55 protein-coding genes (2 of these 55 running past the window's edge) are annotated in these 53811 nt (G+C 67.9%); 30 read left to right on the top strand and 25 right to left on the bottom strand.

Going from position 1 to position 53811, the window contains the following annotated elements; translation table 11 throughout:
- Window positions 1–292 carry the 5' portion of a DUF2917 domain-containing protein gene (locus tag AC07O3_RS21340; RefSeq protein WP_495340285.1) on the bottom strand. 32 nt of this gene lie to the left of the window's left edge, so 292 of the gene's 324 nt are visible here — the first part of the coding sequence; it begins with the start codon at window positions 290–292; its stop codon lies beyond the left edge, outside the window.
- 82 nt (window positions 293–374) lie between these two features.
- On the opposite strand from AC07O3_RS21340, the gene AC07O3_RS21335 reads away from it, so the two are divergent.
- Window positions 375–1310: a LysR substrate-binding domain-containing protein gene (locus AC07O3_RS21335; protein ID WP_093054044.1), complete on the top strand. Its 936-nt coding sequence runs from the start codon at window positions 375–377 to the stop codon at window positions 1308–1310.
- 7 nt (window positions 1311–1317) lie between these two features.
- Here AC07O3_RS21335 and AC07O3_RS21330 read toward each other — a convergent pair whose 3' ends face one another.
- Window positions 1318–1890, bottom strand: a complete 573-nt coding sequence (locus AC07O3_RS21330) for a fasciclin domain-containing protein (RefSeq protein WP_093054272.1) — start codon at window positions 1888–1890, stop codon at window positions 1318–1320.
- Between the two features lie 390 nt (window positions 1891–2280).
- On the opposite strand from AC07O3_RS21330, the gene AC07O3_RS21325 reads away from it, so the two are divergent.
- Complete coding sequence (locus AC07O3_RS21325; protein WP_097200447.1) at window positions 2281–2508, top strand: hypothetical protein; 228 nt, start codon at window positions 2281–2283, stop codon at window positions 2506–2508.
- Window positions 2501–3280, top strand: coding sequence for a hypothetical protein (locus AC07O3_RS21320; RefSeq protein ID WP_495340284.1), 780 nt, complete (start codon window positions 2501–2503; stop codon window positions 3278–3280). The genes AC07O3_RS21325 and AC07O3_RS21320 overlap by 8 nt, the downstream gene beginning before the upstream one ends.
- 34 nt (window positions 3281–3314) lie before the next feature.
- Here the strand turns inward: AC07O3_RS21320 and AC07O3_RS21315 are convergent, their stop codons facing one another.
- Window positions 3315–4568 (bottom strand): MFS transporter, encoded by a 1254-nt coding sequence (locus AC07O3_RS21315; RefSeq protein WP_495340283.1) that lies wholly within the window; start codon window positions 4566–4568, stop codon window positions 3315–3317.
- A gap of 130 nt (window positions 4569–4698) precedes the next feature.
- The gene (locus AC07O3_RS21310) at window positions 4699–6873 is read right to left on the bottom strand and encodes a malate synthase G (protein ID WP_495340282.1); all 2175 of its coding nucleotides are present in this window, start codon (window positions 6871–6873) and stop codon (window positions 4699–4701) included.
- Window positions 6874–7079: 206 nt separating this feature from the next.
- Here AC07O3_RS21310 and hisC point away from each other — a divergent pair, with 206 nt between their 5' ends.
- Both hisC and AC07O3_RS21300 read left to right on the top strand, forming a co-directional pair.
- On the top strand, window positions 7080–8057 hold the full coding sequence (gene hisC, locus AC07O3_RS21305) for a histidinol-phosphate transaminase (protein WP_495340281.1): 978 nt from the start codon (window positions 7080–7082) through the stop codon (window positions 8055–8057).
- Window positions 8058–8103: 46 nt separating this feature from the next.
- Window positions 8104–9075 (top strand): Bug family tripartite tricarboxylate transporter substrate binding protein, encoded by a 972-nt coding sequence (locus AC07O3_RS21300; RefSeq protein WP_495340280.1) that lies wholly within the window; start codon window positions 8104–8106, stop codon window positions 9073–9075.
- Window positions 9076–9079: 4 nt separating this feature from the next.
- On the opposite strand, the gene AC07O3_RS21295 is transcribed toward AC07O3_RS21300, so the two are convergent.
- The gene (locus AC07O3_RS21295; RefSeq protein WP_495340279.1) at window positions 9080–9820 is read right to left on the bottom strand and encodes an IclR family transcriptional regulator; all 741 of its coding nucleotides are present in this window, start codon (window positions 9818–9820) and stop codon (window positions 9080–9082) included.
- Between the two features lie 134 nt (window positions 9821–9954).
- On the opposite strand from AC07O3_RS21295, the gene AC07O3_RS21290 reads away from it, so the two are divergent.
- The 6 genes from AC07O3_RS21290 to AC07O3_RS21265 all read left to right on the top strand — a co-directional run bounded on the left by AC07O3_RS21290 (window position 9955) and on the right by AC07O3_RS21265 (window position 16607).
- Window positions 9955–10893 (top strand): hydroxymethylglutaryl-CoA lyase, encoded by a 939-nt coding sequence (locus AC07O3_RS21290; RefSeq protein ID WP_495340278.1) that lies wholly within the window; start codon window positions 9955–9957, stop codon window positions 10891–10893.
- Window positions 10886–12076 (top strand): CaiB/BaiF CoA transferase family protein, encoded by a 1191-nt coding sequence (locus tag AC07O3_RS21285; RefSeq protein ID WP_307615331.1) that lies wholly within the window; start codon window positions 10886–10888, stop codon window positions 12074–12076. Before AC07O3_RS21290 ends, AC07O3_RS21285 begins: the two co-directional genes overlap by 8 nt.
- A gap of 4 nt (window positions 12077–12080) precedes the next feature.
- Window positions 12081–13061 (top strand): Bug family tripartite tricarboxylate transporter substrate binding protein, encoded by a 981-nt coding sequence (locus AC07O3_RS21280; RefSeq protein WP_495340277.1) that lies wholly within the window; start codon window positions 12081–12083, stop codon window positions 13059–13061.
- Window positions 13062–13110: 49 nt separating this feature from the next.
- Complete coding sequence (locus tag AC07O3_RS21275) at window positions 13111–14037, top strand: LysR family transcriptional regulator (protein ID WP_354337108.1); 927 nt, start codon at window positions 13111–13113, stop codon at window positions 14035–14037.
- A 61-nt stretch (window positions 14038–14098) separates the two neighbouring features.
- A complete protein-coding gene (locus AC07O3_RS21270) occupies window positions 14099–14551 on the top strand; it encodes a DUF2214 family protein (RefSeq protein ID WP_093054094.1) in 453 nt (150 codons plus the stop codon).
- Window positions 14552–14558: 7 nt separating this feature from the next.
- Window positions 14559–16607: a spermidine synthase gene (locus tag AC07O3_RS21265; RefSeq protein ID WP_495340276.1), complete on the top strand. Its 2049-nt coding sequence runs from the start codon at window positions 14559–14561 to the stop codon at window positions 16605–16607.
- A gap of 77 nt (window positions 16608–16684) precedes the next feature.
- Here the strand turns inward: AC07O3_RS21265 and AC07O3_RS21260 are convergent, their stop codons facing one another.
- Entirely contained in the window at window positions 16685–17020 is a 336-nt protein-coding gene (locus AC07O3_RS21260; protein ID WP_097200437.1) for a hypothetical protein, read from the bottom strand.
- A 131-nt stretch (window positions 17021–17151) separates the two neighbouring features.
- On the opposite strand from AC07O3_RS21260, the gene argS reads away from it, so the two are divergent.
- From argS to AC07O3_RS21225, 7 genes are all read left to right on the top strand, one after another.
- Window positions 17152–18837: an arginine--tRNA ligase gene (argS, locus tag AC07O3_RS21255; RefSeq protein ID WP_093175169.1), complete on the top strand. Its 1686-nt coding sequence runs from the start codon at window positions 17152–17154 to the stop codon at window positions 18835–18837.
- An 11-nt stretch (window positions 18838–18848) separates the two neighbouring features.
- Entirely contained in the window at window positions 18849–19613 is a 765-nt protein-coding gene (locus tag AC07O3_RS21250; protein WP_093175654.1) for an SPOR domain-containing protein, read from the top strand.
- A gap of 142 nt (window positions 19614–19755) precedes the next feature.
- The gene (locus AC07O3_RS21245; RefSeq protein WP_093054102.1) at window positions 19756–20403 is read left to right on the top strand and encodes a thiol:disulfide interchange protein DsbA/DsbL; all 648 of its coding nucleotides are present in this window, start codon (window positions 19756–19758) and stop codon (window positions 20401–20403) included.
- A gap of 142 nt (window positions 20404–20545) precedes the next feature.
- A complete protein-coding gene (gene lptA, locus AC07O3_RS21240; protein WP_307615326.1) occupies window positions 20546–21259 on the top strand; it encodes a lipopolysaccharide transport periplasmic protein LptA in 714 nt (237 codons plus the stop codon).
- Window positions 21256–22050: an LPS export ABC transporter ATP-binding protein gene (gene lptB / locus AC07O3_RS21235; RefSeq protein ID WP_093054106.1), complete on the top strand. Its 795-nt coding sequence runs from the start codon at window positions 21256–21258 to the stop codon at window positions 22048–22050. Before lptA ends, lptB begins: the two co-directional genes overlap by 4 nt.
- 17 nt (window positions 22051–22067) lie before the next feature.
- On the top strand, window positions 22068–23669 hold the full coding sequence (gene rpoN / locus AC07O3_RS21230) for an RNA polymerase factor sigma-54 (RefSeq protein ID WP_093077007.1): 1602 nt from the start codon (window positions 22068–22070) through the stop codon (window positions 23667–23669).
- A 10-nt stretch (window positions 23670–23679) separates the two neighbouring features.
- Window positions 23680–25287 carry a phospholipase D family protein gene (locus AC07O3_RS21225; RefSeq protein WP_307615325.1) on the top strand — a complete coding sequence of 536 codons (1608 nt, stop codon included), beginning with the start codon at window positions 23680–23682 and terminating at the stop codon, window positions 25285–25287.
- Between the two features lie 7 nt (window positions 25288–25294).
- Here AC07O3_RS21225 and AC07O3_RS21220 read toward each other — a convergent pair whose 3' ends face one another.
- The 5 genes from AC07O3_RS21220 to AC07O3_RS21200 all read right to left on the bottom strand — a co-directional run bounded on the left by AC07O3_RS21220 (window position 25295) and on the right by AC07O3_RS21200 (window position 29736).
- Window positions 25295–25942, bottom strand: a complete 648-nt coding sequence (locus AC07O3_RS21220) for a LysE family translocator (RefSeq protein WP_093175159.1) — start codon at window positions 25940–25942, stop codon at window positions 25295–25297.
- Between the two features lie 19 nt (window positions 25943–25961).
- The gene (locus tag AC07O3_RS21215; RefSeq protein WP_093054276.1) at window positions 25962–26606 is read right to left on the bottom strand and encodes a YceI family protein; all 645 of its coding nucleotides are present in this window, start codon (window positions 26604–26606) and stop codon (window positions 25962–25964) included.
- 65 nt (window positions 26607–26671) lie between these two features.
- Window positions 26672–27259 (bottom strand): YceI family protein, encoded by a 588-nt coding sequence (locus AC07O3_RS21210; protein ID WP_307615323.1) that lies wholly within the window; start codon window positions 27257–27259, stop codon window positions 26672–26674.
- Complete coding sequence (locus AC07O3_RS21205) at window positions 27259–27843, bottom strand: cytochrome b (RefSeq protein ID WP_495340275.1); 585 nt, start codon at window positions 27841–27843, stop codon at window positions 27259–27261. Before AC07O3_RS21205 ends, AC07O3_RS21210 begins: the two co-directional genes overlap by 1 nt.
- Window positions 27844–27930: 87 nt before the next feature.
- Window positions 27931–29736, bottom strand: coding sequence for a sensor histidine kinase (locus AC07O3_RS21200; protein ID WP_495340274.1), 1806 nt, complete (start codon window positions 29734–29736; stop codon window positions 27931–27933).
- An 82-nt stretch (window positions 29737–29818) separates the two neighbouring features.
- Here AC07O3_RS21200 and AC07O3_RS21195 point away from each other — a divergent pair, with 82 nt between their 5' ends.
- Complete coding sequence (locus AC07O3_RS21195; RefSeq protein ID WP_495340273.1) at window positions 29819–31057, top strand: THUMP domain-containing class I SAM-dependent RNA methyltransferase; 1239 nt, start codon at window positions 29819–29821, stop codon at window positions 31055–31057.
- On the opposite strand, the gene AC07O3_RS21190 is transcribed toward AC07O3_RS21195, so the two are convergent.
- Window positions 31043–31510: a surface-adhesin E family protein gene (locus tag AC07O3_RS21190; protein WP_495340272.1), complete on the bottom strand. Its 468-nt coding sequence runs from the start codon at window positions 31508–31510 to the stop codon at window positions 31043–31045. The two genes, AC07O3_RS21195 and AC07O3_RS21190, sit on opposite strands and share 15 nt — an antisense overlap.
- 128 nt (window positions 31511–31638) lie before the next feature.
- Here AC07O3_RS21190 and AC07O3_RS21185 point away from each other — a divergent pair, with 128 nt between their 5' ends.
- From AC07O3_RS21185 to AC07O3_RS21175, 3 genes are all read left to right on the top strand, one after another.
- Window positions 31639–32070, top strand: a complete 432-nt coding sequence (locus AC07O3_RS21185; RefSeq protein ID WP_093175146.1) for a putative toxin-antitoxin system toxin component, PIN family — start codon at window positions 31639–31641, stop codon at window positions 32068–32070.
- A gap of 179 nt (window positions 32071–32249) precedes the next feature.
- Window positions 32250–32699 carry a type VI secretion system amidase effector protein Tae4 gene (locus AC07O3_RS21180; RefSeq protein WP_495340271.1) on the top strand — a complete coding sequence of 150 codons (450 nt, stop codon included), beginning with the start codon at window positions 32250–32252 and terminating at the stop codon, window positions 32697–32699.
- A gap of 28 nt (window positions 32700–32727) precedes the next feature.
- Window positions 32728–32973: a hypothetical protein gene (locus AC07O3_RS21175; protein ID WP_093054125.1), complete on the top strand. Its 246-nt coding sequence runs from the start codon at window positions 32728–32730 to the stop codon at window positions 32971–32973.
- 18 nt (window positions 32974–32991) lie between these two features.
- Here the strand turns inward: AC07O3_RS21175 and AC07O3_RS21170 are convergent, their stop codons facing one another.
- The gene (locus AC07O3_RS21170) at window positions 32992–33903 is read right to left on the bottom strand and encodes a BUD32 family EKC/KEOPS complex subunit (protein WP_093054128.1); all 912 of its coding nucleotides are present in this window, start codon (window positions 33901–33903) and stop codon (window positions 32992–32994) included.
- 64 nt (window positions 33904–33967) lie between these two features.
- Window positions 33968–35665: an FMN-binding glutamate synthase family protein gene (locus tag AC07O3_RS21165; RefSeq protein WP_093054130.1), complete on the bottom strand. Its 1698-nt coding sequence runs from the start codon at window positions 35663–35665 to the stop codon at window positions 33968–33970.
- 53 nt (window positions 35666–35718) lie between these two features.
- On the opposite strand from AC07O3_RS21165, the gene AC07O3_RS21160 reads away from it, so the two are divergent.
- On the top strand, window positions 35719–36513 hold the full coding sequence (locus tag AC07O3_RS21160) for a UPF0149 family protein (RefSeq protein ID WP_495340270.1): 795 nt from the start codon (window positions 35719–35721) through the stop codon (window positions 36511–36513).
- A 46-nt stretch (window positions 36514–36559) separates the two neighbouring features.
- Complete coding sequence (locus AC07O3_RS21155) at window positions 36560–37747, top strand: MFS transporter (RefSeq protein WP_495340302.1); 1188 nt, start codon at window positions 36560–36562, stop codon at window positions 37745–37747.
- On the opposite strand, the gene AC07O3_RS21150 is transcribed toward AC07O3_RS21155, so the two are convergent.
- From AC07O3_RS21150 to AC07O3_RS21140, 3 genes are read right to left on the bottom strand one after another with little or no spacing between them, the layout of a single operon-like run.
- Window positions 37737–38054, bottom strand: a complete 318-nt coding sequence (locus AC07O3_RS21150) for a GNAT family N-acetyltransferase (RefSeq protein WP_495340269.1) — start codon at window positions 38052–38054, stop codon at window positions 37737–37739. The genes AC07O3_RS21155 and AC07O3_RS21150 overlap by 11 nt on opposite strands.
- The gene (locus AC07O3_RS21145) at window positions 38051–38545 is read right to left on the bottom strand and encodes a nuclear transport factor 2 family protein (protein WP_426391266.1); all 495 of its coding nucleotides are present in this window, start codon (window positions 38543–38545) and stop codon (window positions 38051–38053) included. Before AC07O3_RS21145 ends, AC07O3_RS21150 begins: the two co-directional genes overlap by 4 nt.
- Before the next feature lie 27 nt (window positions 38546–38572).
- On the bottom strand, window positions 38573–39469 hold the full coding sequence (locus tag AC07O3_RS21140) for a LysR family transcriptional regulator (RefSeq protein WP_495340268.1): 897 nt from the start codon (window positions 39467–39469) through the stop codon (window positions 38573–38575).
- A 77-nt stretch (window positions 39470–39546) separates the two neighbouring features.
- Between AC07O3_RS21140 and AC07O3_RS21135 the strand changes: the two genes are divergently transcribed.
- A complete protein-coding gene (locus AC07O3_RS21135; RefSeq protein ID WP_256330766.1) occupies window positions 39547–40731 on the top strand; it encodes an Acg family FMN-binding oxidoreductase in 1185 nt (394 codons plus the stop codon).
- A gap of 22 nt (window positions 40732–40753) precedes the next feature.
- On the opposite strand, the gene AC07O3_RS21130 is transcribed toward AC07O3_RS21135, so the two are convergent.
- Both AC07O3_RS21130 and AC07O3_RS21125 read right to left on the bottom strand, forming a co-directional pair.
- On the bottom strand, window positions 40754–41281 hold the full coding sequence (locus AC07O3_RS21130) for a CinA family protein (protein WP_440533262.1): 528 nt from the start codon (window positions 41279–41281) through the stop codon (window positions 40754–40756).
- Window positions 41275–41802, bottom strand: coding sequence for a phosphatidylglycerophosphatase A family protein (locus AC07O3_RS21125; protein WP_093077177.1), 528 nt, complete (start codon window positions 41800–41802; stop codon window positions 41275–41277). The genes AC07O3_RS21130 and AC07O3_RS21125 overlap by 7 nt, the downstream gene beginning before the upstream one ends.
- On the opposite strand from AC07O3_RS21125, the gene AC07O3_RS21120 reads away from it, so the two are divergent.
- A complete protein-coding gene (locus AC07O3_RS21120; protein ID WP_495340267.1) occupies window positions 41801–41935 on the top strand; it encodes a hypothetical protein in 135 nt (44 codons plus the stop codon). The two genes, AC07O3_RS21125 and AC07O3_RS21120, sit on opposite strands and share 2 nt — an antisense overlap.
- Window positions 41936–41984: 49 nt before the next feature.
- On the top strand, window positions 41985–43433 hold the full coding sequence (locus AC07O3_RS21115; RefSeq protein WP_495340266.1) for an MFS transporter: 1449 nt from the start codon (window positions 41985–41987) through the stop codon (window positions 43431–43433).
- A 28-nt stretch (window positions 43434–43461) separates the two neighbouring features.
- Here AC07O3_RS21115 and AC07O3_RS21110 read toward each other — a convergent pair whose 3' ends face one another.
- Window positions 43462–45177, bottom strand: coding sequence for an FAD-dependent oxidoreductase (locus tag AC07O3_RS21110; RefSeq protein ID WP_093054147.1), 1716 nt, complete (start codon window positions 45175–45177; stop codon window positions 43462–43464).
- Window positions 45178–45207: 30 nt separating this feature from the next.
- The gene (locus tag AC07O3_RS21105; RefSeq protein ID WP_495340265.1) at window positions 45208–46239 is read right to left on the bottom strand and encodes a Bug family tripartite tricarboxylate transporter substrate binding protein; all 1032 of its coding nucleotides are present in this window, start codon (window positions 46237–46239) and stop codon (window positions 45208–45210) included.
- Window positions 46240–46336: 97 nt separating this feature from the next.
- Here AC07O3_RS21105 and AC07O3_RS21100 point away from each other — a divergent pair, with 97 nt between their 5' ends.
- Complete coding sequence (locus tag AC07O3_RS21100) at window positions 46337–47233, top strand: LysR family transcriptional regulator (RefSeq protein WP_093054151.1); 897 nt, start codon at window positions 46337–46339, stop codon at window positions 47231–47233.
- Window positions 47234–47269: 36 nt separating this feature from the next.
- The gene (locus tag AC07O3_RS21095) at window positions 47270–47980 is read left to right on the top strand and encodes a DUF3053 domain-containing protein (protein WP_495340264.1); all 711 of its coding nucleotides are present in this window, start codon (window positions 47270–47272) and stop codon (window positions 47978–47980) included.
- A gap of 27 nt (window positions 47981–48007) precedes the next feature.
- Here AC07O3_RS21095 and thiL read toward each other — a convergent pair whose 3' ends face one another.
- A complete protein-coding gene (gene thiL, locus AC07O3_RS21090; protein ID WP_495340301.1) occupies window positions 48008–48964 on the bottom strand; it encodes a thiamine-phosphate kinase in 957 nt (318 codons plus the stop codon).
- Between the two features lie 118 nt (window positions 48965–49082).
- On the opposite strand from thiL, the gene AC07O3_RS21085 reads away from it, so the two are divergent.
- Window positions 49083–50039: a hypothetical protein gene (locus AC07O3_RS21085; protein ID WP_495340263.1), complete on the top strand. Its 957-nt coding sequence runs from the start codon at window positions 49083–49085 to the stop codon at window positions 50037–50039.
- A gap of 11 nt (window positions 50040–50050) precedes the next feature.
- Here AC07O3_RS21085 and AC07O3_RS21080 read toward each other — a convergent pair whose 3' ends face one another.
- The 3 genes in view from AC07O3_RS21080 to tlpB are tightly spaced (each overlapping or abutting the next) and all read right to left on the bottom strand, a layout consistent with a single transcriptional unit that may run on beyond the window.
- On the bottom strand, window positions 50051–51271 hold the full coding sequence (locus AC07O3_RS21080) for a YbdK family carboxylate-amine ligase (protein WP_495340262.1): 1221 nt from the start codon (window positions 51269–51271) through the stop codon (window positions 50051–50053).
- Window positions 51268–52539: a cation:proton antiporter gene (locus AC07O3_RS21075; protein WP_093077040.1), complete on the bottom strand. Its 1272-nt coding sequence runs from the start codon at window positions 52537–52539 to the stop codon at window positions 51268–51270. Before AC07O3_RS21075 ends, AC07O3_RS21080 begins: the two co-directional genes overlap by 4 nt.
- Window positions 52536–53811, bottom strand: partial view of a transporter-like protein TlpB gene (gene tlpB, locus AC07O3_RS21070; RefSeq protein ID WP_495340261.1) — the 3' portion only. The gene runs 710 nt beyond the window's last position; the window shows 1276 of its 1986 coding nt (coding positions 711–1986); its start codon lies off the right edge, out of view — the gene reads right to left on this strand; it ends in the stop codon at window positions 52536–52538. Before tlpB ends, AC07O3_RS21075 begins: the two co-directional genes overlap by 4 nt.

The raw sequence follows: 53811 nt of genomic DNA, 5'->3' as shown, positions 1-53811 counted from the left end.
GCCAAGGCGACCATGCGCGCGAACGCGCGGGCAGTGGCATGGCGGCCGGCTGTGCGTCAGACACCGTGATGCACGACGGCTCCAGCGCCGACACCAGCACGCGCCGGTGATCGGTGCTCTCGAAGCGGTCGCCGGGCTCCAACACGATGTCGCGCGTATCGCGGTCGAGCGTGACCCACACCGAGCCGCTGCGGCACTCGATGCCCACGCCCGCGCCGTCGGGCACGGTGAAGACGGAACGTTTCGGCAGGTTGACGTGGAAGCGGGAGGTGTTGGAAGAAGAGGCGCTCATGGCAAGCTCCATTGCATTCGTGATACGAATGAATATAGTGAGCCGACCTCCCCTTTGCACACGGTCATTCGGAACTCGTTGCATGCACCCAGAGAATGCGAAAGCCCCAGGCGCCATGAGCGGCGAGCTGCCGCCGCTCGAACTTCTGCGCAGTTTCGAGGCGGCCGCGCGCCGGCTGAGCTTCACGCTGGCGGCTGGCGAACTGCACCTGACGCAATCGGCCGTCAGCCGGCAGATCCAGCAGCTCGAAGCCAGCCTCGGCGTGCTGCTGTTCGAGCGCCGCCACCGCGCGCTGGCGCTCACCGAGGCCGGCGGCGTGCTGCAGCGAGCCGTTACCGACAGCCTGGAGCGGCTGCGCGACGCCACGGCGCGTGTGCGTGCGAGTTCGGCGCCGCGCCAGGTGGCGATCACCACCACGCCGGGTTTTGCGTCGATCTGGCTCATTCCCAAACTGGCGCGCTTCACCGGCAGCCATCCGCAGGTCGACGTGCGCGTGTCGGCCACGCTCGACGTGCTCGACCTGGAAAGCAGCCGCATCGACCTGGCCGTGCGCTTCGCGCCCATTGGCCGCGGCATCGGACCGGCGCTGTTCGAGGAGTCCGTCATCCCGCTGTGTTCGCCGCAGCTTGCCGCATCGCTGCGCCAACTCTCGGACTTTTCGAAGCTCACGCTGCTGACCGTGGAATACCCCGACCACAGCGAAGCCCCGACTGCCGACTGGGAGCCTTGGCTCAAGGTGATGGGGCTGGAAGACCTGCGCATGAAGAGCACGCTGCGCTTCACGCAGTACGCCGATGCCGTGGCCGCCGCGGTGGCGGGGCAGGGCGTGGTGATCGGCCGGCTGCCGTTGCTGAGCGAACTGGTGCGCGATGGCCGGCTCGTGGCGCCGCTCGGCGAAGGCGCCGCATCGCACCGCGGCTATTTCATCGAGATGTCGAGGCGCGCCGCGGGCAACCGCGACGCGCAGGACTTCGCGCAGTGGCTGCGCGACGAAGCCGAGGCCGCGCAGCGAAGCTGACCGACGATCAACCCGGCAGCAGCACCTTGTTGACGACGTGGATCACGCCGTTCGACTGGTAGACGTTGGCGATCGTCACCATCGCCGTGCCGCCCTTGGCGTCGGTCACCATCACGTTGCTGCCGCTCATCGTCGCGGTCAGCGTGCCGCCGCTCGCGGTCTTCAGCGTGGCCTTGCCGCCGCCTGCGTTGATGGCGCTCATGAGCGCCGGGCCGTCCATCCTGCCGGGCACCACGTGGTAGGTCAGCACCTTGGTCAGCGTGGGCTTGTTCTCGGGCTTGAGCAGCGTGTCGACAGTGCCGGCCGGCAGCGCGGAGAAGGCCGCGTTGGTCGGTGCGAACACGGTGAACGGGCCGGGGCTCTTCAGCGTGCCGACCAGGTCCGCGGCCTTCACTGCGGCCACCAGCGTCGTGTGGTCCTTCGAATTCACGGCGTTGTCGACGATGTCCTTCGTCGGGTACATCGCGGCGCCGCCGACCATCGGGTTCGTCGACGACATGCCGCCGCTGCTGCCGCCCATGCCGCCCGCGCAAGCGCCGAGCAGGACCGAAACGCCGACTGCAATCATGAGTTTTTTCATTGAAGGCTCCTGAAAAGAATGGTTCTTGAAGTTCTCTGCGGAAACCGCCGGCAGCTCGGAGGCGCGATGCGCTTGAGTCGAATACGGCGCGGCCGCGCAACTGGATTCACGCGTCGGCTTTGCGCCACAACCGCGCGTGCGGCGCTTGCGCATCACGAGCGCGCTCGACAGAATCCGCCCTTCGTTTTTCAGCAACAGTTTCTTTTCACCGCGCTTGGCGACGACCAACCTCCCGGGCGACAAACCAATTCAATGAACCGTTTCCTGAACACCTGACCCGCACACCGACCGCCCCGGCCGGACGTGCATCCACGCATCCGCCGAGGCCCATCGACAAAGGCCCCGCGCAGCCATTCGCCGGGGCTTTTTTGTTTTTTGGAGTGTGTGCACATGAGTGCTCAACGAAAAGCCCGTGACGACAACAAGCGTCTGGGCCGGTTCTATTTTTCGGTGCCGACTGCGGCACCTCGCAATCCAGTGGTGGCCGCGATGGCGCGCGGCGAATCGAGCCAGGGCGCGGGACGTCACCTGCGTACGCACCGCGCGGAACGGCGTGCGCAGAAGGTGGCGCTGCAGAAGGCTGCGCGCAGCCTGGGCGGGAGGGGCGACGATGCGTGAAGACATGGACAAGGTCATCGTCGAGCGGCCGCGAGGCGGCTGGCGCGTGCAGGGAGATGGGCGCAAGTGGCGCAACAGCAAGGACCGTGGTTCGCACCTGGGCATGAAGCGCGGCCATGCCCACCCGAAGTGGCTCAGCGAAAACCTCGCGCCGCTCAAGCGCTGGTTGCACAAGCAGGTACACCGGCCGTGGGACAAGGTGTACGCCGAACTTTGTAGCGGCATTGACCGCCGCAGCACGGTGCAGGCGCACATCTTCGAGCACATCGACGGCTTCGTGGAGCGCAGGGCCGAACTGCGCGACGGCCAGGTGTGGGTGCCTGCCGAGCGGTGGCGGAGCCGCCTTCGCACGCTACTGAGTGAAGCGGCACATGTGGAACTCTTCGTGCATCCGGTCACCGGCATCCTGCTGCCCAACCGGCGCTTGCATGAAGCGCGCAAGGCGCAGAAGCTGGCTTATCGCGCCGCGTGGAGCAGGCCGCCGGCCGGCAAGGCGCCTGTCTTTCATGTGATCGACGAGGTCACGCAATGGCACCGCATCGATGGCTGCTGGTTCGAGGTCACGCTCGCGCCGCTGCCCGAGTTGCGGCGGACGATGCTCGATGTGACGTACTACGACGTGTTGCGCCGCTGCCCGGTCACGCGGCGCGGCGGTTGCGAAAAGCCGGCCTTCGGTTCAGCCGATCATCGGGAGATGTATGGGCGAGATCATGTGTACGCCTCCGCCATGCGCAGACTCAGCCAATGGGAGGTGCGAAAGCGTTTTGGCTGATCGCCGGCGGCGTGCTGATGCTGGCGATCAAGCGCTAGCCAGCTCGCGCCGGCGCCCGCGGCAGCACGAGGAACGCAATCGTGCCCGCGGCCAGCATGCCCGCCACCGTGAGGAACACCGCGCGGTACGGCTCGACCTCATGCGCCACAGCCCACGATGCGGCCACGCCGGTCGTCCACTGCATCAGCGAGACGCCGAGGAACATGGCCATGTTCATCAGCGCCATCGCGCGCCCCGTCATGGCCGCCGGGTAAGCGTTCTTGGTGTACGCGTACTGCAGCACGCTGTAGCCGGACAGCAGGCCATAGATGATCGGCAGGCCGATGTCCACGATGCGCGAATGTGTGAGCGCCATCGCGCCGAACATCAGCGCACCGGCGAACGCGCAACTCATCATCCAGCGCGTGCGCCGCGCGCCGCCCGGGTCCATGCGGCCGAACAGCATCGGGCTGATCATGCCGGCGACGGTCATCACCAGTGCGACGTTGCCGCTGGCCACCAGCGAGAGGCCGTGGCGGTCGTGCAGCACCGGGCCGAGCCACAGGCCTCGCAGCGTGATGAATGCCGCGTACGACACGCAGGCGAAGCACACCAGCCCCAACGTATGGGGCATCGCGAACAGCGGCAGCAGTTCGCGCACGGCCTTGCGCAGCGACTGGCGTTCGGCCGGTGCGGGCTGCAGGCTCGCGCGCGCGGCGGGCTCGCGCACGCGCCAGAAAATGACCAGCCATGAGAGCACCGCGAATGCGGCCAGCACCGCGTAGCCGGCGCGCCAGGACGCGGCCTCGATCAGCAAGGCCAGCGGCGTGCCGGTGAACAGGATGCCCATGCCGGCCATGCTCATCACCAGCCCCGACATCGCGGTGAAGCGCGAGGCATCGAAATGCCGCGCGATGAACACCGTGCAGGCCAGGAACGCCGGCGCGCAACCGACGCCGATCAACGCCTGCCCGAGCAGCAGTGCGTGGAAGTTCGGCGCCACGGCGCACAGCGCTGCGCCAGCGACGGCCAGGGGAAAGGCTGTCAGCACCGTGCGGCGCACGCCGAAGATGTCGATCGACACGCCCATAGCGAGCTGCATGATCCCGAAGGCGAAGTGGAAGGTGCCTGCCCACATGCCGAGTTGCTGGGGCGTCAGGCCGAAGTAGCCGCTGAGTGGCGTGGCCATCATGGCGCCGACCGTACGGAAGGCCTGGCTCAGTGCGAAAGCCGAGGCCAGTGCCACGAGCATGGCAGCCGCCGAAGTCGACCAGCGCGGCGGGGGCGGCGATACCGCATTCGTGTTCATCGAAAGGGAAGGATCGGGAAGGAGGGAGAGCGACGAATGCTAATGGCACGCCGCCCCTCATGCAGAACGGCGCCCAAGGGCGCCGTTCTTTTCATGCTTCAAGCCCGGCGGGGTGCAGGGCCTGGGTGGATCAGGCTTCGCCCTTTACCTTCAAGCGCCACGCATGCAGCAGCGGCTCGGTATACCCGCTCGGCTGCTCGATGCCCTTGAACACCAGGTCCTGCGCCGCCTTGTAGGCCGACGAGGTCGTGAAGTTGCCGGCCATCGGCTGGTACAGCGGGTCGCCCGCGTTCTGCTCGTCGACCACCTTGGCCATGCGCTGGAAGGTCTCGTCGACCTGCGCCTTGGTCACCACGCCGTGCAGCAGCCAGTTGGCGATGTGCTGGCTGGAGATGCGCAGCGTCGCGCGGTCTTCCATCAGGCCGACGTTGTGGATGTCGGGCACCTTGGAGCAGCCCACGCCCTGGTCGATCCAGCGCACCACGTAGCCGAGGATGCCCTGCACGTTGTTGTCGATTTCCTGCTGGCGCTCTTCGGCAGTCCACTTGGCGTCGGCCGCGATCGGCACCTGCAGCAGCGCGTTGAGGATGTTGTCGCGCTCGGCGTCGGCGTCGATCTTTTCCAGCTCCTGCTGCACCGCGGTCACGCTGACCTGGTGGTAGTGCAGCGCATGGAGCGTGGCGGCGGTGGGCGAGGGCACCCAGGCGGTGTTGGCGCCGGCCTTGGGGTGGCCGATCTTCTGTTCGAGCATGGCGGCCATCAGGTCGGGCATGGCCCACATGCCCTTGCCGATCTGCGCCTTGCCGCGCAGGCCGCACGACAGGCCGACCAGCACGTTGTTCTTTTCGTAGGCGCCGATCCACGCGCTGGACTTCATGTCGCCCTTGCGGATCATCGGGCCGCCCTGCATGGCGGTGTGCATCTCGTCGCCGGTGCGGTCGAGGAAGCCGGTGTTGATGAAGGCCACGCGCGCGGCGGCCTCGGCGATGCAGGCCTTCAGGTTCACGCTGGTGCGGCGCTCCTCGTCCATGATGCCGAGCTTCACGGTGTTGGCGGGCAGGCCGAGCAGCTGCTCGACGCGGCCGAACAGCTCGCTCGCGAAGGCCACTTCGGCCGGGCCGTGCATCTTCGGCTTGACGATGTAGATGCTGCCGGTGCGCGAGTTGCCCTTGCGCTTCAGGTCGATGGTGGCGATGGTGGTGGTCACCACGGCATCGAGGATGCCTTCGGGGATTTCCTTGCCGCCGGCATACAGCACGGCGGGGTTGGTCATCAGGTGGCCCACATTGCGCAGGAACATCAGCGAGCGGCCGTGCAGCTTGACGGGCTTGCCGTCGGCGCCCGTGTATTCGCGGTCGGGGTTCAGGCCGCGCGTGAAGGTCTTGCCGCCCTTGGCGACTTCTTCCGTCAGCGTGCCTTCGACGATGCCGAGCCAGTTCGAATACGCGACCACCTTGTCGGCCGCATCGACCACGGCCACCGAGTCTTCGAGGTCGAGGATGGTCGAGAGCGCGGCTTCGAGCACCAGGTCGCTCACGCCGGCCGCGTCGCTCTTGCCGATCGGCGTGCTGCGGTCGATGCGAATGTCGAGGTGAATGCCGTTGTGCTTGAGCAGCACCGACGACGGCGCGGCGGCGTCGCCCTGGTAGCCGATGAACTGCGAGGCATCGGCCAGGCCGGTGCTGCTGCTTTGCAGTGTGACGACGAGCTTGCCGTCCTTCACGCTGTAGCCGGTGGCCATCTTGTGCGAGCCGTTTTCCAGCGGCGCGGCCTGGTCGAGCACGTTGCGCGCGAACTCGATGACCTTGGCGCCGCGCACGGGGTTGTAGCCCTTGCCCTTTTCGGCGCCGCCGGCTTCGGAGATGGCATCGGTGCCGTAGAGCGCGTCGTACAGCGAGCCCCAGCGTGCGTTGGCGGCGTTGAGCGCGTAGCGCGCGTTCAGGATGGGCACCACCAGCTGCGGGCCGGCCTGCAGCGCGAGTTCGGAGTCGACGTTGGCCGTGGTGGCCTTCGTGCCCTTGGGCTGCGGCAGCAGGTAGCCGATCTTCTCGAGGAAGGCGCGATACGCCGGCATGTCGGCGATCGGGCCGGGGTTCTTCTTGTGCCAGGCGTCGAGTTCGCTCTGCAGTCGGTCACGCTCGGCGAGCAGGGCGATGTTCTTCGGCGCGAGGTCGCTGACGATGGCGTCGAAGCCCTTCCAGAAGACGTCGCTGGCCACGCCGCTGGCGGGCAGGACCTTGTCTTCGATGAAGCGGTGGAGCTCGGTCGCGACCTGGAGTCCGTGGGCGGTGGTGCGGGCGGTCATGGGGTTTCTCCTTGAGAAAAATGCAATCCTGGAGCGAACTTTATTCGATACTTTGCTGGCGAGTAAGAGCCGGAAGCGGGATTTATCCGTGACAAAAATGAAGGTAATCGCTGGCGACCGGCCTGGGGCGCAAAGGGTAGGCACTGATAAGAACGCCGCAGGCGAGGGATATATTTAACTTCTTAAATAAATTCCGACCCGTTTCCATGATCCTCCTGGCCTCCAACGAAAACCCCCTCGGCATGCCCGACTCGGCCCGCCGCGCGGCCGCCGCCGCGCTCGTAGGCGCTGGCAACTACCCCGACAGCAACGGCACCGCGCTGAAGAACGCGCTGGCCGCGCGGCTCGACGTGCCGGCCGACTGGCTCACGCTGGGCAGCGGATCGAGCGAAATCCTCCATCTTGCGGCGCAGGTCAGCCTGAAGCCCGGCGAGGGCGTCGTCTATTCGCAGTACGGCTTCGTCGTCTACGCGCAGGCCACGGCGCAGGCCCATGCGCACGCAACTGTCGTGCCCTCGCTCAACTTCGGCCACGACCTGGGCGCCATGCGCGCTGCCATTGGCGACGACACGAAGCTGGTGTTCGTGGCCAACCCGAACAACCCGACCGGCACTTTCATCGATGCTGCGCCGCTGCTGGCATTTCTGCAATCGGTGCCCGCGCACGTGACGGTGCTGCTCGACGAGGCCTACACCGAGTACCTGTCGCCTGCGCAGCGCTACGACAGCATCGGGTGGGTGCGGCGCCTGCCCAACCTGATCGTGGCGCGCACTTTCTCCAAGGCCTTCGGCCTGGCCGGGCTGCGCATCGGATACGGCGTGTCGCAGCCGGCGCTTACGGCGCGCATGAACGCGCACCGCCCGCGCTTCAACGTGACGACACCGGCGCAGGCCGCGGCGGTGGCCGCGCTGGGCGATGCGGACTTCCTCGCGCGCACTTATGAGCTCAACACGGCCGGGCGCGACCAGCTCGCTGCGGGCTTCAAGGAACTGGGCCTCGAGTACGTTCCCTCGTCGGGCAATTTCCTGATGGTGCAGGTCGGCGACGCGCAGGCCGTGCATGCGCGCCTGTTGGCGGCCGGCATCGAGGTTTCGCTGCTCGGCAACTACGGCCTGCCGCAGTGGCTGCGCATCAGCATCGGCCTGCCCGAGCAGAACCGCGCGGTGCTGGCCGCGCTGCGCTGAGCAGGGCGGCACTCCTTTTTCAACAACGCCCCGAGGAGACAAGACCATGAAACGCCGTCAGTTCGCAGCGCAGTCCGCTGCCGCCTTTGCCGTCTCGGCCGCTGCGCCGCTGGTGTTCGCGCAGCAAGACCGCACGGTGCGGATCCTGGTCGGCTTTCCGCCGGGCGGCTCGGCGGACGTGGTGGCGCGGGTGCTCGCCGAGAAGATGCGCGTATCGCTCGGGCAGAACGTCATCATCGACAACAAGCCCGGCGCGGCCGGCCGGCTCGCGCTGGGCGAACTCAGGCGCGCGGCGCCGGACGGCACCACGCTGGTGTTCTCGCCGAGCGGCGCGATGGTGATCCATCCGTGGCTCTACTCGAACCTCGGCTACGACCCGGCGAAGGACTTCGCGCCGATCGCGCTCGGCTGCACCTTCGACTTCGCGGTGACGGCCGGGCCCGGCGCGCCCGCCGGCGACCTGAAGACGGTGCTGGCGTGGATGAAGGCCAACCCGGCAAAGGCCAACTACGCCACCTCGGGCGCGGGCACGGTGCCGCACTTTGCCGGACAACTGATCGCCCAGGCGGCCGGCGTGTCGATGACGCACGTGGCCTACCGCGGTGGCGCGCCGGCTGCACAAGACCTGATCGGCGGCCAGGTGCCGCTGATGGTCGACACGGCCTCGGAAACCATCGAGCACCACCGCGCCGGCAAGGTCCGCATCCTCGCGGTGACGGGCGAGCAGCGCAGCCGCGCGCTGCCCGACGTGCCGACGCTGAAGGAGTCGGGCATCAACGTGACGGCCGACGCGTTCTTCGGCCTCTATGGCCCGCCGGGGATGTCGCCTGAAGTGGTCGCACGGATCGACAAGGCCGTGGCCGATGCGCTGCGCATGCCCGACGTGCAGGAGAAGATCTATTCGCTGGGGCTGGTGCCCGCGCATGCCGGGCCGAGCGAACTCGCGGCCATCCAGTCGGCGCATCTGAAGCGCTGGGAAATGCCGATCAAGAACTCGGGCTTCAAGGCCGAGTCCTGATCGCTCAGACCTGTCCGCCGAGCTCCCGCGCTGCAGCCTGCACTGGCTCGATGTAGCGCTCGTCGTAGCGGTGCGTGGGCATGGTCAGCGTGACTGCCGCGGCAAGGCTGCCGTCCGCATGGAACACCGGCGCCGAGATGCCCGCCAGTTCGGCCGTGCGGTCGCCCACCAGCGCGCAGTAGCCCTGCGCGCGAATGCCGTCGTACAGCTTGCGTTCCTTCGTGCCACGCGGCTGTTCGGCCTCCGGGCCGAAGGCGATCAGCACGCGCGCACCCGCGCCCCGGTCGTTGGGCAGCAGGTCGCCAACGCGCACGTGGTCTCGCACCACGTGCGATGAATCGACCCGGAACTGGCACAGGCGCACCCAGCTGTCGCCCTGGTCCTGTCGCACGTGGTACGCCGCGCTTTCGCCCGTTGTTGCAGCGAGCGAACGCAGCACCGGCAGCACGATGCGGTCGAGCGACTGCGACGCCGCGTACAGCCCGTGCAGCCGCGCGATCTCCATGCCCAGCGCATAGCGCCCGTCGTCCTGCCGGCGGATGAGCCGCGCATGTTCGAGCGAGGCCAGCAGCCGCAGCACGGTGCTCTTGTAGAGCTGCGTGCGCTCGGCGAACTGCGCGAGCGACAGCGCCTCGTCGCCCGGCTGAAAGGCCGAGAGCAGGCTCAGCGCGCGGTCGACCGCCGCCGCGCCGCCAGGGGCGGCATTGAGGTCGGACACGGATTCGGTCTGGGCTTTGCGGGGCATGAGGAGGAGGAGGGAGGGAATGGGTCGGCTTGACAGTCGGGTGGATCGACGGTCTAATTCTGTTTAACGGAATATAGTTCTGCAAGATAGAACAGTCAAGCGATTCCACGATTCCATCGAAGGAGACAAGTCCGATGACACCCCCCGACGTCCTCATCAGCGAGGTCGGCCCGCGCGACGGCCTTCAGTCGGTCAAGGCCACGATGTCCACGGCCGACAAGCTGCGCTGGATCGACGCGCTCTACGCCGCCGGCATCCGCGAGATCGAGGTCGCGTCCTTCGTGCCCGCGAAGCTGCTGCCGCAGATGGCCGACGCCGCCGAGGTGGTGCGCCACGCCGTCACGCTGCCCGGCCTCACCGTGATGGCACTGGTGCCCAATCGCAAGGGCGCGCAGGCCGCGCTCGAAGCCGGCGTGCACAAGCTCACGATGCCGGTGTCGGCCAGCGTGGCGCACTCGCTGGCCAACGTGCGCAAGACACCGACCGAAATGGTCGAGGAGGTGCGCGCCATTTCCGATCTGCGCCGCGCCATTGCGCCGCATGTGAAGCTCGAAGCCGGCATCTCCACCGCCTTCGGCTGCACGTTGCAGGGCCTGGTGCCCGAAGACGACGTGATCCGCCTGGCCGCGCAATGCATGGAGGCCGGCGCCGACGAATCGGGCCTGTCCGACACCGTGGGCTACGCCAACCCCGCGCAGGTGCGCCGCCTCTTCAAGCGGCTGCGCGCGGAGATCGGCAGGCACGCCGGTGCGGCCCACATGCACAACACGCGCGGACTTGGCATCGCCAACTGCCTCGCGGCTTGGGACGAGGGCGTGCGTACCTTCGATGCATCGCTCGGCGGTCTCGGCGGCTGCCCTTATGCGCCGGGCGCCTCGGGCAATGCCGTTACCGAAGACCTTGTGTTCATGTTCGAGGCCATGGGCGTGCGCACCGGCATCGACATCCAGAAACTCATTGCGGCGCGCGCGCCGCTCATGGCCGGCCTGCCGGGCGAGCCGGTCTACGGCATGACGCCGGAAGCCGGATTGCCCAAGGGCTTCGTCCAGGAACACACCGCACAACATGTCTGAAGCCAATCCTCTTCCTTATGCCGGCGTCCGCGTCGTCGAGTTCACCCACATGGTCATGGGCCCGACCTGCGGCCTGCTGCTGGCCGACCTCGGCGCCGAGGTCATCAAGGTCGAGCCCATCGAGGGCGACAACACGCGCCGCCTGCTCGGCTCGGGCTCGGGCTTCTTCCCGACCTTCAACCGCAACAAGAAGAGCATCGCGCTCGACCTGAAGAAGCCCGAGGGCGTGGAGGCTGCGCTGCGCCTCATCGCCACCGCCGACATCGTCAGCGAGAACTTCAAGCCCGGCACCATGAAGAAGCTGGGGCTCGACTACGACACGCTCAGCAAGCTCAACCCGCGCCTCGTCTACGTGAGCCACAAGGGCTTTCTGCCCGGCCCGTACGACCACCGCACCGCGCTCGACGAAGTGGTGCAGATGATGGGCGGCCTTGCCTACATGACGGGCCGCTCGGGCGACCCGCTGCGCGCGGGCACCAGCGTGAACGACATCATGGGCGGCATGTTCGGCGCCATCGGCGCGATGGCAGCGCTGCGCCAGCGCGACCTCACCGGCAAGGGCTGCGAAGTGCAGTCCGCGCTGTTCGAGAACAACGTGTTCCTGGTCGCGCAGCACATGATGCAGTTCGCCGCCACCGGCAAGGCGGCCGACCCGATGCCCAGCCGCATCTCGGCCTGGGCTGTGTACGACGTGTTCACCGTGAAGGACGGCGAGCAGATCTTCCTGGCGGCAGTGAGCGACAAGCAGTGGGCCATCTTCTGCAAGGCCTTCGGCCTGGAGGACATGCTGGCCGACCCGCGCCTGAAGACCAACAACGACCGCGTGCTGGCGCGCGAATGGATGATGCCCATCCTGCGCTCGCACCTCGCGAACCACAGCGCGGCCGAGCTCAGCGCGGTGTTCGAGCAGAACGAGCTGCCCTTCGCGCCCATCACCAAGCCGCAGGAGCTGTTCGACGACCCGCACCTGAACGCCACCGGCGGCCTTGCGCCGGTGCGCATGAACGACGGCAGCACGGCCAAGGTGCCGCTGATGCCGTTCACGCTGGGAGGCGAACGGCCCGGCATCCGGCTGCAGCCGCCGCACGTCGGCGAGCACAGCCGCGAGCTGCTGAAAGAAGTGGGCTACAGCGACGAAGAAATCGCCGCGCTCGAAACACAACACATCACCCTCGGAGATTGACCCCATGTTTTTCATCACACGGCGCGCCTTGCTGGCGTGCGCCGCGGCCGCCGCATGCCTGAACGCCGCTCCCGCCCTTGCCGACACGGCCTGGCCCGACAAGCCCGTGCGTCTCGTCGTGCCCTACACGCCCGGCGGCGCCACCGACATCGTGGCGCGCCTCATCGCGCAGAAGCTCGTCGACGACACCAAGTGGACCTTCATCGTCGACAACCGCGCGGGCGGCAACGGCAACATCGGCATGGACGTGGTCGCCAAGTCCAAGCCCGACGGCTACACCATCGGCTTGGGCCAGACCGCCAACCTCGCGATCAACCCGACGCTGTTCCCCAAGATGCCCTACGACGCGCTGAAGGACCTGGTGCCGGTGTCGGTCGTGGCCTCGCAGCCCGTGGTGCTGGTGGTGCGCGCGGACGCGCCGTACAAGTCGCTGGCCGATCTGGTCGCGGCCGCCAAGGCCAAGCCCGGCGAGATCAAGCAGGCGCTTGCCGGCACCGGCACGCTGGGCCACATGGCCGGCGAGGTGCTCGCGAAGCGCGCGGGCTTTCAGGTGCTCAACGTGCCGTACAAGGGCGCCGCGCCGGCCATCACCGACCTGCTCGGCGGCCAGACCGACTACATGTTCGCCACGCCGCAGGGCGCGCTCGCCATGGTCAAGGGCGGCAAGCTGCGCGCGCTGGCCGTCACCTCGGCCAAGCGCCTGCCGGTGATGCCCGAGGTGCCGACCGTGGGCGAGAGCTACAAGGGCTTCGAGGCGGTGGACTGGAAGGCGCTCGTGGTGCCGGCCGGCACGCCCGCCGATATCGTGAAGAAGCTCAGTGCCGCCGTCGACAAGGCGCTGGCCAAGCCCGCGACCATCTCGCAGTTGCTGGCCGAAGGCAGCACGCCCGTAGGCGGCAGTCCGGAGCAGGCGGCGCAGTACGTCAAGGCCGAGCATGCGCGCTGGGGCGCGGCGGTGCGCGAGGCGGGCGTGCGGCCCGAATAGGCGCCTTCCAGCTAACCAATAAACCGGCGGGCGATATAGTTTCCGCCCCATGGACCGCCTCAAGCAGCTCGAATCCTTCGTCTCGGTCGCGACCCGCGGCGGTCTCACGGCCGCGGCCAAGGCCGAGGGCGTGGCGCCCGCGATCATGGGGCGCCGGCTCGATGCGCTGGAAGAGCGCCTGGGCGTCAAGCTGCTGGTGCGCACCACGCGGCGCATCACGCTCACGCACGAGGGCAGCGCATTTCTCGAGGATTGCCAGCGCCTGCTGACCGAATTCGCCAACGCAGAAGCCAGCGTGAGTGCCGGCGGCATCAAGGCCAGCGGCCACCTGCGCGTAACGGCGCCGGCCGGCTTCGGCCGCCGCCACGTCGCGCCGCTGGTGCCGCGCTTTCATGCGCTGCATCCGGAAGTGACGATCTCGCTGAACCTCAGCGACCGCGTGGTCGACGTCACCGGCGAGAGCTTCGATTGCGCGGTGCGCGTGGGCGACCTGCCCGATTCATCGCTCGTGAGCGTGCGGCTCGCCGACAACCGCCGCCGCTGCGTGGCCACGCCCGAGTTCGTGCGCCGCCACGGCATGCCCAAGCACCCGGGCGAGCTCTCGCGCTTTGCCTGCCTCACGCTGTCGAGCGATGCCTCGCAGACGCGCGGCTGGGCGTTTCGCATCGTCAACGAGGAAGGCAACCAGGAACTGATCCACCTGCGCCCCAGCGGCCCGCTCGATTGCTCCGACGGCCAGGTGCTGCACGACTGGTGCCTGGCCGGCCACGGCATTGCCTGGCGCAGCACCTGGGAGGTCGAGGCCGAGATCGATGCCGGCCTGCTCGTGCCCCTGCTCGACGAATTCGCCGCGCCGCCCAACGGCATCTACGCGGTGTTCGCGGGCGCCAAGCACCTGCCGCTGCGGGTGCGACTGTGGCTTGATTTCCTCAAGGAGCAATACGGCAACCCGGAATTCTGGGGTGGAAGGGCCTGAGGCGCATCGACGGCGTCACAATCTGTTTGCATTTGCAACCCCACTCGGAAGAAAGCCATCGATGACGCTCGAAGCCATCCTCGCGTACCTGCACTTGCTTGCCATCCTCACGATGGTTGTCTTCATTTCCAGCGAAGCGGCGCTATGCCGCGTGCAGTGGCTCAACGCCGCAGTGGTCGAGCGGCTGGCCAAGGTCGACATGGTCTACGGCATTGCCGCCATCGCGGTGCTCGCCACGGGCATCGCGCGCACCTGGTGGGGCGTGAAGGGCACGGCCTGGTACTGGACCAACCCGCTGCTGCACGTGAAGCTGGGGCTGTTCATCATCGTGGGCGTGCTCTCGATCTTCCCGACGCTCACCTACTTCCGCTGGCGCAAGACGCTGCGCGCCACCGGCAAGCTGCCGGCCGAGGCCGACATCAAGAAAACGCGCAAGCTGGTGATGGTGCAGGCGCACCTTATAGCGCTGATTCCGCTGGTAGCGGTGTTCCTGGCACGCGGCTTCGGCAAGTAAGCCCGGCATGGGACACCCCGGCATCCAGCTTCTGTTTGCCGGAACCATCTTCAGCAGCGCGTTCCTGCTGTTCCTGGTCCAGCCGCTGATCGCGAAGCAGATTCTTCCGTGGTTCGGCGGCTCGGCCGCGGTGTGGTCGATCTGCATGGTGTTCTTCCAGGTGGTGCTGCTGGCGGGGTACGCGTATTCCGACTGGGTCACGCGCCATCTGCGCATGCGGGCGCAGGCCGTGCTGCATGTGGCGCTGCTGCTCGCGAGCCTGGCGTTTCTTCCGATCGTGGTGAGCGCGAACTGGAAGCCGACGGGCACCGAAGACCCGGCCTGGCGCATCCTGGGGCTGCTGTTCGGCACCATCGGCCTGCCGTATTTCCTGCTCTCGACCACCGGGCCGCTGGTGCAGTCATGGGTAGCGTGCACGCCGTGGGGCGCGCAGGTGTACCGCTATTTCTCGCTGTCGAACCTGGCCTCGCTGCTGTCGCTGCTGAGCTATCCCGTGCTGATCGAGCCGCGCAGCACGCTGCTGCAGCAGGCGCACGGATGGTCGTGGGGCTACGCCGCCTTCGTGGTGCTGTGTGCCGGCACGACGCTGTACATGGCGCGGCGATTGACGGCCGAGGTAGTGCCGCAGCAGTCATCGCCGGGCCAGGCCGCCCAGGTTGTCGTGGAGGACAAGCCGCCGCGCGTCGCCGACTACCTGCTGTGGCTCGCGCTGCCGGCGCTGGCGTCGTGGCTGCTGCTGGCCGTGACGAACCACATCACCCAGAACGTTGCCGCGGTGCCATTCCTTTGGGTGCTGCCGCTGTCGCTGTACCTGCTGACTTTCGTCCTGTGCTTCGAGAGCGACCGCTGGTACAGGCGCGGCGTGTTCCTGCCGTTGGCGGCCGTCATGCTGCTGCTGTGCGCCTTCGGCCTGCAGCACCACATCGGCGCCGAGGTCCGCATTGCGCTGCCGCTGTATGTGTCGGGGCTGTTCGTGCTGTGCATGTTCCTGCACGGCGAAACCGCGAAGCTGCGGCCGGAGCCGCGCTACCTCACGCGCTTCTATCTGATGATGTCGCTCGGCGGGGCGCTGGGTGGGGTGACGGTCGGGCTGGTCGCGCCGCATGTGCTGGTGGCCTACTACGAGCTGGGGCTCGGCCTGATGCTGACCGCGCTGGCGGCGGCGGCCGTGCTGCGCCAGCGGGTGTGGCTGCGGGTCTGCTGCGTGGTGCTGGCCGCCTGCTGCACGCTCTTCCTGCTGCTGCAGGTCGGCAGCGACCGGTCGGGCGCGCGCAGCCTGCAGCGCAATTTCTATGGGGCGCTGCTGGTCTACGACACGACGGGCGATCCTCCGTCCGACAACGTGCGCCAGCTGGCGCATGGGTCGATCAAGCACGGCTCGCAGTTCCTGGACCCGGAGCGTCGGCACGAGCCCACCACCTACTACGGCGAAACCTCCGGCATCGGCCGCGCGATCGACTCTGCGCCGGCCGCGCCGCGCCGCGTGGGCCTGATCGGACTGGGTGCGGGCACGCTCGCGACCTATGGCCGCAGCGGCGACGTCTACCGCTTCTACGATATCAATCCGCAGGTGTTCGCGCTGGCGGACAAGGAGTTCAGTTTCCTGCGCGACAGCGAAGCGCGCATCGAACGCGTGCTCGGCGATGCCCGGCTGGCGCTGGAGCGAGAGCCGGCGCAGGGTTTCGACGTGCTCGCGGTCGACGCCTTTTCAGGGGACTCGGTGCCGGTTCACCTTCTCACGGCCGAGGCGATGGACGTGTACCTGCGGCACATGAAGCCCGACGGCGTGATCGCCTTTCACGTGACCAACCGGTTCCTGGCGCTCGCTCCCGTGATCGCCAAAGTGGCCGAGGCCCGGGGACTGCACGCGGTGCTGGTGCACGACGAGGCTGAGCAGTCCGACTGGCTGCACCGTACCGACTGGGTGCTGGTCGCGCGCGATCCGCAGGTGCTGGCGCGCGAGCTGATACGGGAGGCCGCGACGCCGATCGCCACGAAGCCGGGCCAGCGGCCCTGGACCGACGACTTCAACAACCTGCTGGGCGTGCTGAAGTAGCGTGGTGCGTTGGCGCGGCCATGAAAAAGGCCCGCACGTGGCGGGCCTCTTTTCACAATTGTTAGCGCAGCGTGGCTTCAGGCCTTGGCGTCTTTCTCGCACTTCTTCATGAAGCTGTTCTTGGCGGCGCCGGCCAGTGCCTTGCCGTTCTTGTCGACGGCCTTGGCGGCGCAGGCGGGAGCAGCTGCAGCCTTGGTGTCCTTCTCGCACTTCTTGATGGAGCTGGCCTTGGCCGCGCCAGCGAGGGCCTTGCCGTTCTTGTCCACAGCCTTGGATTCGCAGCTTGCGCCGGCGGCGGCGGGTGCAGCAGCGGCGGCGGGGGCTGGTGCCGGGGTGGCGGCCTTGTCTTGAGCCTGTGCGGCGCCGAAGGAAAGACAGGCGCCGAGTGCGAGCAGGGAAAGGAGCTTCTTCATGGTGATGTGTCCTTGCAAGGTTGGGTTGTGACAGGAGCCCCGCCTTGGGGCCGACCATCCTAACGGGCCAAGCCAACAATCGGATGACCATCGTCAACTGCACCCGGGTTTGCCCCCGGTAAAATTCCCGGATGCTATTGGTCAAACAGGAGCTGCTCGCGGCGCTCGCGAACACGCTCGAATCCTTCTCGCCCGGCGCTGGCTCCAAAGCCGCGTTCGAGTCGCCCAAGGTGGCTGCGCATGGCGATTTCGCCAGCACGGCCGCCATGCAGCTCGCCAAACCGCTGGGGCGCAAGCCCCGCGAACTGGCCGAGCAACTGAGCGCTGCGCTGCTCGCCACCCCCGCTTTCGGCCAATGGGTCGAGGCCATCGAGATCGCCGGGCCCGGCTTTCTCAACATCCGCCTGAAGACGACGGCCAAGCAGCAGATCGTGCGCGAGGTGCTGTCGGCCGGGAATACTTTCGGGCAACAGCCCGCCACCGGCGAAAAGGTGCTGGTCGAGTTCGTCTCGGCCAACCCGACCGGCCCGCTGCACGTCGGCCACGGCCGCCAGGCGGCACTGGGCGACGCCATCTGCAACCTGCGCGCCTCGCAGGGCGAAAGCGTCTGGCGCGAGTACTACTACAACGACGCCGGCGTGCAGATCCAGACGCTGGCCACCAGCACACAGCTGCGCGCCCGCGGCTTCAAGCCCGGCGACGCCGAATGGCCCAGCGGCGAGAAGGCCCCTGCCTATAACGGCGACTACATCGCCGACATCGCCGAAGACTTCAAGGCGAAGAAGACCGTCAAGTCGGAAGACCGCGAAGTCACCGCCAGCGGAAACATCGACGATATCGACGCGATCCGCGAGTTCGCCGTGGCCTATCTGCGCCGCGAGCAAGACCTCGACCTGCAGGCCTTCCGCGTTCATTTCGACCAGTACTACCTGGAGTCCAGCCTCTATACCAGCGGCCGCGTCGAAGCTGCCGTGCAGAAGCTCGTGGCCGCCGGCAAGACCTACGAACAAGACGGCGCGCTGTGGCTGAAGTCGACCGACTACGGCGACGACAAGGACCGCGTGATGAAGAAGCAGGACGGCACGTACACGTACTTCGTGCCCGACGTCGCGTATCACATCGCCAAGTGGGAGCGCGGCTTCCACAAGGTCATCAACATCCAGGGCACCGACCACCACGGCACCATCGCCCGGGTGCGCGCCGGCCTGCAGGCGGCGGGCGAAGGCATTCCCGAGGGCTACCCCGACTATGTGCTGCACACCATGGTGCGCGTCATGAAGGGCGGCGAAGAGGTCAAGATCAGCAAGCGCGCCGGCAGCTACGTCACGCTGCGCGACCTGATCGAGTGGACCAGCACCGATGCCATCCGCTTCTTCCTGCTCAGCCGCAAGCCCGACACCGAATACACCTTCGACGTCGACCTCGCGGTGACGAAAAACAACGACAACCCGGTTTATTACGTGCAGTACGCGCATGCGCGCATCTGCTCGGTGCTGGCCGGCTGGGGCGGCGACGCGGCCACGTTGAAGGACGTCGACCTGTCGCCGCTCGAAAGCCCGGCGGCCCAGGCGCTGATGCTGCTGCTGGCCAAGTACCCGGCCATGCTGACGGCTGCGTCGAAGGACTTCGCCCCGCACGACGTCACGTTCTACCTGCGCGAGCTGGCCGCCAGCTACCACAGCTACTACGACGCCGAGCGCATCCTGGTCGACGACGAAAAGGTCAAGCTGGCCCGCCTGGCGCTGGTCGCCGCGACCGCGCAGGTGCTGCACAATGGCCTCGCGATTCTCGGCGTCAGTGCGCCGAGCAAGATGTGAACCTCCTCACCATGAAGAAGACAACCAGACAACGCGGCAACATCGTCATCGGCCTGATCATCGGGCTGGTGCTCGGCCTGGGCGTCGCGCTGGGCATCGCGGTCTATGTGACCAAGGTGCCGATCCCGTTCGTGACCAAGACGCAGCGCGGCGGCGCCGAGCAGGACGAGGCCGAAGCCCGCAAGAACCGCGACTGGGACCCGAACGCGCCGCTGGCCGGCAAGGCAGGCGCTGCCAAGCCGGCGCCCGCACCTACCGGCCCGGTCAACCCCGTCACCGGCGAGCCGGCCACCACCGCCGTGGCCCCTGCCACCGCCCCGCCCACGACCGCACCGCCGGTGCCCGTGGTGGTGGCGCCCAAGCCGCCGCGCCCTGCGCCGGTGCCGGCCGAAGCCAATGCCCTGCCGCCGTCGAACGATCCGCTGGGCGACCTGGCCCGGGCGCGCTCGGGCGGCGGCGCCAGCTCCGGCAGCACGACCACCGCGTCGGCCGCACCGAGCAGCAACAGCAATGCCGGCAGCAGCAGTTCGGGCCCCGATCCGTTCATGTACTTCGTGCAGGCCGGCGCCTTCCGCACCACCGACGACGCCGAGGCCCAGCGCGCCAAGCTGTCGCTGATGGGCGTCGAGGCCAAGGTCACCGAGCGCGAGCAGGCGGGCCGCACCGTCTACCGCGTGCGCGCGGGCCCCTTCAACAAGAAGGACGACGCCGACCGCCTCAAGGAGCGGCTCGACGGCGGCGGCATGGATTCGGCGCTGGTTCGCGTGCAGCGCTGACCCGGCAGCCGACACAAATAGCCCCTAAGCTTCGCCGCGCGGCGTTTGCCGCCACCATCCACTGCCTCGGGCGCGCCGGATGAGGGGGAACTCCCCGCCGCGCGCCGGCTCAGTCTGCCGTAACAACTGGAGAGCTCTTTCAATGAAACGTCGTGACTTTTCGCTGGCCGCCACTTCGCTCGGGCTGCTGTCCCTGGCTGCCAACCCGGCCCACGCCCAGGCGCGTGCGCCCAAGGCCGGCACCGAGTACCTGGTGCTCGACAAGCGCGTGCCGGTCGACGCGCCCGCCGGCAAGATCGAGGTGGTCGAGTTCTTCTCGTACAACTGCCCGCATTGCAACGACTTCGAGCCGGCGCTGGAAGCCTGGATCAAGACGGTGCCCAAGGAAGTCGCCTTCCGCCGCATCCCCGTGCCTTTCGTGGGCAACGACGTCGAAGCCAAGCAGCGCCTGTACTACGCGCTCGAGGCGATGGGCAAGGTCGACGAATATCAGCCGAAGGTGTTCAACGCGATCCACGCGCAGCGCCAGAACGTGAACGGCGACGCCAACATCATTGCCTGGGCCGCCGCCAACGGCCTGGACGGCGCCAAGTTCAAGGAAGTCTTCACCTCCTTCGGCGTGGCCAGCAAGGCCAAGCGCGCCTCGCAAATGACCGACGCCTACAAGGTGGCTGGCGTGCCGGCAATGGCCGTGGCCGGCCGCTGGTATGTGGATGGCGAAACCGCCGGCAACATGACCAAAGTGCTTCAGGTCGTGAACTATCTGATCGGCGAAGCGAAGAAGGGCTGACCCCCCAGGATCGCGGTCCGGCGGAGCCGGTTCCGCGGTGTTCCAGGAAGAAAGTCAAGCCCGCATCGGCGGGCTTTTTCATCTGTGCGTGCGGGGCTGACGCAATCAGCCGCATACAATGCCGAGCAAGTTTCGTGCCTCTATGACATTGCACTCTCACCCCACCACTCCCTTCCTTCGTCGCATCGGCCGCCTGGCCGCCGGCGCGCTGTTGCTGGCCGGCCTTGCCTCGGGCGCACTGGCCGAAACCGCCGACCGCACCAAGCCGATGAACATCGAGTCGGACTCGATGCGCTACGACGACCTGAAGCAGACCAGCGTGTTCACCGGTAACGTGCTCGTTACGAAGGGCACGATCATCATCCGCGGCGCACGCATGGATGTACGCCAGGACCCCGAGGGCTACCAGTACGGCGTGGTCACGGCGGCACCGGGCAAGCGGGCCTACTACAAGCAGAAACGCAATGCGCCCGACGAGTGGATCGAGGGCGAGTCGGAAGTCATCGAGTACGACAGCCGCGCCGACAACGTCAAGTTCATCCGCAACGCCACCATGCGCCGCCTGCTCGGCGCTACGCCGAACGACGAGAGCCAGGGCGCGCTGATCGTCTACGACCAGAGCAACGACACCTACACGGTCAACGGTTCCACCGTGCCGCCGAACACCGCCGTCAACGCGTCCACCCCGGGCGGGCGCGTCAAGACCATCCTGACCCCCAAGGCCGCCACCGCACCGGCAGCCGGTGCCTCGGCTCCGGCCGGCGCGAAGGCGGCGCCGCCGGCGCCCACGCCCGCACCCGGCAAGGGCCTGCGCCAGAGCACCACGCTCAGTGACCAGGGAGAAACCCGCAAGTGATCGAAACCGCAGGAACGCAGGACGCCAACGGCGCACCGGGCAGCCGCCTGATCGCGCGCGGCCTGAAGAAGAGCTACGGCAGCCGCACGGTCGTGAAAGACGTCTCGCTCGACGTGCAGAAGGGCGAAGTCGTCGGGTTGCTCGGGCCGAACGGCGCGGGCAAGACCACCTCGTTCTACATGATCGTGGGCCTGGTGCGCGCCGACGCGGGCGACATCAGCATCGACGGCGAGCCCATCGCCCACATGCCGATCCACCGCCGCGCCCGCATGGGCCTGAGCTACCTGCCGCAGGAAGCCTCGATCTTCCGCAAGCTCACGGTCGAGGAAAACGTGCGCGCCGTGCTCGAGCTCCAGAGCGAGCCCGACGAGAACGGCAAGATGGCGCCGCTGTCGAAGCAGCACATGGACGAGCGCCTGGCCGAGCTGCTGGCCGACCTGCGCGTCGACCACCTGCGCGATTCGCCCGCGCTCGCGCTGTCGGGCGGCGAGCGCCGCCGCGTCGAAATTGCGCGTGCGCTGGCTACGCAGCCGCGCTTCATCCTGCTGGACGAGCCCTTCGCCGGCATCGACCCGATCGCGGTGATCGAGATCCAGCGGATCATCAGTTTCCTGAAGGAGCGCGGCATCGGCGTGCTCATCACCGACCACAACGTGCGTGAAACGCTGGGCATCTGCGATCACGCTTTCATCATCAGCGACGGGCATGTGCTGGCACAAGGCACACCCTCGGAGATCGTCGACAACGCCGAAGTACGCAGGGTGTACTTGGGCGAACACTTCCGCATGTAAGGGCGGGAGCGGTTCCCATGAAGCAAGGGCTATCCCTTCGCGTCTCGCAGCATCTGGCGTTGACGCCACAGCTGCAGCAGTCGATCAGGCTGCTTCAACTCTCCACGCTCGAACTGAGCCAGGAGGTGGAGCAGATGCTCGACGAGAACCCGTTCCTCGAGCGCACGGCTGAAGAAGCGGCGCGCGAGGAATTCGGGCTCGACACGGCCGATGCCCCGGTGCCGCGCGACGACGGCGGCGATAGCGGCGACGGCGAAAGCGACTTCGCTTCGCCCGCCGCCAGCGCGTCCACTGCTTCCACCGAAACCAGCACCACCACCACGGCCGACACCGACGGCCCCGCTGCCGAGATCACCGAGCGCGAGCCCGACTGGGAAGGCGACGGCACCGTCGACATGGCGCCCGACGACAGCGAATGGGGCAGCGATGCGCCCGCGCGCCAGAACAACCTCGGCGACGACGAACGTGCCGACGCCACCGAACTCGCGCGCAGCCAGGAGTCGCTGCAGTCCTTCCTGCATCGCCAGGCGCTGAGCCTGCGCCTGAACGAGAACGACAGCGCCGCGCTGCGCTTTCTCATCGAATCGCTCAACGACGACGGCTACCTAGAAGACTCGCTGCCCGCACTGGCCTCGGGCCTGGCCGGCGACGACAACGACCAGTTCGACGACCTCGTGCATCACTTTCAGGTGGCGCTCGGCCTGCTGCAAAGCCTGGAACCCGCCGGCGTCGGCGCGCGCGACCTCGGCGAATGCCTGGGCATCCAGCTGCGCGCCCTGGCCCGCGAGGACGAGACCGACGAGGAAGAACTGGTCCGCAAGACCGCCATTGCCATCTGCAAGCAGCCAATGGAGCTGCTCGCGCGCCGCGACTTCAAGCGCCTGGCCACGCTCACCCGCAGCAACGAGGAGCTGGTGCGCTCGGCGTTGCAGATCATCGCGCGGCTCGAGCCGAAGCCGGGCCGGCGCTTCGTCGACGTCGAGCGCAACATCGTCATTCCCGACGTGATCGTCACCAAGACGGGCCGCGGCACCAATGTGAAGTTCCGCGTCATGCTGAACCCCGAGGTGATGCCGCGCCTGCGCGTGCACGACATCTATGCCGGCGCACTCAAGTCGCACAAGGGCGAAGGCAGCCAGGCGCTGTCGCAGCGGCTGCAGGAGGCGCGCTGGTTCATCAAGAACATCCAGCAGCGCTTCGACACCATCCTGCGCGTGAGCAACGCTATCGTCGAGCGGCAGAAGAGCTACTTCGTGCACGGCGAACTCGCGATGCGTCCACTGGTGCTGCGCGAGATTGCCGACGAGCTGGGCCTGCACGAATCGACCATCTCGCGCGTGACCACCGCCAAGTACATGGCCACGCCCTTCGGCACGGTCGAGCTCAAGTACTTCTTCGGCTCGGCGCTGGGCACCGAGACCGGCGGCAATGCGTCGAGCACCGCGGTGCGCGCGCTGATCAAGCAGTTCGTCAGCTCCGAGAGCATCAAGAAGCCGCTGTCGGACAGCCAGATTTCAGAGATGCTGAAAGAGCAGGGCATCGAGTGCGCGCGCCGCACCGTGGCCAAGTACCGCGAGGCGCTGCGCATCGCGCCCGCCAACCTTCGCAAGGCCCTGTAGAAAGCCACCGATGACCCGTCGCCTGCCGTCGCTTTCGCGTTGTGGGCATTGGGTTTTCGTCATGGCGGCGGTCTTGCTGTTCGCAGGCTGCGCCACATTGCCCGACGAGGCGCCGCGCCCGCCCACCAAGGCCATGGCCGTGTCAGCCGACACCGCGCTCGGCAAGATCGCGCTGGCCTCGCAGCCCGACCCCGACCTGAGCGGCTTTCGCCTCATGCCCGGCGGCGACTTCGCCTTCGACACCCGTATCCAGCTGGCCCGTCGCGCGCAGCGCACGCTCGACGTGCAGTACTACCAGATCGAGAACGACGAGACCGGCCGCTACCTGATGCGCACCCTGCGCGACGCCGCCCAGCGCGGCGTGCGCGTGCGGCTGCTGATGGACGACCTCTACACCTCCGGCGAAGACGAGCTGCTGCTCGGCCTGGCCGCCACGCCCAACGTGGAGCTGCGCCTGTTCAACCCGTTCCCGGCCGGGCGCGGCAGCCTGCTGAAGCGCTTCAGCGCGTCGCTCTTCGACTTCAGCCGCGTGAACCGCCGCATGCACAACAAGCTGTTCATTGCCGACGGCGCGATGGCGGTGGCGGGCGGGCGCAACATCGGCAACCAGTATTTCAGGCGCACGGCGGGCGAGAACTTTCTAGACCTCGACACCTTCGTCACCGGCGCGCTGATCCCGCGGCTGGGCAGCCTGTTCGACCAGTACTGGAACAGCATCTACGTGCGGCCGATCCAGTCGGTGGTGGCCAGCGACCTGTCGCGCGAGGAGCTGCAGAAGCGCTTCGATGTCGCCACCGGCCCCGACACCACGCCACCGCCGCCGCCGCCCGCGCCCAACGACCTGCTTGGCTACAGCCCGATGGCGGAAGACCTGAACGCCGGCAAGCTCGGACTGATCTGGGCCACCGCAGAGGCCTACGCCGATTCGCCCGAGCGCGTGATCGGCAAGACCGCCTCATACGGCGGCGTGCCGCTGCTGGACGTCGACAGCGTGCGCTACAACGTGGTCGAGCAGATGCGCCGTGCGCGCTCCGAGGTGACCATCGTCTCGCCCTACCTCATTCCGGGCGCCTCGGGGCTGGAGGTGATGCGCGAGATCCGCGGCCGCAACGTGAAGATCAGCGTCGTCACCAATTCGCTGGCCGCCACCGACGAGCCGCTGGTGCACACCGCCTACCGCCGCTACCGGCCCGACATGCTCAAGCTCGGCGCCGACCTCTACGAACTGAGCTCCACGCGCACCCGGCGCAGCGTGCGGCTCGGCCTGTTCGGCACCTCGGTAGGCAGGCTGCACGCCAAGTCGGCGGTGATCGACCGGCGCATTCTTTTCGTCGGCTCGATGAATTTCGATCCGCGCTCGGAGACGCACAACACCGAGATCGGCCTCTTCATCCGCAGCCCCGAGATGGCGCAGCAGGCGCTCAAGCTCATCGACGTGCTCAAGCAGCAGGGCGCCTACCGGCTGCGCTTTGCCGAGGGCAGCAACGAGTCGCGCATCGAATGGGTCAGCGACGACGCCGGCAAGCTCACTGTGCTGAGCGAGGAGCCCGACTCCGGCTTCTGGGACCGGACCATGCTCGAACTGCTGGCGCCGCTGACGCCGGAGAGCCTGTTGTAGCGTCGGCTCAGTTGCCGCGCACGGCCGACCAGATCAGCCGCAGGCCCAGCAGCCCCATCACGCCGCCGGCGGCCCGGTCGATCCAGACCTTGTAGCGCAGGTAGGCCGAGCGTGGCGCTGCCGAGGAAAGCGCCAGCGCCACGATGGCGTACCAGCCCGTCTCGATGCAGAAGATGACCGCCGGCACCGCCAGTGCGAGCACCAGCGGCACCTCGCGCGGCAGGAAGGCCGCGAAGATGCTGGCGTAGACCACGGCAGTCTTCGGGTTGCTGACCTGCGTGGCCAGGCCCAGCAGGAAGGTGCGGCCGCTACGGCCCTGCTGGCGCGGCGACCCGTCCGTCTCCTGCGCCGCCACGGCCAGCGGCTGCCGCGCGCCGCTCCAGATGCGAAAGCCCAGGTAGACGAGGTAGGCGCCTCCCAGGCCCTTGATGGCCACGTACAGCGCCGGCACGGCCAGGAACGCCGCCTGCAGCCCGGCCAGCGCGGCAATCGCGAAGACCAGCCCGCCGGCACCCATGCCCAGCGCTGCGGCCAGTCCGTCGGTGCGCGAGGTCACTGCGGTGCGCGCCACCATCACGAAACTGGGGCCAGGGCTCATCGCGCCCACAGTCATGGCGCCGGCGATGCCGAGCAGCGAAAGGGTGGTGTCCATCATGGCCTTGCCTTCTCCGGTGTCACTGCACGTTGACCGCTTCGACCTGCACCAGCAGCTTCACCTTGTTCTCGAAGCCGAAGTTCAGCCCCCAGGTGATGCCCCAGTCGCTGCGCTCCACGGTCGTCTCGAAGTCGCCGCCGCACACCTGGCGGTTGATCAGCGGGCTCAGGTAGCAGTTGAAGCGCACGGCCTTCAGCGTCACCGGCTTGGTCTGGCCCATCAGCGTGAGCGTGCCCGGCACGTCGACCACCTTGCCGCCGCTGAAGTCGATGCGGTCGGCCACGAAGCGGCCGGTCGGAAACTCGGCCACGTTGAAGAAGTCCTTGCTCTGCACGTGGCGGTTGAGCAGGTCGACGCCGGTGTTGATGGAGCTGATGTCCATCGTGATGTCGACCTTGCCGCTGGCGCCGGTACCGTCGATCTGCACGGAGCCGTCCTTGGTGCTGAAGCGGCCCCGGTTGGTGGTGGTGCCGTAGTGGCCCATTTCGTACATCACGAAGGTGTGCGTCGGGTCGACCACGTAGTTGGCGTTTTTCACCGGCCCGCCCGCGGGCTTGGCGGCCACGGCCGGCGCGGTGTATTCGGGCCCTTGTGGTTGCTGCTGTGCCGTGGCGCCGGTGAACGCGGCGGCCGACAGGGCCGCGGCGAGAAGGAGCTTTTTCATGGCGTTGGTTGTGTGGGTCATGAAAGAGAAAAGTGAGTGAGGGGAGGGCAGGCCCATTCGGCCGTTCACAGCGGCCCGAGGCCTGTGAGCGTGAACTTGAAGCGCACCTGCACCTCGTTGCCGACCATCGAGGTGTCGGTCCATTCGCCGTCGCCCACCTTGTAGTCGAGCCGCTGGATCGTAAAGCTTCCGGTGGCCACCGCGTAGTTGCCGCCGGCCGCCGCGATGCTGACGGGCACCGTCACGTACTTGGCCGTGCCCTTGATGGTGAGCTTGCCCGCCATCTCGAACTTGCCGTCGCCCAGCGCCTTGATGGCGCTCGACTGGAAGCTCGCCTGCGGGAAATGCGCGGCGTCGAACCATGGCTGCTTGGGCAACTCGGCATCGCTCATCGGAACGCCGAAGCCTGCGCTGGCCGTGTCGATCTGCAGCGCGACGCTGCCGCCCTCGGGCTTCTTCGGATCGAAGGCGACGTGTGCGTCGAACTTCTTGAACGTGCCTTCCACCGGCACGCCCATCTGCTTGGTGACGAACACGATCTGGCTCTTGTCGGCAACGAGCTTCGCGGCCGCGGGCTCGGCACCCGCCGGCAGTGCCATCGCGAAGGCCAGTGCCGCGAGCGACGGCAAAAGGCGGAAAAACAGTCGCTTCATCATCGAGCAGATTCCTTGCGTGGCCCGGGCCACATGCGTTTCAGAAGACCGTCGCGGTCGATCCAGTGGTGCTTGAGCACGGCAGCCACGTGCAGCAGCGTGACGCCCGCCAGCACGAAGGCGCAGTTGCGGTGCAGCGGCTGCAGCACTGCCTCGGCGAAGTCGTGGTCGACAGGCACGAAGTCGGGCAGCGGCAGCACGCCGAACCACGCGACCGGCATGCCCATGGCCGAGCTGTAGGCCCAGCCGGACAGCGGCACCGCGAAGAACAGCAGGTACATCAGCGTATGGCTGATGCGGTAGCTGGCCAGCTGCAGCCGCGTCATGCCCGGCGGGAGTGCCGGCGGACGGTACCCCAGCCGCCACAGCAGCCGCAGCGCCGACAGCGCGAGGATCGTGATGCCCGCCCACTTGTGCCAGCTGTAGACCTTCAGCCGCAGCGGCGAGAACGGCAGGCCCGTCATGTAGAGCCCGACGCCGAACGAACCGACGATCAGGGCCGCGAGCAGCCAGTGCAGCGCGATCGCGAGCGGGTCGTAGCGCGGGTCGGCGGCGAGGGAAGAGGGGGATGTGTCGGTGGACATCGAAGGCAGGGCTGGCGGCCTGTGCGCGGAGCATATATCGGAAGCCATGACAGCACAGCAGGGGCCGTGCCAGCCCGGTGGCCTCGGTCAGCCCCGCAGCTGCTGCGCCTTCAGCAGCACGCCGCGCAGTTCGTCCGGCTGCACCGGCTTGCGCAGCGCATGCCAGCCGCGCTCGGCGGCGAGCCGCTGGGTGGCTTCGTTGATGTCGGCCGAAATCAGCGCGATCGCCAATGAGGGCTTCTGCCGCTGCAGCTTCTCGGCCAGCGCGATGCCGTCGAGCGCGCCCGGCAGGCGGATGTCGCACAGCGCCGCGTCGAGCGCGCGCAGGTCGGCCAGCGCCAGCGCCTCGGCGGCGCTGGCATAGACGCGCGGCTCCACTTCCCATTGCAGCAGCAGGGCCGAGAGGCTGTCGGCCACCACCGTGTTGTCTTCCACCACCAGCACGGCGAGCCCGGGGCGCAACGGCGTGCGCGCCGCCTCGTCGCCATCGTTCTGCGCCACCGCAGCAGGGCGCGTCGCCACCACCGCGCCTTCCGGTGCGGCAGGCAACTCGAAGCTGAACACCGACCCTCGCCCCGGCGCCGAGCGCAGCGACACCGCAATGCCGAGCTGCGCCGCCAGCCGCCGCACGATCGCCAGGCCCAGCCCATGGCCGCGCTGCAGGTTGCGCTCGACGTTGCCGATCTGCTCGAAGTCGTTGAACACGCGCTGCTGCGCGTCGGCCGCGATGCCGATGCCGCTGTCGCGCACCTCCACGCGCCAGGCCCTGCCGGCGCCTCGCCGCCGCGCCCGCACCGCCAGCAGCACGCGCCCGCGCGGTGTGAACTTGACGGCGTTGTCGACCAGGTTGGCGAGCACGCGGCGCAGCGACACCGTGTCGCTCCAGGCGATTGCGTCGCGCGGGCAGCGCACCAGCACCCGGCCGTCGCCCGCCTGCCGGGCCAGTTCCTGCAGCAGCGGTGCCAGCGCCACTGCCGCCGGGCGCAGCGGATCGACCGCGGCCTCGATGCGGCCGATTTCCAGCAGCTGGTTGGTCAGCCCCTCCAGCGCCTGCTGCGCCCGCGCCAGCGAGCCCACCGTGTGCTGCACCGCCTCCATGTCCGCGCCGTTGTTCAGCTGCTGGCGCAGCACCTCGGCCTGCAGGCCGATGGCCATCACCGGCTGGCGCAGGTCGTGGTTGGCGGCCGAGAAGAAGCGCAGACGCTCGGCCTGCGCATGCTCGGAGGCGCGCAGGCCGGCCAGAGCCTGTTCGCGCAGGGTGCGCTCGTTGAGCCGCAGGCCGATGTTCTCTTCGAGCTGGCGCGAACGCTCGGCCACCAGCTTCCACATCATCGCGATCAAGCCGATGCCGATGACCGCCACGGCCATCATCACCGGCGCGCCCATCCATAGGCCGGTAACAATGATCGGCGCCAGCAGCAGCGTGATGGCGAGCTGCGTGGCCGGCGTGTAGAACGACACCGAGAAGGCCGACGACAGCGTCATGCCCATCAGGATCAGGCCCAGCAGCAGTTGCAGGTCGGCGCTCGCGGGGTTGAACAGCAGCACCCCGGCCAGCCCGTGCGCCAGCTCCCAGATGGCCGTGCGCAGCGTGTGCGTGCGCTGCGCCTCGCGCAGCGTTCCGGGTGTGAAGGGTTCTGGCAGGCGCTGCGGGAAGAAGCCGCGCATCACCGTCACCCCCGTGACCAGTGCGATCCAGACCAGCGCGCGCGTCAGCGAGTACTGCCAGGCGAAGAGCGCCGCCACGCCGCAGTTCAGCAGGTACTGCACCAGCAGCACCGGACCGATGGGCCGGACCGACAGCCGCAGCACCTCGCACTGGATCGCGAAGCGGTCGTCGCTGCTGTCGCTGGCGGCGCCCGGCGCGGTCGGTGATGCGGGGGTGGGGGTCATCGGCGAATCGACTATATAGAGAAGGTGCGTGACGCGGCGACAATGGAGTCCCCTAGTCGGGTTCCCCGATGGTCAAATTTCCGTGAACGATCTCTCCTTTTTCCTGCCTTGCGCCGCCGGCGTCGAGGAATTCCTCGCCCAGGAGGTGCACGCCCTGACCGGCCGCGTCGGCCAGGACCTGCTCACGCTGCGCGGCGGCGTGCGCGTGCGCGCCGACTGGCGCGACGCCTTGAAGCTCAACCTGCACTGCCGGCTCGCGCAGCGCGTGCTGGTCGAACTGGCCCACGCGCCCTACCGCAGCGAGAACGACCTGTACGCCATTGCCAACGGCGTGGCCTGGGAGATCTGGTTCACCCCGAAGCAGACCTTCAAGATCGAGACCACCGCCCAGCACAGCCCGCTGCAGAGCCTGAATTTCGCCACCCTGCGCATCAAGGACGCCATTGCCGACCGCTTCCGCGCCAAGGCCAACGGCGTGCGCCCGAGCATCGAGACCCAGTGGCCCGACTGCCGCGTGTTCGCCCACCTGACCACCGACACCTGCACGCTTTACATCGACACCTCGGGCGAGCCGCTGTTCAAGCGCGGCTGGCGCCAGGACAAGGGCGACGCCCCGCTGAAGGAAACCCTGGCCGCCGCCATGCTGGCCGCCAGCGGCTGGTGGAACCCCGAAACGGGCGAAGTGTCGACCCAGCCGCTGTACGACCCCTGCTGCGGCAGCGGCACCATTGCCATCGAGGCGGCGCAGATCGCGCGCGGCATCGCGGCCGGGTCGCTGCGGCGCTTCGGCTTCGAGAAGCTGCTGCCGTTCCAGGCGCACGTGTGGACCGCCATCAGGCAGGAGGCCGAGACGACCGTGCGCGAGGGCGGCGTGGCGATCTTCGGCTCTGACGTGTCGCACCGCATGGTCGACTTTGCCGAACGCAACGCCGAGCGCGCCGGTGTGGCGCAGGCCATCGAGTTCCGCGGCGGCGACGCGCTGCAGCGCATGCCGCCGGCCGAGGGCGGCGTGATCATGCTCAACCCGCCGTACGGCGAGCGCATCGGGGTGGGCGGCGTGGCCGGCACGGGGCGCTCGGGTGCGCGCGAATCGGCGCAGACCGAAGCAGGCGAAGGGGGTGATGGCGGCGAATTCTTCCCGCAGCTCGCCACCCACTGGAAGAAGAATTACGCCGGCTGGACCGCCTGGGTGCTCACGCCCGACCTCAAGCTGCCCAAGCAGATGCGCCTGAAGGAATCGCGCCGCGTGCCGATGTGGAACGGCCCTATCGAATGCCGCCTGTTCCGCTTCGACATGGTCGCGGGCTCAGCGCGGAAGTAGTTCGCCTTCGGGCTTGGGCTGCTGTTCTTTGGCTTCCTTGGGGCGAACGGCACAGGCCGCGTTGATCGTTCGCGTGACGAGGTCGCGCGCGCCGGCCAGGGTCACGGTGCGCACGTCGCTCTCCTCGAAATGCCTTACCGCGACCGGCTCGCCGACGAAATCCGGATGGCCGAAGTAGGTAGCGCTCACGTAGCGCGCGCTGCGGGCCTCGCAATCGACCTTGGCCCGGGCCTGGAAAGAGCGGAACCTGATGCCGTCGCGGCCCGTGCGGTCTTCCGGCAGGCTCATGCGCAGGCTCACGAGGCGGTTCGAGCCGTCCACCTCGACGCTGGTCGGCTCGACCTGCACATAGCTGCTGGTGGCGTCGCCGGGCGTGCCCGACAGCGTGAACCACTCGGCCCGGACACCCACGGAGGCGAGCAGGACGAGGCAGAGCAGCGGGAAACGTTTCATGAAAGAGGGCGGATGCTGTGATGAGGCAGGGCGCGCAAGCGCCCGGGAGCATTGTCGTCGGCCGAACCGACTCGGGCCTGACGCCGGCCCTGCATGGTGCAACATCGGCGATATCCCCCGCACATTCCATGACGTTGACAGAACCCTCCGCCCCCGTCGTCATCGACACCAACATCGCGCTCGACCTGCTGGTCTTCGAAGATCCGGCCTGGGAACCGCTGACTGCGCGGCTGGCCGCGGGAGAACTGCGCTGGCTGGTTACGGCCGCCATGCGCATGGAGCTCGAACGCGTGCTGGGCTATCCGCTGATTGCAAGGCGCATGGCGCAGCGCGAACTGCAGGTGCCGGCGGTGCTGGCAGATTTCGACGCGCGGGTGCAGATGGTCGAGGGCATTCCGCCGCGCGCACCTTGCGTGTGCAGCGATCCTGATGACCAGGTGTTCATCGATCTGGCTGTGGCGCATCGGGCGCTGCTGCTGAGCAAGGATCGGGCGGTGCTGTCGATGAAGAAGAGGCTGGCGCTGCGTGGGGTGGCGGTGCAGGCGACGTTCGCGGCCTAGCTGCCTCAATGGTTCGGGTGTCGGGTATCAATTGACAACCTTTTAGTCATCGATCCTTGTCAGGACGCTGTTAGATTTTTCAGCAAGGCGAGGATGGTTGCGGCGAATAGGCATTGCAGTCCCTTGCTTTTTTTGCGGCACCGACGCCACCCCTTCAGCCTTTGCTATGACTGGAAACCATGCAACCATCTTTTGCGACTCTTTGGTCGAATCACCCCAATATCAAGGGCGACGATGACCTGCTGGACAAAGATACCTACAAGGACCAATGCGCGATCAACGTAGGCGCTGCCTTTATTCGTTCGAGCATGAGCCTCGACAACTTCCGAGGTGTCTATTCCTGGCAGAAAGACAGGCCGAAGTACCCGATTCGTGCACAGGAGTTGGCGAACTGGCTGGATTCGGGAACCTCGGGTCTTATGTCGCGCACCGAAAAGTACACCGGCAAAGAAGGATTCGACAAAATCGCCAAGCGCACTGGAATCGTGTTCATCCAGAACTACTGGGGCGAGGGGAGACAAGGTGACCACATCGACCTCTGGAATGGGTCGCGGATGACAGAACTCATGTCTATTTCCATGTGCAGTGGCATCTCTCTTGGGAGGGGATCATCACTGACATGCGTCTAGCGCAAGCTATTTGGTTTTGGCAGGTTTCATGAAAATCCTACTTCGCCTCATCTGCATTGTGCTGGGGGGGCTGGCGCTCAGTTTTGTTGTGGCAAAGTGCGTGCTCGTGCCCATTGGCCAGTGGTACGAAATGAACAAAGCGCAAAGCGAGAGCGATCTAACTCAAGCCTTTGTAATCGCCCTTGCGGTGCAGGCAATTTGCGCCATCGTGGGTGGTTGGTTAGGCGACTGGGCATTCCGCAAATGGCGGCAGAAGCGACTCGATCGCCAATAACTCGCGCAACGACTGTCGCTAATTCGGGAGAGGCGCCAGATACCACCGCCCCAGCAACCGCGCCACCGCCCGCACCCGCTGCGTATCGCGCCCCCACCGCCGGCTCGCCGGCAGCTTCTGCGCCCACTTCATGCGCCGCGCTGCGTTCGCGATGCGCTCGCGCACCTCTTCGTTCACGCCGGACAGCGCCGCATGCCAGTGCTGCCCGGCAGCCTGCGGCGCGGCGGCTTCCAGCATCATCGCCGTCGAGTGCAGGTAGCTCAGCCAGTCGCGCGCCTGGCATTCGGCCAGTGTCATGACCTCGGCCGGGTCGTCCTCGAAATCGATGTAGCCGATCACGCCGTCAGGGCACTGCACGAGGTTGCGGTCGAAGGCCTGGCTCAGGTGCTGGCCGCGCACGTGCACGGCGGCGATTGCTGTCAGGCCCTCGCGCCAAACAGCCAGCAGCGCCGCGGGGCCCGCTGCGGCGGCCTGGTCGAGCCGCTCCTGCAGCACGACCGTCGCGCGGCCGCTTTCGCCCAGGTCCGAGATCAGCAGGCCATCGGCCTGTTGTGCCAGCACCACCGGCACGCGCAGGCCGGCGGCCGCGAGCTGTTTCAGCCGACGCGCCTCGGTGGCGATGGCCGCTTCGCCGCCCGGGTTGGGCACCGGCTTGATGATGTCCAGCCGCGCCATGCGGGCGACCGCCGCCATCACGCGGTAGCCCCACTTGCCATGCCGGGGGCCGGCCTTCTTGAGCCACACGCGTTCGCTGCCGAAGCGGTGGCTGGCCACGTTCTTCTTCTGCTGGGGCAGGGTGGTGCGCAGGAACTCCGCGTAGTCGCTGGGCGCTGGCGGGTTCGGGGAAAGCGCGTCGAGGGGCGCGGGCGCCGAAGCTGCGCCCTTGCGCGTTTGCAGGCGCGCGTTGGCGCCTCGTCTCAAAGGATTCATCAGGTCGATACCTCCGCACTCCGTGCTGCGGTACGAGCTTGCTTGGGGCGGCCCGGCGCTGCACTCATGCGGCCATTGCAAAGCCCGTCACAAGCCCTTGCGGGCCTTGTGTGACGGGCTGGAAACTCTCAGCACTGGCCAGCGGCCAGTAGGTACGGAAAACATTGTGCTGCTCGTCGAGCGGGCCGAGCAGGGCGCCCGGCTGCACCTGCATCACCAGGTTGCTCAACAGACGCACTTCGGTGTCGGAAATGCGGCGCACGATGTGGTGCGCGGTGATCTGCTGCGGATGGTCGAGGCCCGCGGCCTGCACCAGCTCCTGCAGCGCATGCAGCGTGCTGCGGTGGAAGTTGCGCACGCGGTCGGCCTTGGTGGGCACCACCAGCGCCTGCTGGCGCAGCGGGTCCTGCGTGGTCACGCCCGTGGGGCAGTGGCCGGTGTGGCAACTCTGCGCCTGGATGCAGCCCAGCGCCATCATGAAGCCGCGCGCGGCGTTGCACCAGTCGGCGCCCAGCGCCATCATGCGGGCCACGTCGAAGGCGGTGATCACCTTGGCGGCGCAGCCGATCTTGATGCGGTGGCGCAGGTTCACGCCGATCAGCGTGTTGTGCACCAGCAGCAGGCCTTCCTGCAGCGGCGCGCCCACGTGGTCGCTGAACTCGACCGGCGCCGCGCCGGTGCCGCCCTCGGCACCGTCGACTACGATGAAGTCGGGCGTGATGCCGGTGGCCTGCATCGCCTTGACGATGCCGAACCATTCCCACGGATGGCCCAGGCAGAACTTGAAGCCGGTCGGCTTGCCGCCCGACAGTTCGCGCAGCTTCGCGACGAAATGCATCATCTCGGTCGGCGTGGAAAACGCGCTGTGCGACGAGGGCGAGATGCAGTCCACACCCACCGGCACGCCGCGCGCCGCCGCGATCTCGGGCGTGACCTTGGGGGCCGGCAGCACGCCGCCGTGCCCGGGCTTGGCGCCCTGGCTCAGCTTGATCTCGATCATCTTCACCTGTGGGTCGCGTGCGTTGGCAGTGAAGCGTTCTTCGTTGAAGGTGCCGTCGTCGTTGCGGCAGCCGAAGTAGCCCGAGCCGATTTCCCAGATCAGGTCGCCGCCGTGCACCCGGTGATGCTGCGAGATCGAGCCCTCGCCGGTGTCGTGCGCAAAGCCGCCCATCTTCGCGCCCTTGTTGAGCGCGAGGATGGCGTTGGCCGACAGCGCGCCGAAGCTCATGGCCGAGATATTGAACACGCTGGCGCTGTAAGGCTGCGTGCAGACCTGCGCCGGGTTGGCGCCCACCGGCTGCGGCGTGCCGCCGATCACGATGCGGAAATCGTGGTTCTCGAGCTTCGTCGGCTGCATCGAGTGGTTGATCCACTCGTAGCCCGCGATGGTCACGTTCAGCTGCGTGCCGAAGGGGCGGTTGTCGGGGTCGCCCTTGGCGCGCTGGTACACCAGCGAGCGCTGGGCGCGCGAGAAGGGTGCGGCTTCCGAGTCGCTCTCGATGAAGTACTGCCGCATTTCTGGCCGGATGAACTCCAGCAGAAAGCGCAAATGGCCGATGACCGGGTAGTTGCGCAGGATGGCGTGGCGGGCCTGCCGCAGGTCGTGCACGCCGGTACCTGTAAGTACCGCAAAGACTGCCACGCCGATCCAGGACAGCCACAGGTGCGGCGACACCAGAACGAACGCGAGGCAGGCCACCAGACCGACCACGCACAGGGCGAAGGCGCTGTAGCGCGTCGGAAACGGAATAATCGTGGGCATAGAAATAGTCTCGACCGGAGCCTGCTGCATCATAGAGGGCTCCCGAACTTGCCATGACGACCATTCCCGACCCCATTTCGCCCCCAGAGGCCACCTCCGCAGCCCAGTCCCCCCTCGGCCCCGACGATTTCGACGCACTCGACCAGGCGCTCGACGCCATGCGCGAGCACGACGAGGAAATCCCCCAATGGGAGTTCTGCGAGGGCTTCATGGCCGCGCTGATCTGCACCCGCCGGCCCATCATGCCGTCCGAATACTGGCCCGTGCTGCTGGGCGACAGCTTCTCGTCCGCGCAGCACATGGAGTTCGTCTGGAACTGGAAGCGCCGCTGGGTCGAGATCGAAGAGGGTCTCGATGCCCCCGTCGAAACCCTCGACGACGAACGCAGCTGGCAGCCCGAGGTGCTCGACACCCGCGGCGCCATCGCCTCGCTGCCCGAGGAAGAACGTGCCGAAGTGGCCGGCGAAGCGATTCCCTCCTTCGGGCAAGTGTGGGCGCTGGGCTTCATGTACGCGGTCGAGAACTGGCCCGAAGACTGGGCCACCCCGCGCGACAAAGATGCTGCGCGAATGCTCGACGACGCACTCGACAACATCGTTGCCCTCACCGAGGACGACAACGCCAAGCCCACGCTGTCGATGTACAGCGACGACGCCCCACCCAGCGTGAGCCAGCAGCGGCTGGACGACTTCGGCGCTGCCATCTGGGCCGTGTACGACCTGCGCCAGCTCTGGAAGAGCCTGGGCCCGAAGGCCGAGACCATCCGCAAGGAAGCTGCTCCCGGCCGCAACGACCCGTGCCCCTGCGGCAGCGGAAAAAAATACAAGAAGTGCCACGGTGCCACCTAGCAGTGGCACTGGCAGTGCACCCCTGACGCCGCGCGCGGCCTGGGTGATGGTCCTGGCGCTGTGCGCCGGGGTCGCGCTGAGCCAGGCTTTCCGCACGGTCGGCGCCATCATGGCGAGCCCGCTGCAGGCCGACTTTCATCTCTCCGCCCAGGCCCTCGGGATTTTCTCGGGGGCTTTTCACTTTGCGTTCGGCGCCATGCAGCTGTTCATGGGCATCGGCATCGACCTGCACGGCGTGCGTCGCACGGTGCTGGTGGCCTTTCCCGTCGCCATCGCGGGCGCGCTGCTGTCGGCGGTGTCGTCCAGCTACCTCGTGCTGGTGGCGGGCCAGGCGCTGATCGGCGTGGGTTGCGCGCCAGCCTTCCTGGTGTGCACGGTGTTCATCGCGCGGCACTTTCCGGCGGCGCGCTTCGCCACCGTGTCGGGCATGGTGCTGGCCGTCGGCGGCCTCGGCATGCTGGCCACCGGCACACCGCTGGCGTGGCTGGTGCAGGCCTATTCATGGCGCGCGGGCTTCCTGGTGCTGGCCGTGGCGGCTGCGCTGGCATGGCTCGCAATCTGGTACTGGGTGCACGAGCCCGCCTCGGCCGTGCCGCAGGTCAAGGAGTCGATCCCCGAGGCGATCCGCCAGTTCGGCGCGCTGTTCGCCATGCCGCACACGCTGGGCATCATGGTGCTGGGGGCGGTCACCTACGCCGCCTTCATCTCGCTGCGCGGCCTGTGGCTCGGCCCGCTGATGATGGAGCGCCACGGCTATTCGCTGGTGCAGAGCGGCAACGTCGCGCTGGCGGTGTCGGTGATCTCGCTGTTCGGCGCGCCGCTCTTCGGCCGGCTCGACCGCGACGGCGCCGGGCGACGCCGCTGGATCGTGATCTGCGCGCTCGGTTATGCGGGGCTCTTCGCGCTCATCGCGGTGTTGCACTCGGCCTGGCTCGACATCGCCGGCATGGTGCTGATCGGCGTGCTCTCGGGCTTCATCGTCTGGCAATACGCCGACGTGCGCGGCGCCTACCCGGCCACGCTCACCGGCCGCGCGATGGCCGTGTTCACGATGGCGATGTTCCTCGGCGTGGCGCTCATGCAGTGGGGCACGGGCGTCGCCGCTTCGGTGGCGTCGGCGCATGGCGGCGACCCGCTGACGGCCGTGCTGGCCACCATCGCCGCGCTGCTGGTGATTGGCATCGCGGCCTTCGCGTGGTTGCCCGCGCCGAAGGCCGATTCCGTCAGATCTTGAAGGCGCGCTGGATGTCCGGCCGCACGAGGTCGGCGTACTCGCGATGCTTGCGGATGTAGCCCGCGATGAACTGGCACACCGGAATCACATGCAGCCCCTTGGCGCGCGCCTCGTCGAGCACGTGCCTCGCGATGCCCGAGCCCACGCCCTTGCCCTCGTGTTCCGGCAGCACCTCGGTGTGCGTGAACATGATCGCGTCGGTCAGCAGGTTGTACTCGGCATAGGCCGCGAGCTTGGCATCCAGCGTGGCCTCGTAGCGGTGCTGGGCTTGGTTGTTGGAAAAGGTGAGGGCGGTGTTGTTGCTCATGGCTGGCGTGCAAGAAAAGTGGCGAGGTTGGCTGCGGCGGTGGCGCGCACCTTGTTGCGCAGGATGGGCGTCCAGCCGAGCAGCAGGCCCGGCGTGCCGAGCGCCTGGCGCGACCAGGTCCAGAACGGAAAGCTGTCGCGGTGCGTCGCGATCAGCCCTTCGGGCGTGAAGGTGAAGCGCGCGTCGATGCTGTTGTCGACGAGGCGGCCGGTGGCGCTGAAGCGGTAGTGCGCGTCCCAGTGGGCGCTGCCGGTGTTGTCGTCGGCCTTCACGTCGCGCCAGGTCAGGCGCCACACGTCGGCGCCCTTGGCTTTCGTGCCCGTGGCCAGCATGCGCCACATGCCGCCCACTTCGCGCCGCCCACGCAGCGAAAAAGCCTCGTCGTCGAACACCGCGTCGCTCGCGTAGCAGGCTTCCATGGTGGCGGCGTCTAGCTTGGCGAACGCGCTGTAGAAGCGCTCGATGGTCTGGGCATTGGTGGCTGCGGTCATGAGGCCTTCGGGTTGGTTGGCGGGGAGTCACAGCACCTGGGGAATGGTGCGGGCGAGGAAATCATAGACCGAGCGGATGCGCCGGTCGGTGCGCACCTCGCGGTGCACCGCCAGCCACACGGGCAGCACCGGCAGCTTGATCGTAGGCAGCACGCGCACCACTTCGCCGTCGGTGTGGGCCAATGACTCGCTCACGAAGCCGATGCCCATGCCCTGGCGCAGCGCCTCCCAGTACACGCTGACGTCGTCGGTGCGAAAGCAGAAGTCCTCGCGCTTCAGGGGCGCGCCGAGCTGGGCGGAGCTGCGCAGGATGCTGTCGTCGCGGTCGTAGCCCAGCAGGTCGTGTTTGAGCAGGTCGGTGATCTGGCGCGGCGTGCCGCGGCGGCGCAGGTAGTCACGCTGGGCGAAGGTGCCGAGCGCGAACCGGCCCACGCGCCGGGCGATCACCGAGCCGGTCTCGGGCGGGCTCATCCGCAGCGCGATGTCGGCCTCGCGCCGCAGCAGGTTGCTGACTTCGTTGGTTGCCACCAGCTCGACCTGTATCTCGGGCAGCTCGCGCCGCATCTGGGCCAGCAGCGCCGGCAGCAGGTGCCGCGCCGTGGCCTGGCTCGCCGAGATGCGCACCGTGCCGGCCAGCGCGGTGTTGGCGCCCGACACGCTGCGCGACAGCGCGAGCGCGCCGCTTTCCATGCTGCGCGCGGCCTGCGCGAGCCGCGTGGCCATTTCGGTCGGCCGCAGGCCCCGGCCGGTGCGCTCGAACAGCACCACGCCCAGCTGCGCTTCGAGCTCGGCGATGTGGCGGCCCAGCGTGGGCTGGCTCGCGCCCACGGCGCGCGCCGCTCCCAGCAGGCTGCCATGGTCGAGCGCGGCCAGAAACGCGCGCACCAGCCGCCAGTCGAAGCCCAGTTCCTTGTCGGGTCTCATTGGTATTCAGTTTTGAATAGCAGTTATCGAAGCTTGACGCATTGTGAACTGCGGGCGCGCTTTCGATAATCCGCGCAATGGATGAGCGAAGAAACTTTGTCCGGCTGCTGGGAGGCGGCGTTGTCGTAGCGGCGGGTGCGGCCGCGCTGGCAGCCTGGTGGCTGAACTCCGACATGCCGGCGGCCGCGCTGGAGGTATGGAACGGCCCCGGCAACGAGCCCGACGTGCGCAAGCGCGCCGTCGCCTATGCCGTCACCGCCCCCACAGCGTACAACTGCCAGCCCTGGCTGGTCGACCTGCGCGAGCCCGACGCCATCGTGGTCTATTGCGACCGCGAGCGCGTGCAGCCCGAGTCCGATCCCTTCGGCCGGCAGGTCGTCATCGGCCACGGCGCTTTCATCGAGCTGCTGGTGATGGCGCTCGCGCAGCAGGGCGTGCAGGCCAGCGTGCAGCTATGGCCGCAGGGCGAGCTGATCGGCGAGCCGCGGCACTGGCCGCACATTCCGGTGGCACGGCTGCGGCTGGCGGACGGTGGCGTGCCCGATCCGCTGTTCGCGCAGGTGCTGCGGCGGCGCACGCCCAAGCAGCGCTTCGACCTCACGCGGCCGGTGTCGGCCGACATATTGCAGGGCCTCACCTCGGTGGTGCCGGTGGGCGGCATGGTGAGCTCATCCGGCACGGTCGAGATGGCGCGCGTGCTGCCCTTGCGCAGGCTCTGCGCGGCGGCCGCGCGCGTGGAGCTCGCCACGCCCGGCACCGCCATGGAAAACCTGCAGCTGCTGCGCATCGGCCCGCAGGAAATCCTCGAACACCGCGACGGCTTCTCGGTCAACGATCCGGCGCTGCGCATCGCCGTTGCGCTGGGGCAGTTCAGCCGCAGCACGCCCGCGCCCGAAGACAGCCCCTCGTTCCGCCAGACCCTGCAGATGTTCGAGGACCAGGCCCAAACCGCGATGGGCTTCGTCTGGCTCAGCACGCGCGGCAACAGCCGCACCGAGCAGATTGCGGCGGGCCGTGCCCACGTGCGCCAGCAGCTGCGCGCCACCGACCTGGGCCTGGGCATGCACCCGATGAGCCAGCCGCTCGAAGAGTTCGCGGAGATGGCGCCGTGCCGTGCGGTCGCGCACGACCTGCTGCTGGGCACCGCGCGGCCGGGCGACAGGCACAGCCCGACGGTGCAGATGATGTGCCGCCTCGGTTACCCGATGGCGCCGGTGCCTGCCGCGCCGCGCCGGCCGCTCGGCGACTTCATGACGGCCTGAAGGCCGGAGCCTGCCCGGGCGTTCAGCGCGAGAGCAGCTCGACCAGCGTCTTCAGCGCGTGATGCACCGTGGCCGCGCGCACCGTGGCGCGGTCGCCGTCGAAACGGCGGCGCTCGGTGCGCACATCGCCGTCGACCGACCAGCCGAACCACACCGTGCCCACCGGCTTGTCGGGCGTGCCGCCGGTCGGGCCCGCCACGCCGGTCACGGCCAGCGCCACGCGCGACGGCGGCGAATGCGCGATCGCGCCCGTGGCCATGGCGCGTGCCACCGGCTCGCTGACCGCGCCGTTCGCCGCGATCACCGTTGCGTCCACGCCCAGCAGCTCGGTCTTGGCTTCGTTGGAATACGTGATGAAGCCGCGCTCGAACCACACGCTCGACCCCGCCAGCTCGGTGCAGGCCGCGCCGATCAGCCCGCCCGTGCAGCTTTCGGCGGTGGACAGCATCCAGCCTTTTTTCTGCAGCAGGCCGGCCAGGGCCACGACCAGTTCGGGCGTGTCCTGGTCGGCGAGCGCCGTTGTAGAGGAAGAGTCCATCGGGTTCACCATGCGCGCCAGAGTGCAATGACCAGCAGCGTGCAGAACGCCGCCACCAGGTCGTCGAGGATGATGCCGAAGCCCGCGCGCCACCAGCGCACCTGCGCCGCATCGCGCTGCTTGAACAGCGCGTCGGCCCAGCCCACCGGGCCGGGCTTGGCGGCATCGAAATAACGGAACAGCGCAAAGGCGATGGCCTGCGCGAAGAGGCCGGCCGGCGTTACCAGCCAGAGCACGATCCAGAAGGCGATCACCTCGTCCCACACCACGGCGCCGGGGTCGGCCACGTTCATGTTGCGCGCGGCCACGGTGCAGGCCCACCAGCCGATGGGCAGCGAGGCCGCGATGATCCAGCCGATGGTCGCCGGGGTGAACCAAAGCTGCATCACCGCGAAGGCCACCCAGGCCCACAGCGTGCCCACGGTGCCGGGCGCGAAGGGCGACAGGCCCGAGCCGAAGCCCAGCGCGATGAAATGCGCGGGGTGCGACAGCAGAAAGCGCAGCGTGGCGCGGCGCATCGGGGGTTGGGGCATGGCGCCGGTGGTCGTGGTGGACAAGGAAGAAGGAGAGGAAGAAGCGGCTTGCATCGGGGCAGAAGTGTCGCGCATCTGCGCCGGCACCGGCTCGGTGCGATTTATTTATCAAAGCAATAGCTTGTTTAATTGACGCCGGCCGCCTAGTATCCGGACTCCTTTCCAAGCTTCGTCTTCGCGCCATGTCTTCCTCTTCCGCCGCCCTGCGTCCTCCGCCTGCCACCGCCGCCTGGAGCGAATTGTTCAGCGGCCGCAATGGCTGGCGCGCGCTGGCCCTGACAGGCGGCGTCGCGCTGCACGCCGTCAACGTGCACATCGTGACCACCGTGCTGCCGTCGGTGGTGCGCGAGATCGGCGGGCTCGACTGGTACGCCTGGAGCACCACGCTCTTCGTGGTCGGCTCGATCCTCGGCGCCACGCTGTCGGTGCGGCTGCTCGCGGTGCTCGGCCCGCGCGGCGCGTGCCTGGCGGCGTTGGCGGTGTTCAGCGCCGGCTCGGTCGGCTGCGCGCTCGCGCCGGCCATGCCGTGGATGCTCGCGGGCCGCACGGTGCAGGGGCTGGGCGGCGGCCTGCTCGCGGCGCTGAGCTACGGGCTGATCCAGCTGGTGTTCGAGCAGCGTCTGTGGCCGCGCGCGGTGGCGCTGGTGTCGGGTATGTGGGGCGTCGCCACTTTGTGCGGGCCGGCCGTGGGCGGCCTGTTCGCGCAGGCCGGGCATTGGCGCTGGGCCTTCTGGTTCCTGCTGCCGGTGGCGGCGGCGCAGGCGCTGCTGGTGCTCGTGCAATTGCGACCCTCGATGGGCGTGAAGCACGCGCGGCCCGCCGTTCCACCGCGCGTGCCGGGGATGCAGATCGGCCTGCTCGCGCTGTCGGTACTGGTGATTGCGGCCAGCGGCCTGTGGCCCGAGCTGCTCTGGCAGGCCGTCGGCGTGGCACTGGGGCTGGCCATCGGCTTCGCGGCCACGCGCATCGACAGTCGCGCCACCGTGCGCGTGTTGCCGAGCGGCGCCTATTCGATGAGCGCGCCGCTGGGCGCCATCTACGCGAGCGTGGCGCTGCTGCTGATCGGCAGCACCACCGAAATCTTCGTGCCGTACTTTTTGCAGCTGCTGCACGGCCACTCGCCGCTGGCAGCGGGCTATCTCACCGCCGCGATGGCGGGCGGCTGGAGCGCGGGCTCGCTGCTGTCCTCGGGCCGCAGCGGCACGGGGGCCGACCGCATGCTGCGCGCCGGCCCGGTGATCTGCACGCTGGGGCTGGCGGCGCTGGCGTGGCTGCTGCCGTCACCGGGGTTCTTCGCCGACGGCTTCGAGACATTGCTGATCGCCGTCGCACTGGCGGCCGTGGGGCTCGGCGTTGGCATCGGCTGGCCGCACTTGATTACGCGCGTGATGTCGCTGGCCCCCAAGGGCGAAGAGGGCCTGGCCTCGGCCTCGATCACCACCGTGCAGCTCTACGGCATGGCCGTTGGCGCGGCCGTGGCGGGACTGGTGGCGAATGCGGCGGGCCTCACCGTGCCGGGCGGCGTCGAGGGCGCGCGCTCGGCGGCCGTGTGGCTGTTCGCGAGCTTTGCAATCGCGCCGGCCTTGGCGGTGTGGCTTGCGTACCGCGCCGTCGCACGGCGCGGCTGGTGAGCGGGCCAGCCTTAGAAGAAGAGAAGGCTCAGGCCACCACGCCTTCCCAGGCCAGCGCCCGCCGGCGTGCCCGCACTCGCAGGCCTTCACCGCGCAGCAGGCCCACCAGGTCGTAGACCTCGGCCGGCAGGTGCGCGCCGCGCCAGGCCACGTGCTGGTCGGGGCGGCACAGCACGAGGCGGTGCGTGTAGGCCTTGGGCACGTCCTCGGTCTCGATGTCCAGCACCGTGAGCGGCATGCTGTAGGCGGCCGCGGCCCGTTCGAGCGGCCGCACGTCCGCGCTGCGGTCGAAGCGCAGCATCGTGTAGCCGGGGCCGAAGGCGTCGTAGACCGAGCGGCCGTCCGAAAGCCAGAAGTGCGGCGCGCGGCAGCCCGGCACGGTGGACGGCGTGAACTCGCCCATCGAATAGGGCGGCGCCATGTGCTCGCCGTCCGCAATGATGATCGGCGAGCCGCTGTAGAAGTAGCCGAAGTTGAGGCCGCCGCAGCAGAACTGCTGCACGTTCAGCTCGTAGGCCTCGCGTCCGATGTCGGCGCGCAGCGCATCGCCGGCGGGGCCGGGCTCCTCGATGTTCGGCGGCACGGCGCGGCGCGCGCGGATCATCTTCTGCGCATGGTCCATCGCGAAGTTCGACACCTGCTCGGTGATCGGCTGGCGCTCTGCCTCGTAGGCGTCGAGGATGGCCTCGTCGCCCCAGCCCTGCACCACCGCGCCCAGCAGCCACGAGAGGTTGAGCGCGTCGGCAATGCCCGCGTTCATGCCGTAGCCCGCATAGGGCACCCACAGGTGTGCAGCGTCGCCAGCGATGAAAACGCGGCCCTCGCGGAAGCGATTGGCCACGAGGCGGCGGCCGATCCAGTCTTCCTTGCTGATGATCTCGTATTTGAAGTCGGGGCCCACGCCGAGGATTTCGCGCAGCGACTTGTCGCGGTCGACCGAATCGAACTCGGGCTCTTCGGCATTCAGGTGGTTGTGCACCAGCCAGGTCTCGTGCCCGTCGATGGCGAACATGGTGCCGCAGCGGCGCGGGTTCATTGCGTAGTACGACCACGCCGGCTTGCCCGGAATCAGCGCGCGCAGCTGCGGTGCACGGATGAAGGTCGACTGCACGCGCTGGATCACGGCCGTGCCTTCGAGTCTTGCGCCGATCTGCTTGCGCACGGTGGAGGCGCCGCCGTCGCAGCCCACCATGTAGCGGCATCGGATGCTGCGTGTCACGCCGCTGTCCATGTCGGTGGCGATGGCGGTCACGCCTTCATCGTCTTGCGTGAAGCCCGCGAACTGCGTGCGGTTCAGGAGCGTCACGCCCGGCAGCGCGGCCGTGTGCTTCAGCAGGATGGGCTCCAGGTAGATCTGGTTGATGCGGTGTGGCGGCTCAGGCGTGGGCCACCACGCGTCGGGGCCCTCGGTTTCGGTGTAGCGGTCGCGCCGGCACGGAATCGGAATGCGCGTGAGCTCGGTGCCCGTCACGCTGGTGCGGAACACCACGTCGTTCGGATAGTCGGCTGGCAGCCCCGCGTCGCGCAGCTTCTGCGCCACGCCCAGGCGGCGGAACTGCTCCATGGTGCGCGATGCCACGTGGTTGCACTTCACGTTCGGCGGCTCCGCGAAACGGCGCGTCTCGCAGATGACGACCGAGACGCCGCGCGAGGCGAGGTCCATGGCCAGCGTAAGGCCCACGGGGCCGGCGCCGACGATCATCACGTCGGCCTGCAGTGCTGCTGCGGTGTGGTGGTCGGTCATGTTCGCAAGAGGGCGGAAGGGAGCGTGCCGTCAGTCGAGCCGGATGTGGGCGGTCTGGATCACCTTCGCCCACTTCTTCGTCTCGGATTGGATGTAGGCCTCGAAGGCTTCGGTCGAGCTCGGCGCGGGCTCCGCGCCGAGGTTGCGCATTGCGGCCTTGATCTGCTCGTCGCCGAGCGCGGCGTTGATCTCGGCGTTCAGCCGCGCAACGATGGGCGCGGGTGTGCCTGCGGGCGCCACCACGCCGAACCAGCCCGTGGAGTCGTAGCCGGGCAGGCCGGCCTCAGCCACCGAGGGCACTTCGGGCAGCATCGGCACGCGCTGTGCGCTGGTCACCGCGAAGGCGATCAGCTTGCCCGCGCGGATCTGCTGCAGCGAAGCCTGCAGGTCGACCAGCGCGAGCTGGATCTGCCCCGCCATGGTGTCGAGCGCCGCGGGGCCCGAGCCGCGGTAGGGCACTTCAACCAGCTTCACGTCGGCCATCTGCGCGAACAGCGCCGCCGACAGGTGCATGGCCGTGCCGTTGCCGCCATGACCGATCGACAGCGTGCCCGGCTTCGCCTTCGCCAGCGCGATCAGCTCGCGCTGCGTGCGCGCCGGAAGGGAAGGGTGTCCCACGATCACGAAGGGCGTGGCCGCGACCATGCCCACGGGTTTGAAGTCCTTCACCGGGTCGAAGGGCATCTGTGCGTACAGGCTCGCGTTGGCCGTCAGCGCACCGGCTGCGCCCAGCCCCAGCGTGTAGCCGTCGGCCGGTGTCTTGGCCACCAGCGCGAGCCCCACGTTGCCACCGGCGCCGGGCCGGTTGTCGACCACCAAGGGCTGGCCCAGTTTCTCGTTGAGCCTCGGCACCATCAGGCGCACCACCGCATCGGCGCTGCCGCCCGGCGGAAAGGTCACGATCATGCGGATGGGCCTGTTCGGGAAATCGCCGACGGTCGAAGATGGCGATGGCGCAGGGGCCTGCGCAAAAGCCGAGCCGCCGGTCAACGCCGCGCCGACTGCGCCAAGCATGAGCTGCCTGCGAAGCACGCTCTTCCCGTCGGCAAGAGGTACTGCCATCGAGGCTCCTTGAATGTGATGTGTCTTTTCAACGATTGAACGATGACAGCATTCATTCGTAAATCAAGATATTTCTAATGAAATATCATCTTTTCTGATGAATACGAACTTCAGTCCTACGATCCGCCAGCTGCGTGCATTCCTGGCGGTCTACCAGCTGAAAAAGCTCAGCGCGGCGGCTCAGCGGCTGTTCGTTACGCAGTCGGCGGTGAGCATGCTGATCCGCCAGCTCGAGGACGGACTGGACACGCGCCTGTTCGACCGCACCACGCGTTCGCTCAAGGCCACGGCGGCGGCCGAGCAGATGATGGTCACGGTCGAGCGCATCCTGCGCGACGTCGATTCGCTCTCGGCCGACTTTCGCGAACTGGCCACGCTCGAGCGCGGCCGCGTCACGCTGGCCATCACGCCCACGCTCTCGGCCTTTCTTCTGCCCGATGCCATGCGCGCGTTCAACGAGCAGCACCCCGGCGTGCGCGTGCTGGTGAACGACTGCGCGCCCGACCAGTTCATCTCGCGCATCCTCGGCGAGCACGTCGATTTCGGCATCGGCACGCCCGAGCGGCCCGGCGCCGAGGTCGAGGTGCAGCGGCTCATGCGCGACCACCTTGCGCTGGTGTGCCGGGAAGACCACCCGCTGGCCAAGGCGCGCGTGGTGCGCTGGACCGACCTGGCGCGCCATCCCGTCATCACCGTGCGCCCGGGCTACGGCGTGCGCCCGCTCATCGACGGCACCGCGGCCGATGCGGGCGTGGCGCTTGACGTGGTGAACGAGGTTTCGTTTCTCTCGACCGCCATCTGGATGACTGCCGCCGGCATGGGCGCGTCGATCATGCCCTCGGCCTTCGCGCGCGCGGAGGCCAATCCGTCTCTGGTGATCAAGATACTGAGTTCGCCGCGCGTGGCGCGCGACATCTCCATCGTCACCAAGCGCGGCCACTCGCTCTCGGCCGCGGCGCGTGCCTTCATAGAGGCTCTGAAGCGCTCCCTATAATTTTTAGATCCACAACACACGGGAGGGCCAGTCCCCATGAGAACTTTCATTCAACGTCTCGGGGCCCTGTCGCTCCTGGTGGTCTTCAGCTTCGCGCTGGTGGCCTGCGGCAACAAGGAAGCCGAGCAGCGCAAGGCCTTCACCACCTTCCTGCAGACCCGCGTGCTCGACAAGCCCGGCCTGCGCGTGCCGGTGCCTAGCGAGGAAGAGAAAACCTCGTTCGGCGACTACGCGAAGCACTACGCCGTGATCACCGACTTCAATGAAGGCATGAACAAGTCGGTGAGCCAGCCCATGACGCAGATCATGGCCAAGGGCGCGCTGCGTTCCATCGCCGACCTGCCGGCGCGCCGCGACGACCTCAAGGCCGCGAAGGATGGCCTGACCGCCCTGCGCACCGCGCTCGACCAGCAGACCGCCAAGGCCGATGCCGCGCATGCGCAGCTCAAGCAGCCCGACGACCTGAAGCAGGTCTACGACAAGGCCTTCGACAAGACCGTGACTGCGCCGTCCACCACCTTCAAGGAAGTGTTCCCCGCGCTCGACACCGTGTTCAACAGCGCGCTGGCCATCGGCGACTTCATGGAGAAGAACAAGTCGAAGATCCAGGTCGCGGGCTCTTCGGTCACCGTGACCGACCCGGCGGTGCAGGCCGAGCTCAACAAGATGCTGCAGCAGCTCAACGGTCAGTCGGCAGCCATCAACGCTGCACAGCAGAAGATGCAGGCGATGGTGCGCGGTTCCTGACCGGAGCAGCGCAGCAACGACAAGAGCTCAGATGAAGTGGTCGAACGAGCCGAAGCGCTGTGACACCGGCGCGCCGGTTGCATCGACGATGCGCAGGCCGGCATCGGCCTCGATGCGGCCGATGCGCGTGACGCGCGTGGCGCTGTTCAGGCCGGCTTGCGTGACCGCGTCGCGCGCAGAGGCGGGCGCGGTGAAGACCAGCTCGTAGTCGTCGCCGCCCGAGAGCGCGCAGGTACGCAAGAGCTCGGTGCGCAGGCCGGGCGCCTCGGCAGCGATCAGGGCCGTGGCCGCATCGGCATCGAGCGTGGCGCCCACGCCGCTCGAACCGAGGATGTGGCCCAGGTCGCCGATCAACCCGTCGCTCACGTCCACCGCCGAAGAGGCGATGCCGCGCAAGGCCTGCCCCAGCGCTACGCGCGGCGTGGGCTGCTCCATGCGCATGCGCGTCGATTCGAAAGCCTCGGCCGACAGCGCGATCGTGCCGCGAAACACCTCGAGCGCCAGCCGCGCATCGCCCAGCGTGCCGCTCACCCAGATATCGTCGCCCGCGCGCGCGCCCGAACGCAGCAACGCCGCGCCGGCCGGCACTTCGCCGAACACTGTGATGCAGATGTTGAGCGGGCCGCGCGTGGTGTCGCCGCCCACCAGCTCGCAGCCGTGCGCATCGGCCAGCGCGAACAGGCCGCGCGAGAAGCCCTCGAGCCAGGGCTCGTCGACGCCCGGCAGCGCGAGCGCGAGCGTGAAGGCCAGCGGCTTCGCACCGCAGGCCGCCAGGTCGCTGAGGTTCACCGCCAGCGCCTTGTGGCCCAGCCGCACCGGATCGACGGTGGAAAGAAAGTGCCGGCCCTCGACCAGCATGTCGGAGGACACGGCGAGCTGCATGCCCGCAGCGGGCGCAAGCAGCGCGCAGTCGTCGCCCACGCCCAGCGGGGAGCGCGTGGCGGGGCGCTTGAAGTAACGCGTGATCAGGTCGAATTCACCCATATGGGGGGTGAGCATAAGGGCAGGGCGGGTGGTCGAGCCATGGGAGCGCCGATGGATTTGCTGGGTCCGCATGGTCAAGGCTAGAGTCGAGCAACAGGGTTATGGAAGGATGAATGACATGGCAGAACGACAGATGGTTCGAGGTCTTGCGGCATTGGCGGCCCTTTGCGGGATTCTTGCGATCCACACCGCCTGGGCTGCGGACGCCGCCTTGCAGGGTTGCTGGCGAAGCCAGCATGTGCAGCTGACATTCCCGAACGACAGGCAGCGTGCCCAGAATGGGGACTGCGTGTTGCGGGTCGATGCCACTCACTTTCGCGCCTACTGCCTGCAAGGAGGTACGAAGAACGAGAACGCGTCGACCTACGAAATCCTTGCGCCCGGTGTGGCCCGGCTGACTTCAACGAGCACGCCTGGCATCAAGCCGGTGGAACTGCACTATCAAGTGAAAGGCGAATGGCTGGCCACATCGCGGGAGTTCGATCCGCCGCCGGTCGGCGCTGCCGAGCGTCCAGTGCGAATGAATTCGTTGTCGGTCCGGGAGTCGCCCTCCGCCTGTGCGCCAAGGGGCGAGAGCAAGACGCGCGTTGGCCGTACGCCGGTAAGTTCACTGGCGTTGCAAGTACCCGCGGGTTGGGAGCCCTGGCTGGTCGATCCCGCGATCGACAGTTCTCTCGGAACGGCGGTCAACACGAGCTTTCTGATCGGTGCCTTTGTCCCGGCAGGTACTGCGCGGTCGTCGGCTCCTCCCGTGCAATTGGTGCTCGTGCTCGATGACACGCGCTATGGCGTATCGCCGGTGGGCGCCGCGGAGTTCGATGCCGTGGAGCGACGTTTCGCCAGCGAGGTGGGATCGGCGCGCCGGGTATGCGGTCTTCCGGAGCGGGCATGCGCCGTTTTGCGGAATCCGGATGGCAAATCGGTGTACACGGAGCTGTCGCATGCGCGCGGACGCGTGGTCATGGTGAGCGGCACCATGGTCGGCACCGGTGCCGAGACGGACGAGGCATTGCGCCGCTCAGTCCGCACTTTCATCGATCAACTGCACAAGGACAACGTTCCAGCAACGCCGTAGCGAACTTTCTTTCAGGCAGCCCCGCGAAACCTCAGCGACGCCTGCCGCACCACTTCGGCCAGCAGCCGCTCTTTGCCCTGCTTCTCGCGCAGCCAGCGCGCGTCGTTGCGGTTGGCTTCCACGCTGGTGCGCAGCTCGCCCAGCGCCTGCGTGGCGTTGAGCGCCTCGCTGTGCCATTCGAGCTGGGTCATCGTCATCAGGATGTGGTCGCGCAGCGGCATGTGCTGGCCGGTGGCCGGGTCCACGTACACCGCGTCCAGCCCGAAGCGGCAGGCCTGGAAGCGGTTGTAGGTGTAGACGAGGTAGTCGTCTTCCGTCGGCTCGAAGGGCTGCTCCTGCAGGAACCACGCTGCCAGCGACTGTACGTAGCCCGCGAGCGCGGCGGCGCGCTCGACGGTGAGCGGTGTGTCGAACACGCGGATCTCGATGGTGCCGAACTCGGGCTTGGGGCGGATGTCCCAGTAGAAGTCTTTCATGCTGCGCACGACGCCGGTGCGGGTCATGCGCTCGAAGTACGCCTCGAACTCCTTCCAGCTCAGCGTGAAGGGCGCGCGGCCCGACAGCGGAAACGCGAACACCGAGTTCAGCCGCGCCGAGTCGAACTGCGTGTCCTGCCCCTGCACGAAGGGCGAAGACGCCGACAGCGCAATGAAGTGCGGGATGTAGCGCGACATGCGGTGCAGCATCAGCAGCGCCGAATCGGCATCGGGGCAGCCGATGTGCACGTGCTGCCCGAAGATGGTGAACTGCTTGCTCAGGTAGCCGTACAGCTCCGACAGTTCGCGAAAGCGCGGTTTGTCATAGATGCGCCGCTCGTGCCATTGCTGGAAGGCGTGCGTGCCGCCGCCCACCACCGCGATGTTGAGCTTGTCGGCATTGCGGATCAGCGCCTCGCGAATGGGCGACAGCTGCGTGATCACGTCCTGCGCCGAGTGGCAGATGTCGGTCGAGATCTCGATCATGCTCGACGTCATCTCGGGCACCACGCTGCCGGGCAGCGGGGTCTGCGCCATCAGGCGCAGCATGTCCTCGGCGTACGGGGCCAGGTCGTAGTCGTGCGTGTTCACGAGCTGCAGCTCCAGCTCCACGCCGAGCGACAGCGCTTCCGACTTGTTGAAGGGTTCGAGCTTGACCGCGCGGCTCTCCGGGTCCGAAGGCAGCGGCGCCGAGCGCACGTCGTCGCTGTCCGGGTCGATAGGCGTGTTGTTGTGGTTGTTGGTTGCGGTGCTCATCGCTGCGTGTCCTCCGTGATGCTGAAGGCCTGGGGCATCCAGGGCACCGAGCTTTCGCCCACCGCGTGGATGGCCACCGTGGCGAGCATCGCGCCCACCACCTCCATCAACAGGATCGAGGGCAGGGCCACCTGCGTGATCATCGTGCCCAGCAGCGGCGATGCGGTGGCGAAATTGGAGGCAATGAGCAGCGCAATCGACGACAGCGGCGACATCGCGCAGCCGACCCAGAAGGCCTGCTTCCAGCTCGCGCCGCTGCCCGGGTTGGCAATGGCCACGCCCGAAATCTTGGCCAGCAGGCGCACGCCGATCACGGCCAGCACCACGCTGGCCACGGGTAATGTCCAGTCGGCCTGCGCCGCCACGATCGACACCAGCACGAACATCAGCATGGTCAGCAGCGAAGCCGCTGTGCCCAGCTGTCGCTGCCAGGCCCAGGGCTTGGGGTTGAGCGTCTTCAGCAGCACGCCGCCGATCAAAGCCGCCAGCGGCGCCGAGCCGCCGATGTGCGCGGTGAGCGCGGCGCCCGCCGCGATGATCGCCAGCAGCAGGATCGACGTGTTCTCGCTCGACGGGCTCATCACCCGCAGGGCCGAGCGCAGCGCCAGCGCCATGATCCCGCCGACCACGAACGACAGGCCCAGCACCACCGCCACCGGATACAGCTTCTGCAGCATCGTCTGCGGCGCGCGCTCGATCAGCCCGGCCTGCGCGTAGCCCAGTGCCAGTGCGTAGAAGGTGTTGAGCGTGGCCAGCGTCATCGCGCGTTCGGTCACGGGGCCGGCGGCGCGGGTGTCGATGATCACGCGGCTCAGCACCGCCGGCGAGGCGACGATGGCCATCAGCGCGATCGGGTTGGCCACCGGCTCGGGCAGGCCCAGCAGCGTGAGCACCCAGTACACGCCGAAGTAGGTCAGCGTGGCTTCGAGCAGGCTCTGCACCAGCACCATCGGGTTATGGCGGAACCAGCGCAGCGGCAGCCGCCCGCCGGCCTCGAACAGCACCACGGCCACGCCGAGTTCGAGCAGAAAGAGGCTGATGCCGCGCAGCGGCCAGATCGCGCCTTCGAAGCCGGCGAAGCCCACCACCGCGCCCACCAGCGAATAGCCGATGACCTTGGGAAACCCAAGATAGCGTTGCACCAGGTGGCCGGAAGCCGCCGCCGCCGCCAGCAGCAGCGACCACAGCACGGTGGGCAGGCCCGCCGAGGGGCGCACCCATTCGGACCAGAAGCCCAGCAGATCGTTGAGGAAGCTCGTCAAATTCATCCAGGCAGGAAAAAGCTCACCGGCCGGCTGCGCCAGCGGGCCCAGATCGCGCTGCGGATGCGGGCGCGGTCACCGAGGCTCACGCTGTGCGCGCGCAGCGCCAGGCGGAAAGCGAAGTAGAAACTCACGCTCACATTGAGCGCGCCAATGACCGGGATCGCCGCTACCGCACACCACAGCGCGGGCTGCTGCAGCACCCCGAGGCCGGTGGATGCCGCGGCTGCGGCGATCTGTCCGGCCGAGAGTGTCACGTGCCGCACATCAAGGCCAAGCCCGAAGAAACCCGCGAACGCGGGCAGCAGCCCGAGCATGAGTCCCAGCGAGATGTTGGAGGCGAAGCCTGAGATGTGTGTGCGCATGAAATCGGCCCAGCGGCGGGCCCGTGCGGCGCCGAGAAAAGCGCCGATGCGGGGGTTGTAACGCATGGCGGAGTCCATGCGATGCAGGACAAAGGCGTTTTCTGTCCATCCGGCGACGATGCTGGCCGAAAACAGCAGGATGCCGGTGATTGCCGCATAAAGCGCGGTCGGCCCCGCCAGCGAAAGCGATTTCAGCGTGGCCGCGGCATGCGCGGCGTCGAGCAACGGTCGTTCCAGCGCCAGCTGGGCCAGCAGCGCGATGCCCACCACCGCCGGCACCACCACCAGCACATTGCCCAGCACCGCCGCCACCTGCGAGCGCACGAGGTTCGCGACCTCGTCGACGAAATCGTTCACCGCGCCGTCCGAATCGATGTCGCGCAGCCGCGCCGCCATGGCCGGCGCCGTCATCGCGGGCTGCTTGGTGGCCAGCGTCAGGTGCAGCAGCTGGATCGCGACGAAGCTGGCCGCATACATCAGCCCCGCGCCCAGCCCGCTCCAGAAGGCCGACAGGCCCAGCGCGTAGATGCCGAACTTCAGCAGCACTGTGATGGCCGTGAGGGCGCCTCCGCCCGCGGCCTTCTTCACCATCTGCAGGTAGCTGGCGCGGTCGCGGGTGATGTAGTGCTCGCCGGTCTCGGCGCTGCGCTCGGTCACCTTGGCGGCCAGCATCGATGAGTTCGAAGCAATCAGCGCGCGGATGCTGTTGCGCTCGCCGCCCGCCAGCACCAGCCGCCCGACCAGCCGCGCCACGCTGGGCGCGGGGTTGGGCGCCATCAGGCAGTCGAGCAGCTCGCGGATGCGCAGCACCCGCTCGCGCAACTGGCGCAGCCGGAACACCAGGCCGACCGAGATGCCGTTGTCTTCCAGGTGCGTGTAGACCGAGGCGGCGCCGGCCCGGCAGGCGTCGAGC

The sequence above is a fragment of the Variovorax sp. GW821-FHT09D05 genome (genome assembly GCF_059416325.1).
This window is presented reverse-complemented; position numbering and strand designations above follow the sequence as displayed.

What these genes read in the sequence shown, in the direction of transcription:
- AC07O3_RS21285 (WP_307615331.1), top strand. Translation starts at nt 10,886, where the DNA reads ATGTCTGAAGCCAATCCTCTTCCTTATGCCGGCGTCCGCGTCGTCGAG.
- AC07O3_RS21080 (WP_495340262.1), bottom strand. Translation starts at nt 51,271, where the DNA reads ATGAGCACCGCAACCAACAACCACAACAACACGCCTATCGACCCGGAC.
- AC07O3_RS21290 (WP_495340278.1), top strand. Translation starts at nt 9,955, where the DNA reads ATGACACCCCCCGACGTCCTCATCAGCGAGGTCGGCCCGCGCGACGGC.
- AC07O3_RS21280 (WP_495340277.1), top strand. Translation starts at nt 12,081, where the DNA reads ATGTTTTTCATCACACGGCGCGCCTTGCTGGCGTGCGCCGCGGCCGCC.
- AC07O3_RS21320 (WP_495340284.1), top strand. Translation starts at nt 2,501, where the DNA reads ATGCGTGAAGACATGGACAAGGTCATCGTCGAGCGGCCGCGAGGCGGC.
- AC07O3_RS21075 (WP_093077040.1), bottom strand. Translation starts at nt 52,539, where the DNA reads ATGAATTTGACGAGCTTCCTCAACGATCTGCTGGGCTTCTGGTCCGAA.
- AC07O3_RS21205 (WP_495340275.1), bottom strand. Translation starts at nt 27,843, where the DNA reads ATGTCCACCGACACATCCCCCTCTTCCCTCGCCGCCGACCCGCGCTAC.
- AC07O3_RS21185 (WP_093175146.1), top strand. Translation starts at nt 31,639, where the DNA reads ATGACGTTGACAGAACCCTCCGCCCCCGTCGTCATCGACACCAACATC.
- lptA (WP_307615326.1), top strand. Translation starts at nt 20,546, where the DNA reads ATGACATTGCACTCTCACCCCACCACTCCCTTCCTTCGTCGCATCGGC.
- AC07O3_RS21215 (WP_093054276.1), bottom strand. Translation starts at nt 26,606, where the DNA reads ATGAAAAAGCTCCTTCTCGCCGCGGCCCTGTCGGCCGCCGCGTTCACC.
- AC07O3_RS21200 (WP_495340274.1), bottom strand. Translation starts at nt 29,736, where the DNA reads ATGACCCCCACCCCCGCATCACCGACCGCGCCGGGCGCCGCCAGCGAC.
- AC07O3_RS21170 (WP_093054128.1), bottom strand. Translation starts at nt 33,903, where the DNA reads ATGAATCCTTTGAGACGAGGCGCCAACGCGCGCCTGCAAACGCGCAAG.
- AC07O3_RS21265 (WP_495340276.1), top strand. Translation starts at nt 14,559, where the DNA reads ATGGGACACCCCGGCATCCAGCTTCTGTTTGCCGGAACCATCTTCAGC.
- AC07O3_RS21160 (WP_495340270.1), top strand. Translation starts at nt 35,719, where the DNA reads ATGACGACCATTCCCGACCCCATTTCGCCCCCAGAGGCCACCTCCGCA.
- AC07O3_RS21315 (WP_495340283.1), bottom strand. Translation starts at nt 4,568, where the DNA reads ATGAACACGAATGCGGTATCGCCGCCCCCGCCGCGCTGGTCGACTTCG.
- AC07O3_RS21140 (WP_495340268.1), bottom strand. Translation starts at nt 39,469, where the DNA reads ATGAGACCCGACAAGGAACTGGGCTTCGACTGGCGGCTGGTGCGCGCG.
- AC07O3_RS21120 (WP_495340267.1), top strand. Translation starts at nt 41,801, where the DNA reads ATGGCGCCGGTGGTCGTGGTGGACAAGGAAGAAGGAGAGGAAGAAGCG.
- AC07O3_RS21330 (WP_093054272.1), bottom strand. Translation starts at nt 1,890, where the DNA reads ATGAAAAAACTCATGATTGCAGTCGGCGTTTCGGTCCTGCTCGGCGCT.
- AC07O3_RS21225 (WP_307615325.1), top strand. Translation starts at nt 23,680, where the DNA reads ATGACCCGTCGCCTGCCGTCGCTTTCGCGTTGTGGGCATTGGGTTTTC.
- AC07O3_RS21085 (WP_495340263.1), top strand. Translation starts at nt 49,083, where the DNA reads ATGGCAGAACGACAGATGGTTCGAGGTCTTGCGGCATTGGCGGCCCTT.
- AC07O3_RS21125 (WP_093077177.1), bottom strand. Translation starts at nt 41,802, where the DNA reads ATGCCCCAACCCCCGATGCGCCGCGCCACGCTGCGCTTTCTGCTGTCG.
- AC07O3_RS21210 (WP_307615323.1), bottom strand. Translation starts at nt 27,259, where the DNA reads ATGAAGCGACTGTTTTTCCGCCTTTTGCCGTCGCTCGCGGCACTGGCC.
- AC07O3_RS21275 (WP_354337108.1), top strand. Translation starts at nt 13,111, where the DNA reads ATGGACCGCCTCAAGCAGCTCGAATCCTTCGTCTCGGTCGCGACCCGC.
- AC07O3_RS21310 (WP_495340282.1), bottom strand. Translation starts at nt 6,873, where the DNA reads ATGACCGCCCGCACCACCGCCCACGGACTCCAGGTCGCGACCGAGCTC.
- AC07O3_RS21145 (WP_426391266.1), bottom strand. Translation starts at nt 38,545, where the DNA reads ATGACCGCAGCCACCAATGCCCAGACCATCGAGCGCTTCTACAGCGCG.
- AC07O3_RS21110 (WP_093054147.1), bottom strand. Translation starts at nt 45,177, where the DNA reads ATGACCGACCACCACACCGCAGCAGCACTGCAGGCCGACGTGATGATC.
- AC07O3_RS21245 (WP_093054102.1), top strand. Translation starts at nt 19,756, where the DNA reads ATGAAACGTCGTGACTTTTCGCTGGCCGCCACTTCGCTCGGGCTGCTG.
- AC07O3_RS21135 (WP_256330766.1), top strand. Translation starts at nt 39,547, where the DNA reads ATGGATGAGCGAAGAAACTTTGTCCGGCTGCTGGGAGGCGGCGTTGTC.
- AC07O3_RS21100 (WP_093054151.1), top strand. Translation starts at nt 46,337, where the DNA reads ATGAATACGAACTTCAGTCCTACGATCCGCCAGCTGCGTGCATTCCTG.
- AC07O3_RS21300 (WP_495340280.1), top strand. Translation starts at nt 8,104, where the DNA reads ATGAAACGCCGTCAGTTCGCAGCGCAGTCCGCTGCCGCCTTTGCCGTC.
- AC07O3_RS21190 (WP_495340272.1), bottom strand. Translation starts at nt 31,510, where the DNA reads ATGAAACGTTTCCCGCTGCTCTGCCTCGTCCTGCTCGCCTCCGTGGGT.
- AC07O3_RS21130 (WP_440533262.1), bottom strand. Translation starts at nt 41,281, where the DNA reads ATGGTGAACCCGATGGACTCTTCCTCTACAACGGCGCTCGCCGACCAG.
- AC07O3_RS21105 (WP_495340265.1), bottom strand. Translation starts at nt 46,239, where the DNA reads ATGGCAGTACCTCTTGCCGACGGGAAGAGCGTGCTTCGCAGGCAGCTC.
- AC07O3_RS21335 (WP_093054044.1), top strand. Translation starts at nt 375, where the DNA reads ATGCACCCAGAGAATGCGAAAGCCCCAGGCGCCATGAGCGGCGAGCTG.
- argS (WP_093175169.1), top strand. Translation starts at nt 17,152, where the DNA reads ATGCTATTGGTCAAACAGGAGCTGCTCGCGGCGCTCGCGAACACGCTC.
- AC07O3_RS21250 (WP_093175654.1), top strand. Translation starts at nt 18,849, where the DNA reads ATGAAGAAGACAACCAGACAACGCGGCAACATCGTCATCGGCCTGATC.
- AC07O3_RS21260 (WP_097200437.1), bottom strand. Translation starts at nt 17,020, where the DNA reads ATGAAGAAGCTCCTTTCCCTGCTCGCACTCGGCGCCTGTCTTTCCTTC.
- AC07O3_RS21155 (WP_495340302.1), top strand. Translation starts at nt 36,560, where the DNA reads ATGGTCCTGGCGCTGTGCGCCGGGGTCGCGCTGAGCCAGGCTTTCCGC.
- AC07O3_RS21175 (WP_093054125.1), top strand. Translation starts at nt 32,728, where the DNA reads ATGAAAATCCTACTTCGCCTCATCTGCATTGTGCTGGGGGGGCTGGCG.
- AC07O3_RS21115 (WP_495340266.1), top strand. Translation starts at nt 41,985, where the DNA reads ATGTCTTCCTCTTCCGCCGCCCTGCGTCCTCCGCCTGCCACCGCCGCC.
- AC07O3_RS21095 (WP_495340264.1), top strand. Translation starts at nt 47,270, where the DNA reads ATGAGAACTTTCATTCAACGTCTCGGGGCCCTGTCGCTCCTGGTGGTC.
- hisC (WP_495340281.1), top strand. Translation starts at nt 7,080, where the DNA reads ATGATCCTCCTGGCCTCCAACGAAAACCCCCTCGGCATGCCCGACTCG.
- AC07O3_RS21220 (WP_093175159.1), bottom strand. Translation starts at nt 25,942, where the DNA reads ATGATGGACACCACCCTTTCGCTGCTCGGCATCGCCGGCGCCATGACT.
- AC07O3_RS21295 (WP_495340279.1), bottom strand. Translation starts at nt 9,820, where the DNA reads ATGCCCCGCAAAGCCCAGACCGAATCCGTGTCCGACCTCAATGCCGCC.
- rpoN (WP_093077007.1), top strand. Translation starts at nt 22,068, where the DNA reads ATGAAGCAAGGGCTATCCCTTCGCGTCTCGCAGCATCTGGCGTTGACG.
- AC07O3_RS21165 (WP_093054130.1), bottom strand. Translation starts at nt 35,665, where the DNA reads ATGCCCACGATTATTCCGTTTCCGACGCGCTACAGCGCCTTCGCCCTG.
- AC07O3_RS21270 (WP_093054094.1), top strand. Translation starts at nt 14,099, where the DNA reads ATGACGCTCGAAGCCATCCTCGCGTACCTGCACTTGCTTGCCATCCTC.
- thiL (WP_495340301.1), bottom strand. Translation starts at nt 48,964, where the DNA reads ATGGGTGAATTCGACCTGATCACGCGTTACTTCAAGCGCCCCGCCACG.
- AC07O3_RS21150 (WP_495340269.1), bottom strand. Translation starts at nt 38,054, where the DNA reads ATGAGCAACAACACCGCCCTCACCTTTTCCAACAACCAAGCCCAGCAC.
- AC07O3_RS21325 (WP_097200447.1), top strand. Translation starts at nt 2,281, where the DNA reads ATGAGTGCTCAACGAAAAGCCCGTGACGACAACAAGCGTCTGGGCCGG.
- AC07O3_RS21180 (WP_495340271.1), top strand. Translation starts at nt 32,250, where the DNA reads ATGCAACCATCTTTTGCGACTCTTTGGTCGAATCACCCCAATATCAAG.